Source organism: Pseudomonas sp. 14P5.3.2 (assembly GCF_057799175.1).
The window spans coordinates 1-46,938 of sequence record NZ_JBYOKU010000044.1; the positions used below are offsets into that span (position 1 = coordinate 1).

Here is a 46,938-nt window from a genome sequence, read left to right on the forward strand (position 1 = left end):
CTCCGCTTTCGAGAGCAAGCCCGCTCCCACATGGGGGGACTGTGTGATTTCCAATGCCCACAAAAAAGGCGACCTGTCGAGGTCGCCTTTTTCGTTATCGCTTAAGCCTTACTGGCCGGAATAAATCTGATCAAAGATCCCGCCATCATTGAAGTGGGTCTTTTGCACCGAACGCCAGTCACCGAAGGTTTTCTCCACCGACAGGAAGTCGACTTTCGGGAAACGGTCGGTGTACTTCGCGAGCACTGCCGGGTCCCGTGGACGCAGGTAGTTGGCAGCGGCGATTTCCTGGCCTTCCGGCGACCACAGGTACTTCAGGTATTCATCGGCAGCGGCGCGGGTGCCTTTCTTGTCGACCACTTTGTCGACCACCGACACGGGTGGCTCGGCTTCGGCGGAGACACTTGGGTAAATCACTTCGAACTGGTCGCGGCCAAACTCGCGGGCGATCATCTCGGCTTCGTTCTCGAAGGTCACCAGCACGTCGCCGATCTGGTTGGTCATGAACGTGGTGGTCGCGGCGCGGCCACCGGTGTCCAGCACCGGCGCTTGTTTGAACAGTTTGCCGACGAACTCCTTGGCCTTGTTCTCGTCACCGCCGTTTTTCAGCACATAGCCCCAGGCCGAGAGGTAGGTGTAGCGGCCGTTGCCCGAGGTTTTCGGGTTCGGCACGATCACCTGCACGCCGTCCTTGAGCAGGTCCGGCCAGTCTTTCAGGGCTTTCGGGTTGCCTTTACGGACGATGAACACGGTGGCCGAGGTGAACGGCGCGCTGTTGTTCGGCAGGCGGGTGACCCAGTTCTCCGGCACCAGTTTGCCGTTGTCGGCGAGGGCGTTGATGTCGGTCGCCATGTTCATTGTGATGACGTCAGCCGGCAGGCCATCGATCACCGAACGCGCCTGCTTACTCGAACCGCCGAAGGACATCTGTACGGTGATGTTTTCGTTGTGTTCAGCCTGCCAGTGTTTCTGGAACGCAGTGTTGTAGTCCTTGTAGAAATCGCGCATCACGTCGTAGGAAACGTTCAGCAGAGTCGGAGCCGCCTGAGCGATGTTGCCCAGGGCCAGGCCAGCGGCGAGAAGTGAGGCGCCAAAGAGTTTTTTCACTGCGCATTCCTTGTTGTGTCGGTGATGACGGTAGGGGGTGATACCGTTTTGCCAGCGACTATAGCCGGGGCGGCATAGTCGCTTAAAGATTAAAAAGCTCTGTGCTTATTCCATTTTCTTGAACAGGGCATTGCCACAACGCGAGCAGAACGAAGCTTCTTGTTCATGGCTGCTTTTCGAGCAGACCGGGCAGTCGTGTTGCTGCTGACCCCCGCGCATGGCGGTAGCCAGTTCGGCGGTGAAAATCCCGGTCGGCACGGCGATGATCGAGTAACCGGTGATCATCACCAGCGACGAAATGATCTGGCCCAACACCGTTCTGGGCACGATGTCGCCGTAACCCACGGTGGTCAGCGTCACGATAGCCCAATAAATGCCTTTGGGAATGCTGGTGAAGCCGTGTTCCGGACCTTCGACCACGTACATCAAGGTGCCGAACACCGTGACCAACGTGCAGACGCTGAGCAGGAACACGAGGATTTTCTGCTTGCTGCCGCGCAGGGCGTCGAGCAGGTAGTGGGCCTGTTTCAGGTACGGGCCGAGCTTGAGCACCCGGAAGATCCGCAGCATTCGGATGATCCGGATAATCAGCAGGTACTGCGCGTCGCTGTAATACAGCGCGAGGATTCCGGGCACGATCGCCAGCAAGTCCACCAGCCCGTAAAAACTGAACGCGTAGCGCAGTGGTTTGGGCGAGCAATACAGACGCAGGATGTATTCGCTGAGGAAGATGACGGTGAAGCCCCATTCGATGTACGCCAGCACGTTGGCGTAGTTCTGGTGGACTTCATCGATGCTGTCGAGGATCACCACCACCAAGCTTGCCAGAATGATCAGCAGCAGGGTGCTGTCGAAACGGCGCCCGGCCACGGTGTCGGTCTGGAAAATGATCACGTACAGGCGATTGCGCCACGTGTCGTTGTTGTTCATGCAAGTCGCCCTGGCCATAAAATCAGCGCAGCCTAGGTTGATTCTCCCCATGAGCGCAAGACGGGCTTTCGACAGCGCTGTTGCCGAGCATCTGCGCGCCAGCGCGGATCAGCCAGCAGGCAAGGATAAACGGCGCGGTGAGCGTCGCCAGGCCAATGGCGGCGAACAGCGGGGTGACCAGCAGCGCAACGACAATGCCCAGCAGTGGCAGCCACGGTTGTTGGCGTTGCGCACTGAAGGCGAGGGCGGCGAGTACCGCGTTGTAGCTGCCCAGTCCGAGTAGCGCGGTGCTGCTTTCGTGGTGCAGCAGACTCGACGCCAGGCCGATGGCCGACGCGAACAATGCCCAGCAAAAGGCGCGGCGATCAGCGATCAACAGGCCAATGGCGATCAATGCGCCGGCCAGTGGATGATCAAGGAACATCACCTGACCCAGTCCACGCCACTCAGCGGCGAGCAAATTCAGCGTGTTCATCTCGATGTGCGCTGTCGGCGCGGACGGCTCGGCAAACAGCAACAGGATCCAGCTGATTGCCACGAACGGCGAGGTATAAGCCGGTATCGATCGACTGCGGTACACGTGTTTGAGCCATTGCTGTGTGACCATCGCACTCAGGCCGCCAGCCGCCAGGATCAGCGGCGGTAACATTGGCGACCAAGGGAAATACAGGCTCAGCAACAAGCCGAGCAGCACGCCGTTGTAACTGAACAATCCGGCCTGACGATCAGCCTTGGCATAGTTACGCCGTTGTGCGGTGAGCAATCCAGCGACCGCACCGAGCAGCGCGCCGGCAAACAGCACTGGCGCAGTGAGCAGGATCGCCAGCAGGCACAACAGGCCGCAGAGCGGATGGCGCTGGAGGAATATTTGACTGAAACCGTTGAGCAAAGCCTCGGCCCAGTCGGGGCAGTGGGTGTTGAAATGATTGGCAGGCATGTTGAAAAAATCTGGGCAGTTGGAAAATCAAAAGGTCTTGCCAATAACTGTGGCGAGGGAGCTTGCTCCCGCTGGGTCGCGTAGCGGCCCCAACATGGGTTAATGCGGTTCTTCTGTGAAAACCGTCATGCCCTAAAAGCGACGACTGCTGCGCAGCCGAGCGGGAGCAAGCTCCCTCGCCACAGGTTTTGTGTCGCTAGTCAGATCAATGTTTCGATCCGCAGTGAGTTAGTCGATCCCGGCTGCCCGAACGGCACCCCGGCAGTGATCAGCAACGTATCGCCACGCTCGGCCATTCCTTGCGCCTGAGCGATTTCCAGCGCGGTCGAACACACTTCATCGACCTGACGCAGGCGATCGTTGACCACCGAGTGAATACCCCACGCCACGCTCAAGCGCCGTGCCGTCTGCAGGTTCGGCGTCAGGTTGAGGATCGGCGCTTTTGGCCGCTCCCGCGCCGCCCGCAGGCTTGAGCTGCCCGACTCGCTGTAGTTGACCAGCACCGCCACCGGCAGCACGTTGCTGATGCGGCGGATCGCGCAGCTGATGGCATCGGACACCGTCGCCTCGGCTTTCGGTCGGCTGACGTCGAGTTGAGTCTGATAGTCCGGACCGTTCTCCACCTGACGGATGATTTTGCTCATCATCTGCACCGCTTCCAGCGGGTATTCACCGGACGCGGTTTCGGCCGAGAGCATCACCGCATCCGCGCCTTCAGCCACTGCGTTGGCCACGTCGGTGACTTCAGCGCGGGTCGGTGCCGGAGAGAAGCGCATCGATTCGAGCATCTGCGTCGCCACCACCACCGGTTTGCCGAGTTCACGGCAGGTAGTGATGATGTTTTTCTGGATCTGCGGCACGCTTTCGGCGGGTACTTCGACGCCGAGGTCACCGCGAGCCACCATGATCGCGTCGCTCAGTTCGGCGATTTCACGCAGTTGTTCAACTGCAGACGGCTTCTCGATTTTCGCCATCAGGAACGCCTTGTCGCCGATCAGTTCGCGGGCCTCGAGAATGTCCTGCGGACGTTGCACGAACGATAGCGCCACCCAGTCCACACCCAGCTCCAGACCGAAGCTCAGGTCGCGGCGATCCTTGGCGGTCAGTGGGCTGAGGTCGAGCACCGCTTGCGGTACGTTGACGCCTTTGCGGTCCGACAGCTCGCCGCCATTGAGCACGGTGGTGTCGATCGCGTCGGAGTATTTGGTGACCACGCGCAGGCGCAGTTTGCCGTCATCCAGCAGCAGATCCATGCCCGCTTCCAGCGCGGCAATGATCTCCGGATGCGGCAGGTTCACTCGGCGTTCATCGCCGGGTGTGGCGTCCAGATCGAGGCGAAACGCCTGACCGCGATGCAACTGCACCTTACCGTCGGCGAACTTGCCGACGCGCAGTTTCGGCCCCTGTAAATCCATCAGGATGCCCAGCGGATAGTTGAGCTGGCGCTCGACTTCGCGGATCCACTGATAGCGCTGGGCGTGGTCGGCGTGATCGCCGTGGCTGAAGTTCAGGCGGAAGATGTTGACCCCGGCCTCGACCAACTCACGGATGTCGTCGATGCCGTCGACAGCAGGCCCGAGGGTGGCGAGGATTTTGACCTTTTTATCAGGCGTCATGATTTAGAGTTCTCAAGGATCAGAATGGCGCGGAAGTCGTTGACGTTGGTGCGGGTCGGCTCCGTGACGATCAGCGCATCGAGCGCCTCGAAGTAGCCGTAACCGTTGTTGTTATCCAGCTCGTCACTGGCACTCAAACCGAGGGCGGCGGCGCGGGCGTAGCTGTCCGGGGTCATGATCGCGCCGGCGTTGTCTTCCGAGCCGTCGATGCCGTCGGTGTCACCGGCCAGCGCATAAACGCCTGGCTGGCCCTTGAGGCTATCGGTGAGGCTGAGGAGGAATTCGGCGTTGCGTCCGCCGCGGCCATTGCCGCGCACGGTCACGGTGGTTTCGCCGCCGGAAAGAATCACGCACGGCGCCGCCAGCGGCTGACCATGGTTGATGATCTGCCGAGCGATGCCGGCGTGGACCTTCGCCACTTCACGTGACTCACCTTCCAGGTCGCCAAGGATCAGTGTGCTGAAACCGGCCTGACGACATTTCACCGCCGCGGCATCCAGCGATTGCTGCGGGCGGGCGATCAACTGGAAATGGCTGCGAGCCAGGCTCGGATCACCGGGTTTGACCGTTTCCGATTCCGGGCTTTGCAGCCAGTTGCGCACCGACGCCGGGACTTCAATGTTGTAGCGCTTGAGGATCGCCAGCGCTTCGGCGGAAGTGCTCGGGTCGGCCACGGTCGGGCCGGAGGCGATGACCGTGGCGAGGTCGCCCGGCACATCGGAAATTGCGTAGGTATACACAGTGGCAGGCCAGCAGGCCTTGCCGAGGCGGCCACCCTTGATCGCCGAGAGGTGCTTGCGCACGCAGTTCATCTCGCCGATGGTCGCGCCGGATTTGAGCAGGGCTTTGTTGATCGACTGCTTGTCGGCCAAGGTGATGCCTTCGGCCGGCAGGGCGAGCAGGGCAGAGCCGCCACCGGAGAGCAGGAAGATCACGCGGTCGTCTTCAGTCAGATTGCTGACCAAATCCAGCACGCGCTTGGCCACGGCCAGGCCGGCGGCATCCGGTACCGGATGCGCGGCTTCGACCACTTCGATTTTTTCGCACGGAGCGCCGTGACCGTAACGGGTCACCACCAGACCGGATACTTCACCCTGCCAGCAGCGCTCGACCACCTGCGCCATGGCAGCTGCGGCTTTGCCGGCACCGATGACGATCACCCGACCGCTGCGATCAGCAGGTAGATGGGCTTCGAGGACTTGGTTCGGATGGGCCGCGTCGATGGCTGTGGCAAACAGCTCGCGCAGCAGTTGTTGCGGATCGACCGACATGGCGGGCTCCCGGAATTCTTGTTATTCGAAAGGGCGGTAGAGATCCCTGTGGGAGCGAGCTTGCTCGCGAAAGCGATGGATCAGGCAATATCCATGTCGACTGATACGCCCTCTTCGCGAGCAAGCTCGCTCCCACAGGTTCAAGCGGTGGGGCAGTGGCTTTATTTTTTGTCGCGAATCGAGAAGTTGGCCATGTGTTCCAGACCCTTGATCAGCGCCGAGTGGTCCCAGTTGCTGCCACCGATGGCCGCGCAGGTGCTGAACACTTGCTGGGCGTTGGCGGTGTTCGGCAGGTTGATGTTCAGCTCCTTGGCGCCTTGCAGGGCCAGGTTCAGGTCCTTCTGGTGCAGGCTGATGCGGAAGCCCGGATCGAAGGTGCCCTTGATCATGCGCTCGCCGTGCACTTCGAGGATCTTCGACGAAGCGAAACCGCCCATCAGCGCTTCACGCACCTTGGCCGGATCAGCACCGTTTTTCGAGGCGAACAGCAGGGCTTCAGCCACGGCCTGAATGTTCAGCGCGACGATGATCTGGTTCGCCACTTTGGCGGTCTGACCGTCGCCGTTGCCACCGACCAGAGTGATGTTCTTGCCCATGGCCTGGAACAGCGGCAGTGCGCGTTCGAAGGCATCGGCGTCGCCACCGACCATGATGCTCAGGGTCGCAGCCTTGGCGCCGACTTCACCACCGGATACCGGGGCGTCGAGGTATTGCGCGCCTTTTTCGTTGATCTTCTTGGCGAAAGCCTTGGTGGCGGTCGGCGAAATCGAGCTCATGTCGATCACGACTTTGCCTTTGCCGATGCCGGCAGCAACGCCGTCGGCGCGGAACAGCACGTCGTCGACCTGCGGGGTGTCCGGGACCATGACGATGATGAATTCAGCTTCCTGCGCCACTTCGCGCGGGTTGGCCAGGGCGACGGCGCCAGCGGCGACCAGATCGGCCGGAGCGGCGTCGTGATGCGCCGACAGGAACAGGCTGTGACCGGCTTTCTGCAGGTTCGAAGCCATTGGGTGGCCCATGATGCCGGTGCCGATAAATCCGATTTTAGCCATGAGAAAATCCTCTTGTTTTTGTGTAGCCAAATAATCTGCCGAACACACTTTGTGGCGAGGGAGCTTGCTCCCGCTGGGGGGCGAAGCACCCCCAAAACCAGCCACTGTGGTGTGTCAGACAAAATCGGTTTGCAGGGTTTACGACTGCTGCGCAGCCGAGCGGGAGCAAGCTCCCTCGCCACAGGGGTTTTGCAGTGCTGTCAGATTGCGTTGTGGCTCTTGAGCCAGCCGAGGCCTGCCTCGGTGGTGGTCAGCGGCTTGTATTCACAGCCAACCCAACCCTGATAACCGATGCGATCCAGGTGTTCGAACAGGAAGCGGTAGTTGATTTCACCGGTGCCCGGCTCGTTGCGCCCCGGGTTGTCCGCGAGCTGCACGTGGTTGATCTCGCCCAGGTGCGATTGCAGGGTGCGGGCCAGATCGCCTTCCATGATTTGCATGTGATAGATGTCGTATTGCAGGAACAGATTGGCGCTGCCGACCTGCTCGCGAATCGACAGGGCTTGCGCCGTGTTGTTCAGGTAGAAACCCGGGATGTCGCGGGTGTTGATCGCTTCCATCACCAGTTTGATACCGGCCGCCTGCAGCTTGTCGGCCGCGTACTTGAGGTTGGCGACGAAGGTTTTCTCCACGGTCACATCATCAATGCCTTGCGGACGGATACCGGCCAGGCAGTTGACCTGGGTGTTGCCCAGCACCTGCGCGTAGGCAATCGCCAGATCGACCCCGGCGCGGAATTCTTCGACCCGATCCGGCAGACACGCGATACCGCGCTCGCCCTTGGCCCAGTCACCGGCCGGCAGGTTGAACAGCACTTGGGTCAGACCGTTGGCATCGAGCCTGGCCTTGATTTCGGCAGAGCTGAAGTCGTACGGGAACAGGTATTCCACACCACTGAAACCGGCTTTGGCGGCGGCGTCGAAACGGGCAAGGAAATCCTGTTCGGTGAACAGCATGGACAGGTTGGCTGCGAAACGCGGCATGGTGGTCTCCCGTAAATCTTGTGAGGTTCCCCTTGTAGGAGCGAGCCTGTGTGGCGAGGGAGCTTGCTCCCGCTGGGCTGCATAGCAGACCCAGGATTTTCAGGGCCGCTTCGCGCCCCAGCGGGAGCAAGCTTCCTCGCCACATGGCCCGCTCTCACAGGGAGAGCGGTCAGCAGTTAATCAAGCAACGAAATCGCCGTTGGCGCGTCGTTGCCGACCAGTGCCAGGTCTTCGAATTCGTTGACGGCGTTGATCTCGGTCCCCATGGAGATGTTGGTCACACGCTCCAGGATGATCTCGACAATCACCGGTACCTTGAACTCTTCGATCATCTGTTCGGCCTTGCGCAGGGCAGGGGCGATTTCCGATGGTTCGAACACCCGCAGGGCTTTACAGCCGAGGCCTTCGGCGACTGCGATGTGGTCGACACCGTAACCGTTGAGTTCCGGCGCGTTCAGGTTATCGAAGGACAGCTGCACGCAGTAGTCCATTTCGAACCCGCGCTGGGCCTGACGGATCAGCCCCAGGTACGAGTTGTTCACCACGACGTGGATGTAAGGCAGTTTGAACTGAGCGCCGACCGCCAGCTCCTCGATCATGAACTGGAAGTCATAGTCCCCCGACAGGGCCACGACTTTCCGGCTCGGATCGGCCTTGACCACGCCCAGCGCCGCCGGAATGGTCCAGCCCAACGGGCCGGCCTGACCGCAGTTGATCCAGTGACGCGGCTTGTAGACGTGCAGGAACTGCGCGCCGGCAATCTGCGACAGACCAATGGTGCTGACGTAGCAGGTGTCCTTACCGAACACCTGGTTCATCTCTTCGTAAACGCGCTGCGGCTTGACCGGTACGTTGTCGAAGTGGGTCTTGCGGTGCAGGCTGGCTTTGCGTTGCTGGCAATCCTGCAGCCAGGCACTGCGGTTTTTCAGCTTGCCGGCGGCTTGCCATTCACGGGCGACTTCGATGAAAACGGTCAGCGCGGCAGCGGCGTCGGAGACGATGCCCAGATCCGGAGTGAACACGCGGCCGATCTGCGTGCCTTCGATGTCAACGTGAATGAACTTGCGGCCTTCGGTGTAGACGTCGACCGAACCGGTGTGACGGTTGGCCCAACGGTTACCGATGCCCAGTACCACGTCGGATTTCAGCAGCGTGGCGTTGCCGTAACGGTGCGAGGTCTGCAGACCGACCATGCCGACCATCAACGGGTGATCGTCCGGAATGGTGCCCCAGCCCATCAGGGTCGGGATCACCGGAATACCGGTCAGCTCGGCGAACTCCACCAGCAGATCGCTGGCGTCGGCGTTGATGATGCCGCCGCCGGCCACCAGCAATGGACGCTCGGCCTGATCCAGCAGGGCCAAAGCCTTCTCGACCTGAATCCGGGTCGCGGTTGGCTTGGCCAGCGGCAGCGGCTGGTAGGCGTCGATGTCGAATTCGATTTCAGCCATCTGCACGTCGAACGGCAGGTCGATCAGCACCGGGCCTGGACGGCCGGAGCGCATTTCGTAAAAGGCTTTCTGGAACGCGTAAGGCACCTGGCCCGGCTCCAGAACCGTGGTCGCCCACTTGGTGACGGGCTTGACGATGCTGGTGATGTCGACCGCCTGGAAGTCTTCCTTATGCATACGGGCGCGGGGTGCCTGGCCGGTGATGCAGAGGATAGGGATCGAGTCGGCCGAGGCGCTGTAGAGCCCGGTGACCATGTCGGTACCGGCAGGGCCGGACGTACCGATGCACACGCCGATGTTGCCGGCCTTGGTGCGGGTGTAACCCTCGGCCATGTGTGACGCGCCTTCGACGTGGCGAGCGAGGACGTGATCGATGCCACCGACTTTCTGCAGGGCGGAGTACAGCGGGTTGATCGCAGCACCCGGAATGCCAAAAGCGGTATCAACCCCTTCACGGCGCATCACCAGAACGGCGGCTTCGATTGCTCTCATTTTGCTCATGGTTTTGTGCCTCTTTACGTTTTGTAATTGTATACAAGTGGCTTTGCGCAGAGTGTATTCACGGCGGACGGCGCAGGTCAATCCATTTTCTCAAGCGTCTGTTTCATTCGTCGGAAGCCGGTTTTGCTGTGGCTTTTCGTCGCATGTGGCGCCTTTCGAGAATTATTGTATACAAAAAAATAATTCATTGTGTTCTATTTGTGGCATCGGTCTGCGGCACTTGAGCGCAGCCCCACGACTTTCCCAATAACAAAATGAGGACGGCACCATGAGCGCTTTAACCTTGAAAGTCGCAGTCAACCTGGTCAACCAGGCCATCAGCACCGGACGCGGCATCAACGCCGCGCCGCTGACCATCGCGGTACTCGATACCGGCGGCCACCTGATCACCCTGCAACGCGAAGACGGCGCCAGCCTGCTGCGCCCGAACATCGCCATCGGCAAAGCCTGGGGCGCCATCGCCCTGGGCAAGGGCTCACGCCTGCTGGCGCTGGACGCCCAACAACGCCCGGCGTTCATCGCCGCACTCAACAGCATGGGCCAGGGCAGCGTCGTCCCGGCCCCGGGCGGGGTGTTGATTCGTGATCAGGCAGGCAACGTGCTGGGCGCGATCGGGATCAGCGGCGATCTGTCGGATATTGATGAGCAGGTGGCGATCAAAGCCGTGGAGGCGCTGGATTTGAGGGCGGATGCGGGGGTGGCGGCTTGATTTTTTAGCGTCTGAACTGAAGTCTTCGCGAGCAAGCTCACTCCCACAGCTTTGTGTTCTGACACATGAAGTGTGAACACCTCAAATCCACTGTGGGAGCGAGCTTGCTCGCGAAGGCGATTCAACGGACACATCTGGCTAACAGTCTTGACGCTTCCTCCCCGTGTGCAGATCTAACCTTTCAGGTCATCTCTTGAAAGGTGCAAAGGAATGCCGAAACTGTCCGCTTCACATCGCTTGCGCTTTGGTCGTTACGACGAGCCCAACCGAATTTATCTACTGACTGCCAATACCCTATATCGCGAACCCGTTTTCCGCGATTTTGCGTTGGGCAGGTTGGTCGTTGCCCAATTTCGAAGCGCCCAAGAGCAGGACTTTGCCGACTCTTTGGCGTGGGTAGTTATGCCTGACCACTTTCATTGGTTGATCGATTTGAAGCGAGGTTCCTTAAGTGACCTGATGCAACGGACAAAATCCTTAAGCGCGCGGGCAGTGAATCTGGCTGCGAAAAGAGAAGGCAGTTTATGGCAGCAAGGATTTCACGATAGGGCGCTACGGCGAGAGGAGGATCTGGTGAAAATAGCGCGATATGTCGTGGCCAACCCATTGCGGGCAGGTTTAGTGCAGAAGCTTGGCGACTATCCGCTGTGGGATGCCATTTGGGTCTGACAGTCAAACCTGGTCGCTCCATTCGCGAGCAAGCTCGCTCCCACATTGGATCTGCGGCGTTCACAAATCCCCGTGGGAGCGAGCTTGCTCGCGAAGCGCTCAACGAGGTCTATCAGTCCGGCTCACACCCCTTCAACACCAACCGAATAATCGTCTGCGCCGCCGCCTCGTAATCCGCCTCGTCCAGTTTGTCCTTGCCGGTGACCGCAGAGATCTGCCAGTCGAAGTCGGCGTAGGTCTGGGTCGCGGCCCAGATGCTGAACATCAGGTGGTTGGGGTCGATCGGGGCGATCTGGCCGCGGTCGATCCAGCTCTGGATGCAGTCGATGTTGTGCTTGGCCTGGCTGTTGAGCTGCTCGACCAGGTCGGCGCTGAGGTGCGGGGCGCCGTGCATGATTTCGCTGGCGAACACCTTGGAGGCGAAGGGCAGGTCGCGGGAGATGCGGATCTTCGAGCGGATGTAGCCACTGAGCACTTCGCTCGGCACGCCGTCCGGGTTGAACGGAGTCGAGGCCTGCAGGATCGGCACGATGATGCTTTCCAGGACCTCGCGGTAGAGGTTTTCCTTGGACTTGAAGTAGTAGTAGACGTTGGGCTTGGGCAATCCTGCCTTGGCGGCGATGTCGCTGGTTTTGGTCGCAGCGAAGCCTTTGTCGGCAAATTCCTCACTGGCGGCACGCAGGATCAGTTCTTTGTTGCGCTCGCGGATTGTGCTCATAAACCCGGTGGTTCCTTGCCTGTTCTGGCGGTTGCGCATGGTAGCACCGGCCTCGCGCAGCGCTCAAGAATGCCCCGGCAAGGGGGCGGACGGACTTCGCTGTCTCGGGGCTGAACGAACCTGCAGATCTTTGGGTGAACTCGGGAGGCGCTGCTAGAGTTCAAGGCAGCGATCAAGCCATTGGCCAGGGATTTGCCTTGTATGGCCGGGCTTCACTTTCAATTGCCGTGTGTGATTGTCGGCCTGTTCGAGTGAAATACCGTGGAAAAACGCAGACGCAGCAAAATCGCCTGGGCCATCGTTGTGCTGGGGCTTGTATTGCTGGCAGTGGTGCTGTGGCTGTTCCTCGCGTCGAACCAGCGCAAGCCCAAGCCACCGCCGCCGGCCGAGCCCGTGGCAACGGTCGCAGTCAAGTTGCAGGATGTGCCGGTGTACATCGACGCCCTCGGCACCGTCACCCCGACCCGCAGCGTGACAGTGATCACCCAAGTCGACGGAATTTTAAGCTCGGTCGAATTCCAGGAAGGCCAGCGGGTGCGCAAGGGCCAGGTGATCGCCCGCATCGATGACCGCGCACTCAAGGCGCAATTGGCGGTGGCCAAGGGTACGCTGATGCACGATCAGGCGTTGCTTGCCAACGCCGTGCGCGATCTGGCGCGCTATCGCGAGTTGATCAAGGTCGGTTCCACCACCCAGCAAACCCTCGATACCCAGGCCTCCCTGGTGCAGCAACTGCAAGGTACGGTCGCTTCCGATCAGGGCAGCGTGCAGAACCTCGAAGTGCAATTGAGTTATTGCACCATCACCTCGCCGGTGGATGGCGTGGTCGGCCTGCGCCAGGTCGATCCCGGCAACTACGTGACCACCACCAGCACCACCGGGATTGCGGTCATCACCCAGATGACCCCGGCCACGGTGGTGTTCGCCGTGCCCGAAGATGATCTGGGCGCAATCAATCAGGCCATGGCCAAGGGGCCGGTGACGGTGCTGGCCTACGACCGCAACAAGCACAATCTGCTGGCCACCGGCAGTCTGCTGGCGCTGGACAACCAGGTCGATACCAGCACCGGCACGATCAAGGTCAAGGCGCAGTTTGACGATGCGGGCAAGACGCTGTTTCCCAATCAGTTCGTCAACGCGCGACTCAAGGCCGACACGCTGACCCAGATCAGCGTGGTGCCGACCCGGGCGATCCAGCACGGCAGCAAGGGCGATTTCGTGTTCGTCGTGGTCGATCCGGGCAACAAGGTCAGCCTGCGCAACATCAAGACCGGCCCGGCGACGGGGGACGTCTCGGCAGTGCTCGACAACGGCGTGAAGGCCGGTGAGCAGGTAGTCACCGAGGGCGCCGACAAACTCGACGATGGCTCTGCGGTGAAAGTCGTCGCGCAGTGAGGAGGCGCCCAACATGAACGTCTCGCGCCCCTTCATCGAACGCCCGGTCGCTACTACGCTGTTGATGGTGGCGGTGCTGTTGCTGGGCATGCTCGGTTATCACTTGCTGTCGGTGTCGGCGTTGCCCGAGGTCGATTACCCGACTATCCAGGTCTTCACTCAATACCCCGGCGCGAGTCCCGAGGTGATCAGTTCGTCGATCACCGCGCCGCTGGAGCGTCAGCTCGGCGAGATGCCGGGCCTCAAATCGATGAACTCCACCAGCTCCGACGGCGCCTCGGTGGTGACCCTGCAATTCGATCTATCGTTGTCGCTGGATGTCGCCGAGCAGGAAGTGCAGGCCGCGATCAACGCCGCCGGCACGTTCCTGCCGGCCAACCTGCCGTATCCGCCGGTGTACAGCAAGGTCAATCCGGCCGACGCGCCGGTGCTGACCCTGTCGCTGACCTCCGACGTGCTGCCGCTGACCAAGGTTGAAGACCTTGCCGACACGCGGCTGGCGCAGAAAATTTCGCAGATCACCGGCGTCGGCCTGGTCACCATCAGCGGCGGTCAGCGCCCGGCGGTGCGGGTCGAGGCCAACACCTCGGCGCTGAACAATCTCGGTCTGTCCCTTGATGACCTGCGCACTTCGCTGGGCACGGCCAACGTCAATCAGGCCAAGGGCAATATCGACGGCAAATATCAGGCGTATTCGATCGGCACCAACGACCAGTTGCAGTCGGCCGAGGAGTATCGCGACCTGGTGATCGCCTACAAGAACGGCGCGTCGATCCGTCTGTCGCAGATCGCCAGTTCGACCCAGGGCCCGGAGAATCCACGCCAGGCCGCGTGGACCAATAGCACGCCGTCGATTGTCCTGAATATCCAGCGTCAGCCCGGCGCCAACGTGATCGACGTGGTCGACCGTGTGCAGCAACTGTTGCCCAAATTGCGCGCCAGTCTGCCGGCGACGCTCAAGGTCAACGTGCTCACCGATCGCACGCAAACCATTCGTGCCTCGGTCACCGACGTGCAGTACGAACTGGGCGTGGCGGTGCTGCTGGTGGTGATCGTGATTTTCCTGTTCCTGCGCAATCTCCCGGCGACGATCATTCCGGCGGTAACCGTGCCGCTGACCCTGGTCGGTACGCTTGCAGTGGCCTATGGGCTGGGCTTTTCGCTGAATAACCTGACGCTGATGGCGCTGACCATCGCCATCGGTTTTGTGGTCGATGACGCCATCGTCATGATCGAAAACATCACGCGTTACATCGAGGCCGGCGACTCGCCGATGGAGGCTGCGCTCAAGGGCTCGGAGCAGATCGGCTTCACGATTATTTCGCTGTCGGTGGCGCTGATCGCGGTGATGATACCGCTGCTGTTCATGGGCGATGTGGTCGGGCGATTGTTCCGTGAATTTGCCATGACCGTAGCGGTGACCATCGTCATCTCGGCGCTGATCACCCTGACCCTGACGCCAATGATGTGCTCGCGCATGCTCAAGCACAGGCACGAGGAGCGCCGGGTCGATTTCTTCGACCGGATCAACGGCTATTACGTCAAGGGCCTGGACTGGGTGTTGCTGCACCGCGGGCTGACGCTGATTTCCATTGTGTTCACCGGGGCACTGACCCTGCTGATCATCGTGGTGATGCCCAAGGGCTTTTTCCCCGAGCAGGACACCGGGCTGATCCAGGGTATTTCCCAGGCCTCGCCGACTATTTCCTTCCAGCAGATGCAGATCGAACAGCAACGGCTGGCCGCACGAATTCTGAAGGATCCAGCGGTGGCCAGCCTGTCGTCGTTCGTCGGTATCGACCAGACCAACCCGACGATCAATCAGGGCAACCTGCTGATCAACCTCAAGCCCCACGGCGACCGCGACAGCAGCGCGGCAGTGATTCGCCGGCTCTCGGACGCCAACGCCGACGACGCCGGGATTCGCCTGTACCTGCACAGCGTGCAGGACCTGACGCTGGACGCCACGGTCTCGACCACCAGCTACCGCCTCGGCCTGCAGGCCACCGACCCGGATGAGCTGGAGCAGTGGACCAACACATTGCTGGCGGCGATCAAGCAGGACCCGATGTTCACCGATGTGCAGAGTCAGGCGATGCAGTTCGGCAATCAGATCCAGCTCAACTTCGACCGCGCCACCGCTTCACGTCTGGGGATCACCCCGCAGGCCATCGACGATGTGCTGTACGACGCCTTCGGCCAGCGTCAGGTGTCGACCATCTACACCCAGCTCAACCAGTATCACGTGGTGATTGCCACTGATCATCCGCCGCACAATCTGGCCGATTTGCTGACCGGGCTCTACGTCGATATTCCCGGCGGCGGGGTGGCGCCGCTGTCCAGCATGGCGACCCTGCAGGTGATTCGCGCGCCGGTGACCATCAACCGCCTCGGGCAATTTCCCTATGCCGACGTGTCGTTCAACCTCGCCCCCGGCCAGACCCTTGGTGCTGCGGTGACCCGGCTCAACGAGATCGAAGCCAAGGCCGGCCTGCCGCTGTCGGTGCAGGCCAATCTGGAGGGGGCGGCGGCGACGTTCCAGGCGTCACTGTCGAATCAGGTGTTTCTGGTGCTGGCGGCGATCATCGTCGTGTACCTGATGCTGGGCATTCTCTACGAGAGCTTCGTGCACCCGGTGACGATTCTTTCGACCTTGCTCTCGGCAGCGCTGGGCGCGCTGCTGGCGTTGCTGATCACCGGCACGCAGTTCGACATCATCGGCCTGATCGGCATCGTGCTGTTGATCGGGATCGTGATGAAGAACGGCATCATGATGGTCGACTTCGCGCTGGAGCTTGAGCGCGAGGGCGGGCTCGATGCCGTGGCGGCAATTCGTCAGGCGGCCGAGCTGCGTTTTCGGCCGATCCTGATGACCAGCATGGCCTCGCTGTTTGGCGCGGTACCGCTGGCGCTGGGCACCGGGATCGGTTCGGAACTGCGACATCCGCTGGGCATCGCGATCATCGGCGGGCTGCTGCTCAGTCAGTTGTTGACGCTGTTTTCGACCCCGGTGATTTTCCTCGCCATGCACAGTCTGGAGCAGCGTTTCACTCGGCGCCGGCCAGCGCTGGTCGAGGCCTATCGCGATGAACCTTAGCGCGCCGTTCATCCAGCGCCCGATCGCCACCACGTTGCTGGCGGTGGGGCTGGCGCTGTTCGGCGTGTTGGCGTTCAACCTGCTGCCAGTGGCGCCGCTGCCGGAAGTGGATTTCCCCACCATCAGCGTGCGCGCTTCGTTGCCCGGCGCTGATCCGAGCACTGTCGCATCGTCGGTGGCGACGCCGCTGGAGCGCCAGTTCGGGCAGATCGCCGGGGTCACTGAAATGACCTCGTCGAGTTCGCTGGGGGCGACGCGCATCACCCTGCAGTTCGACCTCAACCGCGACATCGACGGCGCGGCCCGGGACGTGCAGGCGGCGATCAACGCGGCGCGCAGCAATCTGCCGAGCGACCTGTCCGGCAACCCGACCTACCGCAAGGTCAACCCGGCCGACTCGCCGATCCTGATCCTCAGCCTGACCTCCGACACGGCGACACGCGGACAGATGTATGACGTGGCCTCGACCCTGCTTGAGCAACGCCTGTTGCAAACCACCGGGGTCGGCGACGTCACGGTGGGCGGCGCGGCGCTGCCGGCGGTACGCATCGAGCTCAACCCGGATCGGCTCAACCGCTATGGCGTCAGCCTCGAACAGGTGCGCCAGGTGATTCAGGCGTCCAACGTCAATCTGCCCAAGGGCACGGTATCACTCGGCGCTCAATCCTATGGTCTCAAGGCCAACGACATGCTCTATCAGGGCGCCGATTACGGGCCGTTGGTGGTGAAGAAAAACAATGGCGATCTGGTGCGCATTTCCGATCTGGGCGACGTCACCGAAGACGTCGAAGACCTGCGCAACTTCGGCCTGTCCAACGGCAAACCAGCGGTGCTGCTGGTGGTGTTCAAGCAGCCCGGGGCCAACGTCATCGACACCGTGGATGCGGTGAAGGCCGACCTGCCGTTTCTGCAAAGTTCGATCCCTTCGGCGATCAAGATCAACATCCTGATGGATCGCACCACCACCATTCGTGCGTCGTTGCATGACGTGGAAATGACCCTGCTGATTTCCATCGCACTGGTGACGCTGGTGACGTTCGCGTTCTTCCGCGACTGGCGCAGCACGCTGATCCCGGCCATTGTCGTGCCGTTGTCGCTGCTCGGCACGTTTGGTGCGATGTACTTTCTCGGCTATAGCCTGAACAACCTGTCGTTGATGGCGCTGACCATTTCCACCGGGTTTGTGGTGGACGATGCGATCGTGGTGGTCGAGAACATCATGCGCCATCTGGAGAAGGGCGAAAGCCGTGTGCAGGCGGCGCTGGCCGGGGCGCGCGAGGTCGGCTTCACGGTGATGACCATCAGTGTGTCGCTGGTGGCGGTGTTCATTCCGTTGCTGCTGATGGGCGGCATAGTCGGGCGACTGTTTCGCGAGTTTTCGATTTCGCTGTCGGTGGCCATCGTGATTTCGATGCTGGTATCACTGACCGTGACGCCGATGCTCGCCAGCGTGCTGCTGCGTACCAATGAGCAGGCTGGGGACGGCGAAGATCATCCGGATTCGCGCTTTCACCGCTTCTATGACCGCACCCTGGGCTGGGTGGTGGAGCATTCGTTCCTGATGGGGTTGCTGACGTTGCTGGTGATCGTGCTGGCGTGCGTCCTGTACGTGATGGTGCCCAAGGGCTTTTTCCCGCAGGAAGACACCGGGCGCATGTCCGGCAGCATCATCGCGGCGCAGAGCATTTCCTTCGGGGCGATCCAGTCGAACTTCAGCGAGATCAACCAGAAGGTGCTGAGCAATCCGAACGTGGCCACCGTCGGTGGTTTTGTCGGCGGTGGCGGCGGGATCGGCGGCGCGGTGAACAGTGCGCAGTTGTTCATCACCCTCAAATCACTGGCCGATCGCAAGGACAGCGCCGATCAGGTCATCGGGCAGATTCGCCGCACCCTGGGCGACATGCCCGGCACGCGCCTGTACCTGCAATCAGCGCAGGACATCACCGTTGGCGGGCGGCAGAGCGGGGCGCAATATCAGTACACGATGACCGCCGATGACCAGAGCACCCTCGATGAATGGGTGCCCAAAGTCGTGGCGGCGCTGCACACCTTGCCGCAATTGACCGACATCAACACCGATCAGCAGGACAACAGCCTGATGGCCAGCGTCACCGTCAATCGTGATGCGGCGGCGCGACTGGGCGTGAGCATGTCGGCCATCGACCAGACGCTGTACGACGCGTTCGGCCAGCGTCAGGTCTCGACCATCTACCGTTCCGCCAACCAGTACCACGTAGTGATGGAAGTTGCGCCGCCGTACTGGGCTGACCCGGCCACCCTGAAAAATGTCTACGTGCCGGTGGGCACGGCGGCCGTCACCACCAAGGGCGCTGCGGCGGCGCCCAACCTCAGCGCCACCGCCTCGCAACCGTTGGTACCGCTGTCGGCTGTTGCTGATTATTCGGTGGGGCGCACAGCGATTTCGATCAGTCATCAGGGCACCTTTCCAGCGGTGACCGCTTCGTTCAACCTCGCGCCAGGCGTATCCATCGGTCAGGCGACGGCGTTAGTTGAAAACGCCGTGAAGCAATTGCGCATGCCGGCCAGCGTGGTCGGCCAGTTCGCCGGCACCGCGCAGGTGTTCCAGTCTTCGGTGGCCAGTGAACCGTTGCTGATCGTCGCGGCGCTGCTGTCGGTGTATGTCGTGCTGGGGATGCTTTACGAGAGTCTGGTGCATCCGCTGACGATTCTTTCGACCTTGCCCTCGGCCGGGGTCGGTGCCTTGATCGCGTTGCTGCTGACGGGGACTGAACTGTCGATCATCGCGCTGGTGGGGGTGATTCTGTTGATCGGGATCGTGAAGAAGAACGCGATCATGATGATCGACTTCGCCATCACCGAGCGCCGCGAATTCGGCCTGAGCGCGAAAGAAGCGATTCGCCGCGCCTGTCTGATCCGTTTCCGGCCGATCATGATGACCACGCTGGCGGCAATTCTTGGCGCACTGCCGCTGGTGCTCGGCACCGGCTATGGCTCGGAGTTGCGCCGACCGTTGGGGATTTCGATCATTGGCGGCTTGCTGTTCAGCCAGTTGCTGACGCTGTACACCACGCCGGTGATCTACCTTTGGCTGGATCGGGCGTCGCAGCGCCTGAAGCGTAAGGAGCAATAGATGAAACGTCGCAAATCCCCTGTGGGAGCGGGCTTGCTCGCGAAGGCGTCGGGTCAGCCAGCATTGATGGTGAAGGTGAAATCGCTTTCGCGAGCAAGCCCGCTCCCACAGGGGTTAGTGCTGGCATTGATCATGGCGCTGTTGTTGAGTGGCTGCATGGTCGGTCCGGATTATCAGAAACCGGCCATGGAACTGCCGACCTCCTTCAAGGAAGGCACCCAATGGCAGCGCGCCCAGGCCAATCCGCAGGGGGCGCTGAACAGCCAGTGGTGGCGGATTTATCAGGATCCGATACTCAACGATCTGGTCGAGCGCTCGGCCAGGGCCAACCCGTCGATCATTGGCGCCGAAGCGGCGTATCGGCTGGCGCAGGCACAAGTGGCGTCGAGCCGCGCCGGGTTGTGGCCGACGGTGGGCGTGGGCTTGTCCGGCGCGCGCGGGGTCGGTGGCGGGGCCAGCGGCAGCACCACCAGCGGCTTGACCGGCACCAGCAGCAGTGGCGGCACCGTCGAGCAATCCGTCAGCGCGACCTTGAGCGCCAGTTGGGAACCGGATCTGTGGGGCCAGGTGCGGCGCGGCATCGAATCGAGCCAGGCCTCGCTGCAATCGTCCGATGCCTTGCTGGCCGGGGTGCGGCTGTCGATTGGAGCGAGCGTAGCGACCAATTATCTGGGGCTGCGGCAACTGGATATCGACATCGATCTGTTGCAGCAACAGCAGACCATCAACCAGCAACTGCTGACGATGATCCAGGCGCAAACCGTGCAGGGTACGGCGACCAACGATCAATTGCTGGTGGCGCAGGATCAATTGAGCACGGTGATTGCCGCGCTGCAAACCGCGCAGCGTTCACGCGAGCAGGCCGAGCATGCATTGGCGGTGCTGGTGGGCGTGGCGCCGGCGCAGTTCAATCTGTCCAAGGCTGCCGACTATCAGTTCACCACGCCGATGCCGCCGCCGGTGCTGCCGTCGAATCTGCTGCTGCGGCGTCCCGATGTGGTCTCGGCCGAACGCCTGGCAGCAGCGGCCAACGCGCGAATCGGCGTCGCCGAAGCGGCGTTTTTCCCGACCCTGAGCCTGACCGCCGAAGGCGGTTTTCGCGGCACGGCGCTGGGCGGTCTGTTCTCGGTGCCGAACCGCATCTGGACCCTCGGCCCGGCGCTGGCCGAAACGATTTTCGACGGCGGCGCCCGCGCAGCCGCCAAGCAGGAAGCCGAAGCCACCTACGATCAGGACGTGGCGAATTATCGCGGCACGGTGCTCGGTGCGTTGCAGAACGTCGAGGACAACCTGTCGGCGATCAATCACCTGCACACCCAGGCGCAGGCCTACGAGCAGATGTTTCAGCGCAATCAGCAATTGTTCGGCAGCCAGCAGGCGCAGCAGCGCGCGGGCACGGTCAGCCAGCAAGCGGTATTGACTCAGCAATTGGTGCTGTTGCAGGCCGAGCAGAACCTGCGCGACACGCAAGGTTTGCTCAGTCAGGGCAGTGTCGCGCTGTTCCAGAGCCTGGGGGGTGGCTGGCAGGTGCCTTAGCGTCTCGCTCCCGTGAGTGCGGCGCGGTATGCTGCGCGCACTTTTTTCATGTAGGGAAGCCTGACCCATGGCAGGAAGCAGTTTGCTGGTGCTGATCGACGATATTGCCACCGTTCTGGATGATGTGGCGTTGATGAGCAAAATGGCCGCGAAGAAGACCGCCGGGGTGCTCGGTGACGACTTGGCGCTCAATGCCCAGCAAGTCTCCGGCGTGCGCGCCGAGCGGGAAATTCCCGTGGTCTGGGCGGTGGCCAAGGGCTCGTTTCTCAACAAACTGATTCTGGTGCCGTCGGCGTTGGCGATCAGTGCGTTTGTGCCGTGGCTGGTGACGCCGCTGTTAATGGTCGGCGGCGCCTATCTGTGCTTCGAAGGCTTCGAGAAACTCGCGCACAAGTTCCTGCACAGCAAGGCCGAAGATGACGCCGGACATGCGCAATTGACCGAGGCCGTGGCCGAGCCGAGCACCGATCTGGTGGCTTACGAGAAGGACAAGATCAAAGGCGCGATCCGCACCGATTTCATCCTTTCGGCGGAAATCATCGCCATCACGCTCGGCACCGTGGCCGACGCTTCGCTGACCCAGCAAGTGATCGTGATGTCCGGCATCGCCATCGTCATGACTGTCGGTGTCTATGGTCTGGTGGCCGGCATCGTCAAACTCGACGACCTCGGCCTGTGGCTGACGCAGAAACCCGGTGCCGCAGCGAAAAGCATCGGCAACGCGATCCTGCGCGCCGCGCCGTACATGATGAAAGGCCTGTCGGTGATCGGCACGGCGGCGATGTTCCTGGTCGGCGGCGGCATCCTCACCCACGGCATTCCTGCGGTGCATCACTGGATTGAAAGTGTGGGGGCGGCGTCCGGTAGTGTCGGGTTTGCAGTCCCGGTGCTGCTCAATGGCGTGGCCGGGATTATTGCCGGGGGCGTGGTGTTGCTCGCGGTGAGCCTGGTTGGCAAATTGTGGAAGGCTGTGCGGGCGTAAGGACGCCCGCAGGTGTTCATGCCGGGCGATCAGCGCTCTTCAGCAGATGCTTCGACAGGTAGTGCGCGACGGCTTCATCGGTGCATCGGCCGATGATCTCCGCTTCGGGCAGTGCCTGTCTCAACTCGGCATGTGCGTTGCCCATGAGCACGCCTTTGCCGACACCGGCCAACATGTCGGCGTCGTTCATGGCGTCACCAAACGCGATGCAGGCCTGAATGGGCACGTTGAGGAATTCGGCCAGCTGCTTCAGGGCATTGCCCTTGGAGACGTCTCTGGCCATGACCTCCAGGCACCATGGAAACGTGAATACCGTGCCGATCTGATCGCCCAGCCGTTGTTCCAGCCGCGCCTGCAGCCTGAGCAGGGCGTCATGATCCTTGCTGCGTTGAAAGAAAAACACTTTCTGCACAGCCTGCAGCGGCAGATTCTCGGTCGCGCAGAGTGTTGGCTGGAAGTCCGGGTTCTGGCTGAAGTCCTTCAGGTTTTCGTCTTCTCGACTCATCAGCCAGCCGGATCGGCAGTAAAGGTTGATGGTCAGGTCGGTGTCGGCGCGGGTTTCCTCGAGCAATGTCTGAACAACGGCGGTCGATAATTCCGCGCTCAATGAAAGTCCGCCACAGGCGCTGGAAATGCGCGCGCCATTGGCGGTGATCAGGTGAACCGGCGGTGACTGACTGTCGAGCAATGACTCGACGTCCGTCTGATGCCGACCCGTTGCCAGCACGATGTGATGACCTGCGCGGTTCAGGCTGTGAATCACGCTTTTGGTAAAGGCACCGAAAGTATCGCCTGGCAGCAGCAGCGTGCCATCCAGGTCAGAGGCAATAAGCAAGTACATCATGACTCCTCGGAAGGGATCGCCTGCCCACCCAGTTGACCGGGCGTACGCCGCTGTCTGAAAGACGAAAGGGCGGCGTCAGTCTTTACCCGGGCGGGCACAGAAGGGCAGGCATATGAAAAGAATGTCGGGCGTGCAGACGCGCTGACAAGCTCGGCGGGGCCGATGCTTGCCAGCGGTTGGAAGGGTTTACTCGGCAATCTGCAACTTGCGCGACTCGGTGTAGACGTAACGGACTTTCTCGTACTCGAACGGCGAGTTCATCTGGCCGTAGCGGAAGTTGGTCTGGTAGCGCTTGTCGACCGCGCGCAGGGCCCAGATTTCCGGGTGGTTTTCGCTGACTTTCGACACGTTCAGGTAGTTGATCGCCGATTCGGCGGTGTAGTCGACGGCCAGGCCGGCGGTGTCGCGGATGTTCGACGGGCCGAGGATCGGCAACACGAAGTAGGCGCCGCCCGGTACGCCGTAGAAGCCCAGGGTCTGACCGAAGTCTTCGCTCTGGCGCGGCAGGCCCATCGCGGTGGCCGGATCCCACAGACCGGCGACGCCGATGGTGGTGTTGAGCAGCAGCCGCGCCGTGGTTTCCATCGAGCGCTTGCCCTTGAACTGCAGCAGGCTGTTGACCAGGTTCGGCACGTCGCCGAGGTTGTTGAAGAAGTTGCTCACCCCGGTACGCAGGAAGCTTGGCGTCACGTAGCGATAACCGTCGACCACTGGCAGGAACACCCATTGGTCGAAGCGGTAGTTGAAGTGGTAGACGCGGCGGTTCCACGACTCCAGCGGGTCGTAAACGTTGAGCGCGTTAAGCGTCGAGCGTTCGAATTCACGCTGGTCCAGACCCGGGTTGAACTTGAGTTTGGACAGCGGTTCCTTGAAGCCGTCGTTGTCGACCACCACGGGCGCGTTGGCTTTGCTGTTGTCGGCCTGGGCCACGCCTGCACTGAGGAGCGCTGCAATCAGCAGGAGATATTTAGCCACGGAAGAACTCCAGCATGGCGTCGCTGTTGACGCGGTAGTTAAGGTTGCCGCAATGGCCGCCGTAAGGATAAACGGTCAGGCGATCGCCGAAGGTCTTGCGCAGGAAACCGAGGTCGCCGGGGCCGAGGATCACATCGTCGGCGTTATGCATGACGGCGATTTTCGGGCTGTCGTGCAGGTAATCCTTGAGCGCGTACAGGCTGACCTGGTCGATCAGTTGCAACAGACTGCCGCCGTCGGTGCGCGCACGCCACATCGGGATCACCTGTTCGGTCAGGTAGCAGTCGAAGTCGCATTGCAGCGCACGCTTGAGGAATGGCGTGAGGCTGGTGCCTTCGGTGATCGGGAATTTCGGCGGGGTGATCAGGCCGCGACGGTTGATCAGGTCGGAAGTGAAGGCAATGTCGGCCGCCGAGAAACGGAACGAGGTGCCGATCAGCATCGCCATCTGTTCGTTGGTCAGATGCTGTTTCGACTGCTGGAAGTCGTAGAGCAGGGCGTCGTTGAGGTCGATGTAGCCTTTCTGCTGGAAGTAGCGGGTCAGCTTGTTCAGCACCAGTTCATAGAAGGTGGTGCTGTTGTTGATGCCTTTCACCTCGGTCTGCACCAGCTTGTCGAGGTTGGTGATCGAGGTATAGAGGTTGACCGGCGGGTTGAGCAGCAGGACTTTCTTGAAGTTGAAGCTGCGCCGGGTTTCGTCCAGGTGCGCAACGAACGCGGCATCCAGCGCACCGAGGCTGTAGCCGCTGAGGTAGTACTCGGTGACCGGCAATTTGGGATGTTGCGCGCGCACGGCTTGCATCACTCGGTACATGTCTTCGGCGTCTTCCTTGGTGATGCCCGGGGTGGCGAAGCGTGAGGCGGCGCTGATGAAGTCGAAGCTGGTCGGCGACGACAACTGCACGACGTGGTAGCCGGCCTTGTAATAGAGCTTCTTCAGGTATTCATTGATCGCGCTGTCATAGCGCGCGCCGGTGCCGGCGATCAGGAAGATCAGCGGCGCCGGTTTGTCCTGTTCGGCGATGCGGTACGTGAGTTTTTTCACGGCCCAGAAATTGTCCGGGAGAATGAATGCCCGTTCCGGGCGCAGGGTAATGCTGTGGTCGGACTGGTTGATCTCGTCGTCCGACGGCAATTCCGGGCGCAGGTCCGGTGGCGTCGTGGCGATGGTCGCCTCGAACGGGTTGGTCAGGGGATAGCCATAACCGGCGGCATCGATATCCACCGCCAGTGCGGACGCACTCAGAATAAGGCCGCAGAAAAGCGCGGCGAAGCGCAAGGAACGGAGCATGACTGGATCCCTTAAAGGAAGGTGCCGAATGAAGTTCGCAGGCTATGACCACCGGGGTTGCGCCAAAGTGCCATGCCTCGGCACCAAACAGGCAGAATTCGGAGTAATAGTAGCTGGACGATACACTTTGCAAGGCGCGGATGACCAGTTAACAGTTGTTAGTACTTGCCAACGGTACAAGTGCGATTAAGCTGGCCGCCGATTTCGTTGATTGGAGAGATTCATGTCCCGCCGCTTGCCCGTGATCCTGTTGCTCGTTCTGTTGCCGCTGTGGCTGGCCGCCAGTTATGGCGCGCGTTATGGCTTTATGGAGGACGGTCGGTGGGTTGGCATCTGCGTCGATGAAGCGAGCCGTTGGGAATGCTCGGTACGTTCGAACCTGGGGCTGATGATCCACTTCAAGGTACTGGGCTGGACCGCGCTGGGTGCGGCGCTGCTGGGTTTTGTGTTGCCGGGGCGGGCAGGGTGGTGGCTGGCGGTGCTGGCGCTGGTGTTCGGGTTGCCGGCGCTGGCGTTGTACAACACCACGCTGGCGGTATTTGCGGTGGTGATTGCCGGGTTGCGGTTGGTCCGGGAATCCCGTAGCGCCTGATCCTCAGCCTTCGCGAGCAAGCCCGCTCCCACATTTAATCGAGTTCCTTCAGTTGGAATGCAATCAAATGTGGGAGCGGGCTTGCTCGCGAAGGGGCAAGACTGGCCTCTGGAGATCAGCCCTTGCGAACCCGCAGGCAGCGCCAAAGTGCCGCCACCAGCAACCCGCTGACCAACGCCCAGCCCCATGCCTGCTGATTCAACAATCCTTCTTCATACAACTGCGGCGCAATGCCGGCGCCGATGATAAAGGTCAGCAGGGCGATTTCCCGACGCGGCACGCTGACCGGCCGGCACACGTAAACCAGCGCCGGCAAGATGAACGCCATGCTGGCAAAGCTGCGATAACGTGCGTCGAAGACCATCTCCAGCATCATCACCGCCGCCGCGAAACCTGCCAGCGCCACCAGCCAGCCGGCACGGCGCTCGAGCCGATTGAAGGCACGTTCACGCCAACCCTGGCGGGCGCTCAGGCTCAGCGCGGCATGGGCCAGCACCAACAGATTCAAGACCGTCAGCAAACCGACCCACAGCCATTCGCTGGCAAACCGCGTGGTCACTCGCGCCAGATCACCCCAGGCGCCGATCGAGCAGGCGGCCAGCGCACCGAGCAGCGGCAGGATCAACGCCGATCGGGTGGTGCGCACCCGGCCGCCGAGCAGCAGCGTGCCGAGGAAGATCAGCCCGCCAACCCCCAGCCATTCCTTCCAGTACGGCACGTTGGTCACTGGTCCGGCGAGCACGCCCTTGTCCTGGCGATCGGCATCGAACAGGCCCCAATAGCCGCCCACCGCACCTTCGCTGCCACGCTTCCATGGCTGGTCGAACGCCTCGATCAGGTTGTAATGCCAGCCTTCCTTCTCGGCCATCGCGACAAAGCCACGAATGAACTTGGCCTCGTTGACCCGGCTCGGCAGGGCGGTCTCGCGCTGGCGACCTTCGCTGGGCCAGCCGGTCTCGCCGATCATCACGTCCTTGGGCGCGAACTTGTTGCCGAACACCTGACGCACATCCGCCACATGTTGCAGGGCGACGTCGATGTTCGACGGATCATCTTCCCAGTACGGCAGCAAGTGAATGGTCAGGAAGTCCACCGCCGGCGCGACTTCCGGGTGCTTGAGCCAGAACTCCCAGACATCGGCGTAGGTCACCGGTTGCTTGACCTGGCTTTTGACCTTGTTGATCAGTCTGGCCAGTTGCGCGCCGGTGACTTCCTTGCGCAGCAAGGCTTCGTTGCCGACGATCACCGCGCTGACCACATCCGCGTTGGCGTTGGCCGAGGCGATCAACTGGTCGACCTCTTTTTCGGTGTCCACCGGGTTGCTGTTGACCCAGGCGCCGATCATCAGCTTCAAACCGTGTTTGCGCGCCAGATCCGGCAGCGCTTCGAGGCCGGTCATCGAGTAGGTGCGGATGCATTGAAAACGCGTCGCCAACAGGGCGAGGTCAGCGTCCATGCGCTCCGGGCGCAGTTCGAACGGTACGTCGAACGGCGACTGATCCTTGTCGAACGGCGTGTAGGAGGCGCATTGCAACTTGTGCGTCGGGGTCGCGGCGTCCGGCAGGATCACCGGTTTGCCGAGGCCGTACCAGAAGCCACCGAGGGCAAACAGGCCGAGCAGGCAGGCGAAGAGGTAAGGAAGAAAGGGAAAGCGGGAAGTCGCGGACATGGTCAGGCCGAGTGGCTGCAAAGCGACGCATGTTACCTGCATTTTTCAGCGGTTGGTGGCCTGCATGATTTGCCCATGCAAAGTTCGGGCGGATTGTCTGGCGCCATTTATTCGGAGGCGATTAATGGCCTTCTGATGTCGTTTCTCGGTGTATTGAGGTCGCTGACAGAGCAGGTCGCTGCGGGCGTCAGGCCGATGATCGAAAGCGTCAGCACTCCACTGGCGTTCAAGCGAGTTTGCGGTCAGGCGTGATGGGGGCGCTGTGCACCATAACAATACGTTGACGATGCCCGGCATCCGTTGGGCGCAGCATTTCGGGGAAGTAAACGATGAAGATGCGACGACTTTTAGGCGCAGGTGCCGCTCTGGTGCTTGCGATGAGTTCCACATTCGCCAGCGCTGAAAAACAGACCCTGAACATCGGTTACGTTGACGGCTGGTCCGACAGCGTCGCGACCACCCATGTGGCGGCCGAGGTGATCAAGCAGAAACTCGGCTACGACGTGAAGTTGCAAGCCGTCGCCACCGGGATCATGTGGCAGGGCGTGGCCACCGGCAAACTCGATGCGATGCTTTCAGCCTGGCTGCCGGTCACCCACGGCGAATACTGGGCGAAGAACAAGGATCTGGTCGTGGATTACGGCCCGAACTTCAAGGATGCGAAAATCGGCCTGATCGTGCCGGAGTACGTCAAAGCGAAATCGATCGAAGACCTCAAGACCGATGACAGCTTCAAGAACCGCATCGTCGGCATCGACGCCGGTTCAGGCGTAATGCTCAAAACCGATCAGGCGATCAAGGATTACGGCCTGGACAAATATACGCTCAAGGCCAGTTCCGGCGCCGGCATGATTGCCGAGCTGACCCGCGCCGAGAAAAAGAACGAATCGATTGCGGTCACCGGTTGGGTGCCGCACTGGATGTTCGCCAAGTGGAAACTGCGCTTCCTCGACGACCCGAAAGGCGTGTACGGCGCGGCTGAAACCGTGAACAGCATCGGCAGCAAAGAGCTGGATGCCAAAGCGCCTGAAGTCGCCAAGTTCCTGAAAAACTTCCAGTGGGCGTCGAAAGACGAGATCGGCGAAGTCATGCTGGCTATCCAGGACGGCGCCAAGCCAGAAGCGGCGGCCAAGGATTGGGTCGCCAAGCACCCGGATCGCGTGGCTGACTGGACCAAATAAAAGTACCAACAACGCCTGACCCCTGTGGGAGCGAGCTTGCTCGCGAAAGCGGTGTAACAGTTGACAGAAATGTTGGCTGACACGACGCCTTCGCGAGCAAGCTCGCTCCCACATTTGTTTCCAGCGACAAGTCCCGTCTTGCAGGGTTTACGGCTCTCTCAACGCCTCTTTCCAACTCTTTCGGCTAATTACCGTCCGAAAATTGGCGAAAACGTCATGTCGTTCTAATACTAAGGTCGTCTGGAACCCGTTCCGCAGCCGCATACAGTGGATACGTTCCAACAATAATCTGTGCTGCGAGGATAAAAACAATGAACGACAGCATTTACCTCTCGATTCAAAACAGCCCGCGCTTCAAGGAGCTGGTGAGAAAAAGGGAACGATTCGCCTGGATTCTCTCGGCAATCATGCTCGGGCTTTACTCCGCATTCATTCTGCTGATCGCGTACGGGCCGCAAGTGCTCGGGGCGAAACTCAGTCCCGGGTCTTCGATTACCTGGGGTATTCCGATTGGTGTCGGCCTGATTGTCTCGGCCTTCATCCTGACCGCGATCTACGTACGGCGCGCCAACGGCGAGTTTGACGACCTGAACAATGCGATTCTCAAGGAGGCTCAGCAATGATCCGGCGTCTACTGGCTCTTTTGAGCATCGCAGCGTTCGCTCCGGCCGTCTGGGCCGCTGACGCCTTGACCGGCGAAGTCCACAAACAACCGCTCAACGTTTCCGCCATCGCCATGTTCGTGGTGTTCGTCGGTGCGACCCTGTGCATCACCTACTGGGCCTCCAAGCGCAACAAGTCGGCCGCCGACTACTATGCGGCGGGCGGCAAGATCACTGGTTTCCAGAACGGTCTGGCGATTGCCGGTGACTACATGTCGGCGGCGTCCTTCCTGGGGATTTCCGCGCTGGTGTTCACCTCCGGCTACGACGGCCTGATCTACTCGATCGGCTTTCTGGTGGGCTGGCCGATCATTCTGTTCCTGATCGCCGAGCGTCTGCGTAACCTGGGCAAATACACCTTTGCCGACGTGGCGTCCTACCGCCTCGGGCAAACCCAGATCCGTACCCTGTCCGCCTGCGGTTCGCTGGTGGTGGTAGCGTTCTACCTGATCGCGCAAATGGTTGGTGCCGGCAAGCTGATCCAGCTGCTGTTCGGTCTCGACTACTACGTCGCGGTGATTCTGGTCGGTATCCTGATGTGCATGTACGTGCTGTTCGGCGGCATGCTGGCGACCACCTGGGTGCAGATCATCAAGGCTGTGCTGTTGCTGTCCGGTGCCTCGTTCATGGCGCTGATGGTGATGAAACACGTCAACTTCGACTTCAACACACTGTTCTCCGAGGCAATCAAGGTTCACCCGAAAGGTGAAGCGATCATGAGCCCGGGCGGTCTGGTGAAAGATCCGATTTCGGCGTTCTCCCTGGGCCTGGCCCTGATGTTCGGTACCGCTGGTCTGCCGCACATCCTGATGCGCTTCTTCACCGTGAGTGACGCCAAAGAAGCCCGCAAGAGCGTGCTGTACGCCACCGGTTTCATTGGTTACTTCTACATCCTGACCTTCATCATCGGCTTCGGTGCGATTCTGCTGGTCAGCACCAATCCTGACTTCAAGGATGCGGCGGGCGCTCTGCTCGGCGGCAACAACATGGCGGCGGTGCACCTGGCTGACGCAGTGGGTGGCAGCATCTTCCTCGGCTTTATCTCGGCGGTGGCGTTCGCGACTATTCTGGCGGTGGTGGCGGGTCTGACCCTGGCCGGTGCTTCGGCGGTGTCGCACGACCTGTATGCCAGTGTGATCAAGAAGGGCAAGGCCAACGATAAGGATGAGATTCGCGTGTCGAAGATCACCACCATCGCATTGGGTGTGCTGGCGATTGGTCTGGGCATCCTGTTCGAAAGCCAGAACATTGCGTTCATGGTTGGCCTGGCGTTCTCCATCGCGGCGAGCTGCAACTTCCCGGTGCTGTTGCTTTCGATGTACTGGAAGAAGCTGACCACCCGCGGCGCGATGATCGGCGGCTGGTTGGGGCTGGTGAGTGCGGTGGGGCTGATGATCCTTGGCCCGACCATCTGGGTGCAGATTCTGCATCACGAGAAGGCGATCTTCCCGTACGAGTATCCGGCGCTGTTCTCGATGGTGATCGCGTTCATCGGGATCTGGTTCTTCTCGATCACCGACAAGTCGGCTGCGGCCGAGAACGAGCGGGCGCTGTTCTTCCCGCAGTTTGTGCGTTCGCAGACGGGGTTGGGGGCGAGTGGGGCGGTTTCGCACTAAGCGCTGATTAGATGTTTTGAGTGAAATGCCCTGGTTGAGAGATCGGGGCATTTTTTTGTGGGCGGTTATCGGGCTGGAATTGGGTGCATATCCATTGCTGCGGTCAAGGCTGCTTAGGGTTCCGCCCTTACGGCGGGTCACTTTTGGCAAACGCCCCAAAAGTAACCAAAAGGTCTGTGCCCTGACGTTCGGCCCTCGCCTGGGCTCGGGTTCCTTCGCTGCGGGATTCATCCGGGGGGGGCAGCGCCTACGGTTTGCTTCGCTGCACCTCCTCTCGCTGTGTTTGGCTGCGCCAAACGGTCGCTGCGCTCCCACCCCCAGATAAATCCCTCCACTCAGCCTGCCGACGGGCCCTCAGATCAAAATCAAAAGCGGTACTCGAGCTAACGCTCATTGTGTTGAGTGGGGCGGCTGCGCCGCAGGGGCAGCATGCAATCTGAACTGTACCTGCTGGCGATGGCGGCCTACGAGCCGACCGATCTCTAACTGAATGCACTCAATCAAAATGTGGGAGCGGGCTTGCTCGCGAAAGCGGCCCGCCAGTCGCCCAATTTCTTAATGAGTGTACCTAGTCCCATGTAGGAACTGCCGAAGGCTGTGATCTTTTGATCTGCTTTGGCTTTGGCTTTGGTTTTTGATCTTCAGGCCCATCGGCAGGCCGAGCGTAGGTGTCCATCAGGGGGTTAGGCGCGCAGCGCCATGCGGCGAAGCCGCATACATCGAGAGGAGGTGCAGCGAAGCAAACCGTAGGCGATGCCCCCTGATGGACACCGTAGCGAGGGAACACTGAGCCTAAGCGAAGTGCCGTACGCCGGGGCAAAGCCTTTTGGGTTACCTTTTCGGCGTCTGGAAAAGGTGACTCGCTGTAAGAGCGAAACCATAGGAGGCCGTTACCGCAGCAACGGATATACACCCCAAACCCCAAACCCCAAACCCCAGTCGGCCCCCAGGCCGCTGCGACCAAACAAACAAAAACGGCCTCTATATAAGAGGCCGTTCCCGATCCAACTTCAAGACGTTATCGCAAGACAGGTCTTATTTGCGGTCTTCCAGCTTGGTGATATCACGCGACTCGTAGCCAGTATACAACTGGCGCGGACGGCCAATCTTGTACGGGCTGGAGAGCATTTCTTTCCAGTGCGAGATCCAGCCGACGGTACGGGCCAGAGCGAAGATCACGGTGAACATGCTGGTTGGAATGCCGATCGCCTTGAGGATGATCCCCGAGTAGAAGTCGACGTTCGGGTACAGCGAGCGCTCAATGAAGTACGGGTCGGTCAGCGCGATCTCTTCCAGGCGCATGGCCAGTTCGAGTTGCGGATCGTTGTTGATGCCCAGTTCTTTCAGCACTTCGTCGCAGGTCTGCTTCATCACAGTCGCGCGAGGGTCGCGGTTCTTGTAAACGCGGTGACCGAAGCCCATCAGCTTGAACGGATCGTTCTTGTCCTTGGCCTTGGCGATGAACTTGTCGATGTTGGACACATCGCCAATCTCGTCAAGCATGGTCAATACGGCTTCGTTCGCACCGCCGTGGGCAGGGCCCCACAGTGCGGCGATACCGGCGGCGATACAGGCGAACGGGTTGGCACCCGAGGAGCCTGCCAGACGCACGGTGGAGGTCGATGCGTTCTGCTCGTGGTCGGCATGGAGGATGAAGATCCGGTCCATGGCCTTGGCGAGTACCGGGCTGATCGGTTTGATCTCGCACGGGGTGTTGAACATCATGTGCAGGAAGTTTTCCGCGTACGTCAGGTCGTTGCGCGGGTACATCATGGGTTGGCCCATGGAGTACTTGTAAACCATCGCTGCCAGGGTCGGCATCTTGGCAACCAGACGGATCGCGGAGATTTCGCGATGCTGCGGGTTATTGATGTCCAGGGAGTCGTGGTAGAAGGCCGAGAGGGCGCCGACTACGCCGCACATGACGGCCATCGGGTGGGCGTCGCGACGGAAGCCGTTGAAGAAGGTTTTCAGCTGCTCGTGAACCATGGTGTGGTTTTTCACGGTGCTGACGAACTGGGCCTTCTGTTCTGCGGTCGGCAGTTCGCCGTTAAGCAGCAGGTAGCAGGTTTCCAGGTAGTCCGACTTTTCAGCCAGCTGTTCGATCGGGTAGCCGCGGTGCAACAGAATGCCGTTGTCGCCGTCGATATAGGTGATCTTCGATTCGCACGAAGCGGTCGACATGAAACCCGGGTCGAAAGTGAAGCGGCCCGTGGCCGTCAGGCCCCGAACATCGATTACATCGGGACCAACGGTGCCGGTTAAAATGGGCAGCTCGACGGGGGCTGCGCCCTCGATGATCAACTGCGCTTTTTTGTCAGCCATGTGGCCTCCTATTTATGCTTGAACCATCAGACAGACCCCCCACGCAGGGCCCGCACCACTATAGTGAGATAAATTCGAATGTCAATTTGCCTAAAGTCTTGCTCCAGAAGGCTTTAAGCGCACTTTTTCCTCGAAATTGACTGCCATTTACGCCTTTTATGCGACTTGTGCAATCAGCTATTGGGGGTAGGTGATTGCGTTGTCATTAGTAGCCTAACTGTCTATACTCGGCCACCGACCGCCAAGGGCTTTTGGGCTTGCTTTCATTGGGGGTCGCATCCCTGGGTGGTGGTTACCTGACCAGTGCACTCCCCAACAACTTTGCCCTGATTGTTAGGGGCTCTTCAGTGTGAAAAAAAAGCCGTGAAAAGCCAACGACCTGTAAACCTAGACCTAAGGACCATCAAACTCCCAGTCACTGCTTACACGTCCATTCTTCACCGTATCTCCGGTGTCATCCTCTTTGTGTGCCTTGCCATCATGCTTTACGCATTGGACAAGTCGCTGAGCTCCGAGGAAGGCTTCGGTCAGGTGAAAGCGTGTCTGACCAGTCCGCTAGCCAAGCTAGTGATTTGGGGCATCCTGTCCGCTCTGCTGTATCACCTGGTTGCCGGTGTGCGCCATTTGATCATGGACATGGGCATCGGTGAGACGCTGGAAGGCGGCAAGCTGGGCTCGAAAATCGTTATCGCCGTTTCCGTGGTGGTAATCGTTCTGGCAGGAGTCTGGATATGGTAACTAACGTCACGAACCTCTCGCGTTCGGGCCTCTATGACTGGATGGCGCAACGTGTGTCGGCGGTCGTTCTCGCGGCTTACTTCATCTTTCTGATCGGATACGTCGTGGCCCACCCAGGCCTCGAGTACGCCCAGTGGCATGAACTGTTCGCTCACAACGGGATGCGTATTTTCAGCCTCCTGGCCCTTGTTGCTCTCGGCGCTCACGCCTGGGTCGGCATGTGGACCATCGCGACTGACTACCTGACGCCAATGGCGTTCGGCAAGTCCGCGACGGCTATACGTTTCCTTTTCCAGGCAGTATGCGGCGTTGCGATGTTCGCTTACTTCGTCTGGGGTGTGCAGATTCTCTGGGGTATCTGAGTCATGGCTAACATTCCAACGATTTCTTTCGACGCCATCATTATTGGTGGTGGCGGTGCCGGCATGCGCGCTGCGCTGCAGCTGGCGCAGGGCGGTCACAAGACTGCGGTGATCACCAAGGTTTTCCCGACCCGTTCGCACACTGTATCCGCCCAGGGCGGCATCACCTGCGCGATCGCGTCCGCTGACCCGAACGATGACTGGCGCTGGCACATGTACGATACCGTCAAGGGTTCCGACTACATCGGTGACCAGGACGCTATCGAGTACATGTGTCAGGAAGGCCCGGCTGCCGTTTTCGAGCTGGACCACATGGGTCTGCCGTTCTCGCGTACCGAACAAGGCCGTATCTACCAGCGTCCGTTCGGTGGTCAGTCCAAGGACTACGGTAAGGGCGGCCAGGCTGCCCGTACCTGCGCAGCGTCCGACCGTACCGGTCACGCGCTGCTGCACACCCTTTATCAGGGCAATCTGAAAGCCGGTACCACGTTCCTGAACGAGTACTACGCGGTCGACCTGGTGAAAAACCAGGAAGGCGAGTTTGTCGGTGTGATCGCGATCTGCATCGAAACCGGCGAAACTTCGTACATCCGCGCCAAGGCCACCGTACTGGCAACTGGCGGTGCTGGCCGTATCTACGCCTCCACCACCAACGCCCTGATCAACACCGGTGACGGCGTTGGCATGGCGCTGCGTGCTGGCGTGCCGGTACAAGACATCGAAATGTGGCAGTTCCACCCGACCGGCATCGCCGGCGCCGGTGTACTGGTGACCGAAGGTTGCCGTGGTGAAGGTGGTTACTTGATCAACAAGCACGGCGAGCGTTTCATGGAGCGTTATGCTCCGAACGCGAAAGACCTGGCTGGTCGTGACGTGGTTGCCCGCTCGATGGTTAAAGAAATCATCGCCGGCAACGGTTGCGGTCCGAATGGCGACCACGTAATGCTCAAACTCGACCACCTGGGCGAGGAAGTGCTGCACAGCCGTCTGCCAGGCATCTGCGAACTGTCGAAGACTTTCGCACACGTTGACCCGGTGGTTGCTCCGGTTCCGGTTGTTCCGACCTGCCACTACATGATGGGCGGCGTTGCCACCAACATTCATGGTCAGGCGATCACCCAGAACGCCGAAGGCGTGGATCAGATCATTCCTGGTCTGTTCGCGGTAGGTGAAGTGGCTTGCGTATCGGTGCACGGTGCCAACCGTCTGGGTGGCAACTCGCTGCTCGACCTGGTGGTATTCGGCCGCGCTGCCGGCCTGCACCTGGAGAAGGCGCTGACCGACGGCATCGAATACGACGACGCTACCGAGTCCGACATCGAAGCAGCCCTGTCGCGTCTGAACGCGCTGAACGGCCGTACCGATGGCGAAGACGTGGCCACCCTGCGTCGCGAGCTGCAAAGCTGCATGCAGAACTACTTCGGTGTGTTCCGTACCGGCGAATACATGCAGAAGGGTATCGCTCAACTGGCTGATCTGCGCAAGCGTATCGCCAACGTGAAGATCAACGATAAGTCGCAGGCGTTCAACACTGCACGTATCGAAGCGCTCGAGCTGCAAAACCTGCTGGAAGTGGCTGAAGCTACCGCCATCGCGGCCGAAGTTCGTAAAGAGTCCCGCGGCGCTCACGCCCGTGAAGACTTCGAAGACCGTGACGACGAAAACTGGCTGTGCCACACCCTGTACTTCCCGGGTGAGAAACGCGTTGCCAAGCGTGCCGTTAACTTCTCGCCGAAGACTGTTCCGACTTTCGAACCTAAAGTCCGGACTTATTAAGGGTGATCGCCATGTTGCAAGTCAGTGTTTATCGCTACAACCCTGATCAGGACGCTGCGCCGTTCATGCAGGAATTCCAGGTCGATACCGGTGGTAAAGACCTGATGGTGCTGGACGTGCTGGCCCTGATCAAAGAGCAGGACGAGGGTTTCTCCTATCGTCGCTCTTGCCGTGAAGGCGTCTGCGGCTCCGACGGCATGAACATCAACGGCAAGAACGGTCTGGCGTGCATCACGCCGCTGTCCGCTGTCGTAAAAGGCAACAAGTTGATCGTTCGTCCGCTGCCAGGTTTGCCGGTTATCCGTGACCTGGTTGTCGATATGAGCATCTTCTACAAGCAATACGAGAAGGTTAAGCCTTACCTGCAGAACGACACGCCGGCTCCGGCCATCGAGCGTCTGCAGTCCCCTGAAGAGCGTGAAAAGCTCGACGGTCTGTACGAGTGCATCCTGTGCGCCTGCTGCTCGACCTCGTGCCCGTCCTTCTGGTGGAACCCGGACAAGTTCCTGGGTCCAGCTGCCCTGCTGCAAGCGTACCGCTTCCTGGCAGACAGCCGTGACACCAAGACATCCGAGCGTCTGGCTTCGCTTGATGACCCGTTCAGCGTTTTCCGCTGCCGGGGCATCATGAACTGCGTCAACGTATGTCCGAAAGGCCTGAACCCGACTAAGGCCATCGGTCACATCCGTAACATGCTGCTTTCGAGCGGCGTGTGATTCAGCTGCTGTAACCGTAGAACCGCTGTAACGAAGAGGCTGTGGCGCGGGCTTCAACCCGCGTCATGGCTATAACCAGAGCAGTAGCCACAAACTGCAGCTCTTATTTTGAAGAAATGAGACAAGCAGGGGCATCCGGGCTGGTACCCGGACTATCAGCGTGATCCTAAGTGGCTTGTTTTGGTCGCTGCATTCGGACTTCTGCAAGTTTGCTCGGTATTGACGCCGATGGTGTTCCCCTAACCGAGGGTGACCAAGCATGCAAGAAAGCGTGATGCAGCGCATGTGGAACAGCGCCTACCTTTCAGGTGGAAACGCTGCCTATGTGGAAGAGCTTTATGAGCTCTACCTGCACGACCCTAACGCTGTGCCAGAAGAGTGGCGCACCTACTTTCAGAAGCTGCCTGCCGACGGCAGCTCTGCCACTGATGTTTCGCACTCCACAATTCGCGATCATTTCGTGCTGCTGGCAAAGAACCAGCGCCGCGCCCAACCGGTTTCCGCCGGTAGCGTGAGCAGTGAGCACGAGAAGAAGCAAGTTGAAGTGCTGCGATTGATCCAGGCCTACCGTATGCGTGGCCACCAGGCAGCCCAGCTGGACCCGCTGGGGCTGTGGCAGCGTCCTGCACCTGCAGACCTGTCGATCAATCATTACGGCTTGACCAATGCCGATCTTGATACGACCTTCCGTGCCGGCGACCTGTTCATCGGCAAAGAGGAAGCGAGCCTACGCGAAATTCACGAAGCGTTGCAGCAGACATATTGCCGCACCATCGGCGCTGAATTTACGCACATCACCGATTCCGAGCAGCGCCACTGGTTCCAGCAGCGTCTGGAAAGCGTGCGTGGTCGTCCGACGTACTCCGCCGACATCAAGAGCCATCTGCTCGAGCGCGTCACTGCCGGTGAAGGCCTGGAAAAATACCTGGGCACCAAATACCCGGGCACCAAGCGTTTCGGTCTGGAAGGCGGCGAAAGCCTGATTCCGATGCTCGACGAACTGATCCAGCGTTCCGGTTCCTACGGCACCAAGGAAGTCGTCATCGGCATGGCCCACCGTGGCCGTCTGAACGTGCTGGTCAACACCTTCGGCAAGAACCCGCGCGAGCTGTTCGACGAGTTCGAAGGCAAGAAGAAGGTCGAGCTGGGTTCCGGTGACGTTAAATACCACCAGGGCTTCTCGTCCAACGTGATGACCGCCGGCGGTGAAGTTCACCTGGCCATGGCGTTCAACCCGTCTCACCTGGAAATCGTTTCCCCGGTGGTAGAAGGTTCGGTTCGCGCCCGTCAGGATCGTCGTAACGACCCGACCGGTGAGAAGGTTCTGCCGATCTCCATCCACGGTGACGCTGCATTCGCAGGTCAGGGCGTGGTCATGGAAACCTTCCAGATGTCGCAGACCCGCGGTTTCAAGACCGGCGGTACCGTGCACATCGTGATCAACAACCAGGTCGGTTTCACCATCAGCAACCCGCTGGACTCGCGTTCCACCGAGTACGCCACCGACGTTGCGAAGATGATCCAGGCGCCGATCCTCCATGTGAATGGCGATGATCCGGAAGCCGTGCTGTTCGTGACCCAGTTGGCCATCGACTACCGCATGCAGTTCAAGCGTGACGTGGTGATCGACCTGGTCTGCTACCGTCGTCGCGGCCACAACGAGGCCGACGAGCCAAGCGGTACCCAGCCGCTGATGTACCAGCAGATCACCAAGCAGCGCACCACCCGTGAGCTGTACGCTGATCGTCTGACCCAGGCCGGCGTACTCGACGCAGAGCGTGTTCAGGCGAAAGTCGACGAATACCGCAACGCGCTGGACAACGGTCTGCACGTCGTGAAATCGCTGGTCAAAGAGCCGAACAAAGAGCTGTTCGTGGACTGGCGTCCGTATCTGGGCCACGCCTGGACTGCGCGTCACGACACGCGTTTCGATCTGAAGACCCTGCAGGAACTGTCCGCCAAGCTGCTGGAAATTCCGGAAGGCTTCGTGGTTCAGCGTCAGGTTGCGAAGATCTACGAAGACCGTCAGAAGATGCAAGCCGGCGGCCTGCCGATCAACTGGGGTTACGCCGAAACCATGGCGTACGCGACCCTGGCGTTCGAAGGTCACCCGATCCGCATGACCGGTCAGGACATCGGCCGCGGTACGTTCTCGCACCGTCACGCTGTGCTGCACAACCAGAAAGATGCTGGCACCTACATTCCGCTGAAACACCTGTACGAAGGTCAGCCACGCTTTGACCTGTACGACTCGTTCCTGTCGGAAGAAGCGGTACTGGCCTTCGAATACGGCTACTCGACCACCACGCCAAACGCGCTGGTGATCTGGGAAGCCCAGTTCGGCGACTTCGCCAACGGTGCACAGGTTGTTATCGACCAGTTCATCACCAGCGGCGAACACAAGTGGGGCCGTCTCTGCGGTCTGACCATGCTGTTGCCGCACGGCTACGAAGGTCAGGGTCCTGAGCACAGCTCGGCTCGTCTTGAGCGTTACCTGCAGTTGTGCGCCGAGCACAACATTCAGGTGTGCATGCCGACCACTCCGGCCCAGATCTACCACTTGCTGCGTCGTCAGGTGATTCGCCCACTGCGCAAACCTCTGGTAGTGCTGACGCCGAAGTCGCTGCTGCGCCACAAACTGGCCGTCTCGACCCTGGAAGATCTGGCCGAAGGTTCGTTCCAGACCGTGATCCCGGAAATCGATGCCCTGGACCCGAAAAAGGTCGAGCGCGTTGTTCTGTGTAGCGGCAAGGTCTACTACGACCTGCTGGAAAAACGCCGTGCCGAAGGCCGTGACGATATCGCCATCGTGCGTATCGAGCAGCTGTATCCATTCCCTGAGGACGACTTGAAAGAAGTCCTGGCGCCTTATACCAACGTCAAGCATGCCGTTTGGTGTCAGGAAGAGCCGATGAACCAGGGTGCCTGGTACTGCAGCCAGCATCACCTGCGTCGCAGCATCGGTAACCTCAACAAGTCTCTCGTACTCGAGTACGCGGGCCGTGAGGCTTCTGCTGCCCCAGCATGTGGTTACGCATCGATGCACGCCGAGCAGCAGGAAAAACTGCTGCAAGACGCGTTTACCGTTTAACGCCTTCGCGCACCTGAAACCGAATTTAAGGAACCACAGATAATGGCTATCGAGATCAAAGCCCCCACTTTCCCGGAATCGGTTGCCGATGGCACCGTTGCCACCTGGCACAAAAAACCGGGCGACGCCGTCAAGCGTGACGACCTGATCGTCGACATCGAAACCGACAAAGTCGTACTGGAAGTGCTGGCTACCGCCGACGGCGTGCTGGGCGCAATCGTCAAGAACGAAGGCGACACCGTTCTGTCCGACGAAGTCCTGGGCTCCATCGAAGCGGGCGGCGCTGCTGCCGCTGCCCCAGCCGCCGCTGCTGCTCCGGCCGCTGCTGCCGCCGCACCGGCTGCTGCCGAAGGCGAAGACGATCCTGTTGCTGCTCCTGCTGCGCGCAAGCTGGCTGAAGAGAATGGCATCAACATCGCTTCCGTTGCCGGCACCGGCAAGGGTGGTCGTGTGACCAAGGAAGACGTGGTCGCTGCTGTTGCCGCGAAGAAAGCCGCTCCGGCTGCCGCACCTGCCAAGGCTGCTGCTCCGGCTGCCGCTGCTCCGGTATTCGCTGCCGGTGATCGCGTTGAAAAACGTGTGCCGATGACCCGTCTGCGTGCCAAGGTTGCCGAGCGTCTGGTTGAAGCCCAGTCGAACATGGCGATGCTGACCACGTTCAACGAAGTCGACATGACCGAAGTCATGGCCCTGCGTTCGAAGTACAAGGACCTGTTCGAGAAGTCCCACAACGGCGTACGCCTGGGCTTCATGTCGTTCTTCGTCAAGGCTGCCACCGAAGCGCTGAAACGCTTCCCGGCGGTCAACGCTTCGATCGACGGCGCGGACATCGTTTACCACGGCTACGCCGACATCGGTGTTGCCGTTTCCAGCGACCGTGGTCTGGTCGTACCGGTTCTGCGTAACGCCGAGCTGATGAGCCTGGCTGAAATCGAAGGCGGCATCGCCACTTTCGGCAAGAAAGCCCGTGACGGCAAATTGTCGATGGAAGAGATGACTGGCGGTACCTTCACCATCACCAACGGTGGTACCTTCGGTTCGATGATGTCGACTCCGATCGTCAACCCGCCGCAGGCAGCGATTCTGGGCATGCACAACATCATCCAGCGTCCTATGGCCATCAACGGTCAGGTCGTGATCCGTCCGATGATGTACCTGGCACTGTCCTACGATCACCGTCTGATCGATGGCAAAGAAGCTGTAACCTTCCTGGTGACCATCAAGAACCTGCTGGAAGACCCGGCTCGTCTGTTGCTGGATATCTGATAGAAGCAGCCATGCGCTGCGGGTAGCGTACCGTCGGAAACGGCGGTGCGGCCCGCAGCGCGCGGCTTGAAGCTTTTCGCTCAAGAGGATTTTTTGAATGTCGCAGAAATTTGACGTAGTAGTGATCGGTGCCGGCCCTGGCGGCTATGTTGCTGCCATCAAGGCCGCGCAGCTGGGTCTCACCACTGCCTGCATCGAGAAGTACACCGACGCTGAAGGCAAGCAGGCCCTCGGCGGTACTTGCCTGAACGTCGGCTGCATTCCGTCCAAGGCGCTGCTGGACAGCTCCTGGAAGTACAAGGAAGCCAAAGAGAGCTTCAACGTTCACGGTATCTCGACCGGCGAAGTCAAAATGGACGTCGCTGCGATGGTTGGCCGCAAGGCTGGCATCGTCAAGAACCTGACCGGCGGCGTTGCCACCCTGTTCAAGGCCAACGGCGTTACTTCGATTCAGGGCCACGGCAAGCTGCTGGCTGGCAAGAAAGTCGAAGTCACCAAGCCGGACGGCTCGGTTGAAGTCATCGAAGCCGAAAACGTCATCCTGGCGCCAGGTTCGCGTCCGATCGACATTCCACCGGCTCCGGTCGATCAGAAAGTCATCGTCGATTCGACTGGTGCACTGGAATTCCAATCCGTACCTAAACGTCTGGGCGTGATCGGCGCTGGCGTGATCGGTCTGGAGCTGGGCTCGGTCTGGTCGCGTCTGGGTGCAGAAGTAACTGTCCTGGAAGCTCTGGACACGTTCCTGATGGCAGCGGACACCGCCGTTTCCAAGGAAGCGCTGAAAACCCTGACCAAGCAGGGTCTGGACATCAAGCTGGGCGCTCGCGTCACCGGTTCCAAAGTCAACGGCGACGAAGTCGTTGTTAACTACACCGATGCCAACGGCGAACAGACCATCACTTTCGACAAGCTGATCGTAGCCGTTGGTCGCCGTCCGGTGACCACTGATCTGCTGGCTGCCGACAGCGGCGTGACCCTGGACGAGCGCGGTTTCGTGCACGTTGACGATCACTGCGCCACCACCGTACCGGGCGTTTACGCCATCGGTGACGTGGTTCGCGGCATGATGCTGGCGCACAAGGCCTCGGAAGAGGGCATCATGGTTGTCGAGCGCATCAAGGGCCACAAAGCCCAGATGAACTATGACCTGATCCCTTCGGTTATTTATACTCACCCGGAAATCGCGTGGGTTGGCAAAACCGAGCAGGCCTTGAAAGCCGAAGGCGTTGAAGTTAACGTCGGCACCTTCCCGTTCGCCGCTTCCGGCCGTGCCATGGCCGCCAACGATACCGGTGGTTTCGTCAAGGTCATCGCTGATGCCAAGACTGACCGCGTATTGGGCGTGCACGTGATTGGCCCAAGCGCTGCAGAACTGGTTCAGCAGGGCGCGATCGGTATGGAATTCGGCACCAGCGCTGAAGACCTGGGCATGATGGTTTTCTCCCATCCGACCCTGTCTGAAGCCTTGCACGAAGCTGCTCTGGCTGTGAATGGCGGCGCCATCCACATCGCCAACCGCAAGAAGCGTTAAGACAATAAGAAACCACGGCGGTAACGGCCCGTCGTGAGCCTTGCGAGCAAGTCTCACCGCGGAATGTCCGCTGGACGCAGTCTTGCGTAGCTGCACCGGGTATCCGGAAAGGCTACGCAAGCAGCAGTCACAGGTGGCGCGGCACTCATCAAGAGCGCAGCGCCGAATGCGCAGTACCTAACGAAGACGGTAAAAAGCATGAATCTTCACGAGTATCAGGGTAAGCAGCTGTTCGCTGAATACGGCCTGCCAGTTTCCACTGGTTACGCAGTAGACACCCCGGAAGCAGCAGCAGAAGCTTGCGACAAAATCGGCGGCAGCGAGTGGGTTGTCAAAGCCCAGGTCCACGCCGGTGGTCGCGGTAAAGCGGGCGGCGTCAAGCTGGTTCGCAACAAAGAAGACGCCAAGGCCTTCGCACAGCAGTGGCTGGGCAAGCGTCTGGTGACTTACCAGACTGACGCCAATGGTCAGCCAGTCACCAAGATCCTGGTTGAATCGTGCACTGATATCGCTAAAGAGCTGTACCTGGGCGCTGTCGTTGACCGTTCGAGCCGTCGCATCGTGTTCATGGCTTCCACCGAAGGTGGCGTGGACATCGAGAAAATCGCTCACGACACTCCAGAAAAAATTCTGAAAGCCACTATCGATCCACTGGTTGGCGCTCAGCCGTTCCAGGGTCGCGAGCTGGCGTTCCAACTGGGTCTGGAAGGCAAGCAAGTTGCCCAGTTCGCCAAGATCTTCGTCGGTCTGGCCAAACTGTTCCAGGATCACGATCTGGCCCTGCTGGAAGTGAACCCGCTGGTGATCAAGGCTGACGGCGATCTGCACTGCCTGGACGCCAAGATCAACATCGACGCCAACGCCATGTACCGTCAGCCTAAGCTGAAGACTTTCCACGATCCGTCGCAAGACGATCCGCGCGAAGCGCACGCTGCCAAGTTCGAACTGAACTACGTAGCACTGGAAGGCAACATCGGCTGTATGGTCAACGGTGCCGGCCTGGCCATGGGTACCATGGACATCGTCAACCTGCACGGCGGCAAGCCAGCCAACTTCCTCGACGTAGGTGGTGGTGCTACCAAAGAGCGCGTGACCGAAGCCTTCAAGATCATCCTGTCCGACACCAACGTCGCGGCAGTACTGGTCAACATCTTCGGCGGCATCGTTCGCTGCGACATGATTGCCGAAGGCATCATCGGCGCTGTGAAAGAAGTCGGCGTGAAAATCCCGGTTGTTGTTCGCCTTGAAGGCAACAACGCTGAGCTGGGCGCTAAAGTACTGGCAGAAAGCGGTTTGAACATCATCGCTGCTACCAGCCTGACCGACGCTGCTCAACAAGTTGTCAAAGCTGCGGAGGGCAAATAATGAGCGTCCTGATCAATAAAGACACCAAAGTTATCTGCCAGGGTATTACCGGTTCGCAAGGTAGTTTCCACACCCAGCAAGCCATCGAATACGGCACCAAGATGGTTGGCGGCGTAACTCCGGGCAAAGGCGGCACCGAGCACCTGGGTCTGCCAGTGTTCAACACCGTTAAAGACGCAGTTGCTGCCACTGGCGCTACCGCCAGCGTGATCTACGTTCCGGCTCCTTTCTGCAAGGACTCGATCCTGGAAGCAGCGTTCGGCGGCATCAAGCTGATCGTCTGCATCACCGAAGGCATTCCTACCCTGGACATGCTGGACGCTAAAGTTAAGTGCGACGAGCTGGGTGTTACCCTGATCGGCCCTAACTGCCCAGGCGTGATCACCCCAGGCGAATGCAAGATCGGCATCATGCCAGGTCACATTCACTTGCCAGGCAAGGTCGGTATCGTTTCGCGTTCCGGCACCCTGACCTACGAAGCTGTGAAGCAGACCACTGACGCCGGTTTCGGTCAGTCGACTTGCGTCGGCATCGGTGGTGACCCGATCCCGGGTTCGAACTTCATCGACATCCTGAAGCTGTTCCAGGAAGACCCGAAGACCGAAGCGATCGTGATGATCGGCGAGATCGGCGGTTCGGCTGAAGAAGAAGCGGCTGCCTACATCAAGGCACACGTGACCAAGCCGGTTGTTTCCTACATCGCTGGTGTGACTGCTCCTCCGGGCAAGCGCATGGGCCATGCTGGCGCAATCATCTCTGGCGGCAAAGGCACTGCAGACGAGAAATTCGCTGCGCTGCAAGACGCAGGCGTAAAAACCGTGCGTTCGCTGGCAGACATCGGCAAGGCCCTGGCCGAGCTGACCGGTTGGGCTGTCAAGTAAGCCTCGTGCTTGACTGACGCTTCACCAGACAAAGGCCACCTTCGGGTGGCCTTTGTTGTTTCTGGCATCTGGGTTTTGAGTGGATTCTTGTGGCGAGGGAGCTTTCTCCCGCTGGGCTGCGAAGCGGCCCTAATGCAATCTTCGGATTCATGAGTGTTTTCGGGATATGCGCCTGCTGCGCAGTCGAGCGGGAGTAAGCTCCCTCGCCACGGAGTGCTCCGCAGGAAAAATAAATGCGTAAACGCGACACAGACACGTCGTGTATCGGATAGTTCGCCCTCAAACAGTGCGTTTGTCAGACAAATTCGTTAGGCTAGCAGCCATTTTTGCGTCTGCCGCCCACAAGGCATGCAACGCGCTAAACGGGTCAGTCTTATACGGACTGACAGCATTTCCCTAACCCCACAGGGAAATCCCCCTCTAAATTCCGATTCAGTAGTGTGGTATTTCCTTAATGAAAGTTTTGAAAGGTCAGGACATCCTGGCACTGGGCTTTATGACATTTGCCCTGTTCGTCGGGGCCGGCAACATCATTTTCCCGCCTATCGTCGGCCTGCAGTCCGGACCTGACGTCTGGATGGCGGCGCTGGGCTTTCTGATCACGGCAGTCGGTCTGCCGGTGGTCACCGTCGTCGCTCTGGCCAAGGTCGGTGGTGCGATGGATGCGCTGAGCAGCCCGATCGGCAAGATCGCCGGCGGTGTGCTCGCCGCGGCGTGCTACCTGGCCGTCGGCCCGCTGTTCGCCACCCCGCGGACCGCGACCGTGTCGTTCGAAGTGGGTCTGGCGCCACTGACCGGCGAAAGCCCGCTGGCGCTGTTCCTCTACAGCTCGGTGTACTTCCTGCTGGTGTTCTTCATCTCGCTGTATCCGGGGCGTCTGCTCGATACCGTTGGACGCTTCCTCGCGCCGCTGAAAATCATCGCCCTGGCGGTACTCGGCATTGCCGCGTTCGCCTTGCCGGCCGGTGATATCGGTCAGGCCACGCCTGAATACGTCGCGGCACCGTTCTCCCAGGGCTTCATCAATGGTTACCTGACCATGGATACCCTCGGCGCGCTGGTGTTCGGTATCGTCATCGTCAACGCGATCCGCTCCCGTGGCGTCGAGTCGCCTGCGCTGATCACCCGTTACGCGATCATTGCCGGCCTCATCGCCGGTGTCGGTCTGGCACTGGTGTACATCAGCCTGTTCCGCCTCGGTTCCGGCAGCCATGAAGTCGCGGCGGGTGCCACCAACGGCGCGGCGGTATTGCACGCTTACGTGCAGCACACCTTCGGTTCGCTGGGCAGCGGTTTCCTCGCGGTGCTGATCTCGCTGGCGTGCCTGGTGACGGCGGTCGGTCTGACTTGTGCCTGCGCTGAATACTTCAGCCGCGTGCTGCCACTGTCCTACAAGACCCTGGTGATCATTCTCGCTGCGTTCTCGCTGCTGGTGTCGAACCTCGGCCTGACCAAGCTGATCGCGTTCTCGATCCCGGTGCTGACCGCGATCTACCCGCCGTGCATCGTTCTGGTGGCCCTGAGCTTCTGCAAGGACTTCTGGCATGAACACGGTCGGATCCTCGGCCCGGTGATGCTGGTGTCGTTCCTGTTCGGCACCATCGACGCCCTCAAGGGCGCCGGTCTGGCTGACTGGATGCCGTCGCAGCTGTCGCACCTGCCGCTGAGCGAGCAGGGCCTGGCGTGGCTGGTGCCATGCGTGATGACCCTGGTGGTCGCCGTGGTTTGCGATCGCCTGCTGGGCAAGCGCAGCGAAGCCGTTGCCTGACCCGCCACAAGCGGGTCTTCAGCGCTTAAACAGAAATGCCCCGTATCAATCGATACGGGGCATTTTTTATGGGTGTCTGGCAGTGTCTTTTTTCGCGAGCTAGCGTCGAAGCACTGCCGAACTCCTAATGTGGGAGCGGGGGGGGGTGGGGGGGGGGGGGGGGGGGAGGAGGGGAGGGGGGGGGGGGGGGAGGGAGAGGGGGGGGGGGGGGGGGGGG

The 46,938-nt window shown here is 60.3% G+C and carries 35 protein-coding genes; 21 read left to right on the forward strand and 14 right to left on the reverse strand.

The annotated features are described in order from the left end of the window. Positions 1-108: 108 nt before the first annotated feature. The 8 genes from AC27VU_RS25540 to gcl form a co-directional block, all read right to left on the reverse strand. A complete protein-coding gene (locus AC27VU_RS25540) occupies positions 109-1,107 on the reverse strand; it encodes a sulfate ABC transporter substrate-binding protein (protein WP_003222955.1) in 999 nt (332 codons plus the stop codon). A gap of 105 nt (positions 1,108-1,212) precedes the next feature. Beyond that, positions 1,213-2,037 (reverse strand): ion transporter, encoded by an 825-nt coding sequence (locus tag AC27VU_RS25545; protein WP_488725185.1) that lies wholly within the window; start codon positions 2,035-2,037, stop codon positions 1,213-1,215. Positions 2,038-2,059: 22 nt separating this feature from the next. After that, positions 2,060-2,974 (reverse strand): urea transporter, encoded by a 915-nt coding sequence (locus AC27VU_RS25550; protein WP_488725186.1) that lies wholly within the window; start codon positions 2,972-2,974, stop codon positions 2,060-2,062. A gap of 200 nt (positions 2,975-3,174) precedes the next feature. Next, complete coding sequence (pyk, locus tag AC27VU_RS25555; RefSeq protein WP_103520005.1) at positions 3,175-4,590, reverse strand: pyruvate kinase; 1,416 nt, start codon at positions 4,588-4,590, stop codon at positions 3,175-3,177. Further along, on the reverse strand, positions 4,587-5,861 hold the full coding sequence (locus AC27VU_RS25560) for a glycerate kinase type-2 family protein (RefSeq protein WP_488725187.1): 1,275 nt from the start codon (positions 5,859-5,861) through the stop codon (positions 4,587-4,589). The genes pyk and AC27VU_RS25560 overlap by 4 nt, the downstream gene beginning before the upstream one ends. A gap of 161 nt (positions 5,862-6,022) precedes the next feature. Further along, complete coding sequence (locus tag AC27VU_RS25565) at positions 6,023-6,916, reverse strand: 2-hydroxy-3-oxopropionate reductase (protein ID WP_003222962.1); 894 nt, start codon at positions 6,914-6,916, stop codon at positions 6,023-6,025. 200 nt (positions 6,917-7,116) lie between these two features. Next, on the reverse strand, positions 7,117-7,899 hold the full coding sequence (gene hyi / locus AC27VU_RS25570) for a hydroxypyruvate isomerase (RefSeq protein WP_003222964.1): 783 nt from the start codon (positions 7,897-7,899) through the stop codon (positions 7,117-7,119). A gap of 176 nt (positions 7,900-8,075) precedes the next feature. Continuing rightward, positions 8,076-9,851: a glyoxylate carboligase gene (gene gcl, locus AC27VU_RS25575; RefSeq protein ID WP_003222966.1), complete on the reverse strand. Its 1,776-nt coding sequence runs from the start codon at positions 9,849-9,851 to the stop codon at positions 8,076-8,078. A gap of 268 nt (positions 9,852-10,119) precedes the next feature. On the opposite strand from gcl, the gene AC27VU_RS25580 reads away from it, so the two are divergent. Beyond that, positions 10,120-10,560 carry a GlcG/HbpS family heme-binding protein gene (locus tag AC27VU_RS25580; RefSeq protein ID WP_003222968.1) on the forward strand — a complete coding sequence of 147 codons (441 nt, stop codon included), beginning with the start codon at positions 10,120-10,122 and terminating at the stop codon, positions 10,558-10,560. 210 nt (positions 10,561-10,770) lie between these two features. Beyond that, on the forward strand, positions 10,771-11,229 hold the full coding sequence (locus AC27VU_RS25585) for an REP-associated tyrosine transposase (protein ID WP_262142020.1): 459 nt from the start codon (positions 10,771-10,773) through the stop codon (positions 11,227-11,229). Between the two features lie 112 nt (positions 11,230-11,341). On the opposite strand, the gene AC27VU_RS25590 is transcribed toward AC27VU_RS25585, so the two are convergent. Next, positions 11,342-11,947, reverse strand: a complete 606-nt coding sequence (locus tag AC27VU_RS25590; RefSeq protein WP_007969638.1) for a TetR/AcrR family transcriptional regulator — start codon at positions 11,945-11,947, stop codon at positions 11,342-11,344. A gap of 261 nt (positions 11,948-12,208) precedes the next feature. On the opposite strand from AC27VU_RS25590, the gene AC27VU_RS25595 reads away from it, so the two are divergent. The 5 genes from AC27VU_RS25595 to AC27VU_RS25615 all read left to right on the forward strand — a co-directional run bounded on the left by AC27VU_RS25595 (position 12,209) and on the right by AC27VU_RS25615 (position 22,069). Beyond that, a complete protein-coding gene (locus AC27VU_RS25595; RefSeq protein WP_488725188.1) occupies positions 12,209-13,342 on the forward strand; it encodes an efflux RND transporter periplasmic adaptor subunit in 1,134 nt (377 codons plus the stop codon). A 13-nt stretch (positions 13,343-13,355) separates the two neighbouring features. Further along, on the forward strand, positions 13,356-16,439 hold the full coding sequence (locus AC27VU_RS25600) for an efflux RND transporter permease subunit (protein ID WP_488725189.1): 3,084 nt from the start codon (positions 13,356-13,358) through the stop codon (positions 16,437-16,439). After that, positions 16,429-19,551 (forward strand): efflux RND transporter permease subunit, encoded by a 3,123-nt coding sequence (locus tag AC27VU_RS25605; RefSeq protein WP_488725190.1) that lies wholly within the window; start codon positions 16,429-16,431, stop codon positions 19,549-19,551. Before AC27VU_RS25600 ends, AC27VU_RS25605 begins: the two co-directional genes overlap by 11 nt. A 132-nt stretch (positions 19,552-19,683) precedes the next feature. Further along, positions 19,684-21,087 carry an efflux transporter outer membrane subunit gene (locus tag AC27VU_RS25610; protein ID WP_488725191.1) on the forward strand — a complete coding sequence of 468 codons (1,404 nt, stop codon included), beginning with the start codon at positions 19,684-19,686 and terminating at the stop codon, positions 21,085-21,087. A 67-nt stretch (positions 21,088-21,154) separates the two neighbouring features. Next, a complete protein-coding gene (locus AC27VU_RS25615) occupies positions 21,155-22,069 on the forward strand; it encodes a DUF808 domain-containing protein (protein ID WP_400509631.1) in 915 nt (304 codons plus the stop codon). Positions 22,070-22,085: 16 nt separating this feature from the next. Here AC27VU_RS25615 and AC27VU_RS25620 read toward each other — a convergent pair whose 3' ends face one another. From AC27VU_RS25620 to AC27VU_RS25630, 3 genes are all read right to left on the reverse strand, one after another. Then, on the reverse strand, positions 22,086-22,910 hold the full coding sequence (locus tag AC27VU_RS25620; RefSeq protein WP_473019117.1) for a Cof-type HAD-IIB family hydrolase: 825 nt from the start codon (positions 22,908-22,910) through the stop codon (positions 22,086-22,088). A 189-nt stretch (positions 22,911-23,099) separates the two neighbouring features. Then, entirely contained in the window at positions 23,100-23,888 is a 789-nt protein-coding gene (locus tag AC27VU_RS25625; RefSeq protein WP_003222981.1) for an MlaA family lipoprotein, read from the reverse strand. After that, positions 23,881-25,179, reverse strand: a complete 1,299-nt coding sequence (locus tag AC27VU_RS25630; protein ID WP_003222983.1) for a hypothetical protein — start codon at positions 25,177-25,179, stop codon at positions 23,881-23,883. The genes AC27VU_RS25625 and AC27VU_RS25630 overlap by 8 nt, the downstream gene beginning before the upstream one ends. A 223-nt stretch (positions 25,180-25,402) precedes the next feature. On the opposite strand from AC27VU_RS25630, the gene AC27VU_RS25635 reads away from it, so the two are divergent. Continuing rightward, a complete protein-coding gene (locus AC27VU_RS25635) occupies positions 25,403-25,771 on the forward strand; it encodes a hypothetical protein (RefSeq protein ID WP_003222985.1) in 369 nt (122 codons plus the stop codon). A 115-nt stretch (positions 25,772-25,886) separates the two neighbouring features. On the opposite strand, the gene AC27VU_RS25640 is transcribed toward AC27VU_RS25635, so the two are convergent. After that, entirely contained in the window at positions 25,887-27,482 is a 1,596-nt protein-coding gene (locus tag AC27VU_RS25640; RefSeq protein WP_488725192.1) for a glycoside hydrolase family 17 protein, read from the reverse strand. Between the two features lie 287 nt (positions 27,483-27,769). On the opposite strand from AC27VU_RS25640, the gene AC27VU_RS25645 reads away from it, so the two are divergent. The 3 genes from AC27VU_RS25645 (at position 27,770) to AC27VU_RS25655 (ending at position 30,899) form a co-directional block, all read left to right on the forward strand. Further along, positions 27,770-28,621 carry a glycine betaine ABC transporter substrate-binding protein gene (locus AC27VU_RS25645; RefSeq protein WP_003222989.1) on the forward strand — a complete coding sequence of 284 codons (852 nt, stop codon included), beginning with the start codon at positions 27,770-27,772 and terminating at the stop codon, positions 28,619-28,621. Positions 28,622-28,932: 311 nt separating this feature from the next. Beyond that, on the forward strand, positions 28,933-29,244 hold the full coding sequence (locus AC27VU_RS25650) for a DUF485 domain-containing protein (protein ID WP_003222991.1): 312 nt from the start codon (positions 28,933-28,935) through the stop codon (positions 29,242-29,244). Then, on the forward strand, positions 29,241-30,899 hold the full coding sequence (locus tag AC27VU_RS25655; RefSeq protein WP_103486067.1) for a cation acetate symporter: 1,659 nt from the start codon (positions 29,241-29,243) through the stop codon (positions 30,897-30,899). Before AC27VU_RS25650 ends, AC27VU_RS25655 begins: the two co-directional genes overlap by 4 nt. A 1,035-nt stretch (positions 30,900-31,934) precedes the next feature. Here AC27VU_RS25655 and gltA read toward each other — a convergent pair. Then, entirely contained in the window at positions 31,935-33,224 is a 1,290-nt protein-coding gene (gene gltA, locus AC27VU_RS25660) for a citrate synthase (RefSeq protein ID WP_003222994.1), read from the reverse strand. A 363-nt stretch (positions 33,225-33,587) separates the two neighbouring features. Here gltA and sdhC point away from each other — a divergent pair, with 363 nt between their 5' ends. The 10 genes from sdhC (at position 33,588) to brnQ (ending at position 46,721) form a co-directional block, all read left to right on the forward strand. After that, positions 33,588-33,962, forward strand: a complete 375-nt coding sequence (gene sdhC / locus AC27VU_RS25665; RefSeq protein ID WP_016773673.1) for a succinate dehydrogenase, cytochrome b556 subunit — start codon at positions 33,588-33,590, stop codon at positions 33,960-33,962. Then, complete coding sequence (sdhD, locus tag AC27VU_RS25670; RefSeq protein ID WP_003222999.1) at positions 33,956-34,324, forward strand: succinate dehydrogenase, hydrophobic membrane anchor protein; 369 nt, start codon at positions 33,956-33,958, stop codon at positions 34,322-34,324. The genes sdhC and sdhD overlap by 7 nt, the downstream gene beginning before the upstream one ends. A 3-nt stretch (positions 34,325-34,327) precedes the next feature. Continuing rightward, a complete protein-coding gene (sdhA, locus tag AC27VU_RS25675; RefSeq protein ID WP_003223001.1) occupies positions 34,328-36,100 on the forward strand; it encodes a succinate dehydrogenase flavoprotein subunit in 1,773 nt (590 codons plus the stop codon). 11 nt (positions 36,101-36,111) lie between these two features. Continuing rightward, positions 36,112-36,816, forward strand: a complete 705-nt coding sequence (locus AC27VU_RS25680; RefSeq protein WP_003223007.1) for a succinate dehydrogenase iron-sulfur subunit — start codon at positions 36,112-36,114, stop codon at positions 36,814-36,816. Between the two features lie 259 nt (positions 36,817-37,075). Beyond that, positions 37,076-39,907, forward strand: a complete 2,832-nt coding sequence (locus AC27VU_RS25685; protein ID WP_003223009.1) for a 2-oxoglutarate dehydrogenase E1 component — start codon at positions 37,076-37,078, stop codon at positions 39,905-39,907. Between the two features lie 42 nt (positions 39,908-39,949). Continuing rightward, positions 39,950-41,173 carry a 2-oxoglutarate dehydrogenase complex dihydrolipoyllysine-residue succinyltransferase gene (odhB, locus tag AC27VU_RS25690; protein WP_003223011.1) on the forward strand — a complete coding sequence of 408 codons (1,224 nt, stop codon included), beginning with the start codon at positions 39,950-39,952 and terminating at the stop codon, positions 41,171-41,173. 97 nt (positions 41,174-41,270) lie between these two features. After that, entirely contained in the window at positions 41,271-42,707 is a 1,437-nt protein-coding gene (gene lpdA, locus AC27VU_RS25695) for a dihydrolipoyl dehydrogenase (RefSeq protein ID WP_003223013.1), read from the forward strand. Between the two features lie 198 nt (positions 42,708-42,905). Further along, positions 42,906-44,072 carry an ADP-forming succinate--CoA ligase subunit beta gene (gene sucC / locus AC27VU_RS25700; protein WP_003223015.1) on the forward strand — a complete coding sequence of 389 codons (1,167 nt, stop codon included), beginning with the start codon at positions 42,906-42,908 and terminating at the stop codon, positions 44,070-44,072. After that, positions 44,072-44,953, forward strand: coding sequence for a succinate--CoA ligase subunit alpha (gene sucD / locus AC27VU_RS25705; RefSeq protein WP_003223019.1), 882 nt, complete (start codon positions 44,072-44,074; stop codon positions 44,951-44,953). The genes sucC and sucD overlap by 1 nt, the downstream gene beginning before the upstream one ends. 454 nt (positions 44,954-45,407) lie before the next feature. Next, positions 45,408-46,721 carry a branched-chain amino acid transport system II carrier protein gene (brnQ, locus tag AC27VU_RS25710; RefSeq protein WP_003223020.1) on the forward strand — a complete coding sequence of 438 codons (1,314 nt, stop codon included), beginning with the start codon at positions 45,408-45,410 and terminating at the stop codon, positions 46,719-46,721. Positions 46,722-46,938 lie beyond the last annotated feature (217 nt).

What these genes read in the sequence shown, in the direction of transcription:
- AC27VU_RS25545 (WP_488725185.1), bottom strand. Translation starts at nt 2,037, where the DNA reads ATGAACAACAACGACACGTGGCGCAATCGCCTGTACGTGATCATTTTC.
- AC27VU_RS25550 (WP_488725186.1), bottom strand. Translation starts at nt 2,974, where the DNA reads ATGCCTGCCAATCATTTCAACACCCACTGCCCCGACTGGGCCGAGGCT.
- pyk (WP_103520005.1), bottom strand. Translation starts at nt 4,590, where the DNA reads ATGACGCCTGATAAAAAGGTCAAAATCCTCGCCACCCTCGGGCCTGCT.
- AC27VU_RS25560 (WP_488725187.1), bottom strand. Translation starts at nt 5,861, where the DNA reads ATGTCGGTCGATCCGCAACAACTGCTGCGCGAGCTGTTTGCCACAGCC.
- AC27VU_RS25565 (WP_003222962.1), bottom strand. Translation starts at nt 6,916, where the DNA reads ATGGCTAAAATCGGATTTATCGGCACCGGCATCATGGGCCACCCAATG.
- hyi (WP_003222964.1), bottom strand. Translation starts at nt 7,899, where the DNA reads ATGCCGCGTTTCGCAGCCAACCTGTCCATGCTGTTCACCGAACAGGAT.
- gcl (WP_003222966.1), bottom strand. Translation starts at nt 9,851, where the DNA reads ATGAGCAAAATGAGAGCAATCGAAGCCGCCGTTCTGGTGATGCGCCGT.
- AC27VU_RS25580 (WP_003222968.1), top strand. Translation starts at nt 10,120, where the DNA reads ATGAGCGCTTTAACCTTGAAAGTCGCAGTCAACCTGGTCAACCAGGCC.
- AC27VU_RS25585 (WP_262142020.1), top strand. Translation starts at nt 10,771, where the DNA reads ATGCCGAAACTGTCCGCTTCACATCGCTTGCGCTTTGGTCGTTACGAC.
- AC27VU_RS25590 (WP_007969638.1), bottom strand. Translation starts at nt 11,947, where the DNA reads ATGAGCACAATCCGCGAGCGCAACAAAGAACTGATCCTGCGTGCCGCC.
- AC27VU_RS25600 (WP_488725189.1), top strand. Translation starts at nt 13,356, where the DNA reads ATGAACGTCTCGCGCCCCTTCATCGAACGCCCGGTCGCTACTACGCTG.
- AC27VU_RS25605 (WP_488725190.1), top strand. Translation starts at nt 16,429, where the DNA reads ATGAACCTTAGCGCGCCGTTCATCCAGCGCCCGATCGCCACCACGTTG.
- AC27VU_RS25610 (WP_488725191.1), top strand. Translation starts at nt 19,684, where the DNA reads ATGGCGCTGTTGTTGAGTGGCTGCATGGTCGGTCCGGATTATCAGAAA.
- AC27VU_RS25615 (WP_400509631.1), top strand. Translation starts at nt 21,155, where the DNA reads ATGGCAGGAAGCAGTTTGCTGGTGCTGATCGACGATATTGCCACCGTT.
- AC27VU_RS25620 (WP_473019117.1), bottom strand. Translation starts at nt 22,910, where the DNA reads ATGTACTTGCTTATTGCCTCTGACCTGGATGGCACGCTGCTGCTGCCA.
- AC27VU_RS25630 (WP_003222983.1), bottom strand. Translation starts at nt 25,179, where the DNA reads ATGCTCCGTTCCTTGCGCTTCGCCGCGCTTTTCTGCGGCCTTATTCTG.
- AC27VU_RS25635 (WP_003222985.1), top strand. Translation starts at nt 25,403, where the DNA reads ATGTCCCGCCGCTTGCCCGTGATCCTGTTGCTCGTTCTGTTGCCGCTG.
- AC27VU_RS25640 (WP_488725192.1), bottom strand. Translation starts at nt 27,482, where the DNA reads ATGCAGGTAACATGCGTCGCTTTGCAGCCACTCGGCCTGACCATGTCC.
- AC27VU_RS25645 (WP_003222989.1), top strand. Translation starts at nt 27,770, where the DNA reads ATGAAGATGCGACGACTTTTAGGCGCAGGTGCCGCTCTGGTGCTTGCG.
- AC27VU_RS25650 (WP_003222991.1), top strand. Translation starts at nt 28,933, where the DNA reads ATGAACGACAGCATTTACCTCTCGATTCAAAACAGCCCGCGCTTCAAG.
- AC27VU_RS25655 (WP_103486067.1), top strand. Translation starts at nt 29,241, where the DNA reads ATGATCCGGCGTCTACTGGCTCTTTTGAGCATCGCAGCGTTCGCTCCG.
- gltA (WP_003222994.1), bottom strand. Translation starts at nt 33,224, where the DNA reads ATGGCTGACAAAAAAGCGCAGTTGATCATCGAGGGCGCAGCCCCCGTC.
- sdhD (WP_003222999.1), top strand. Translation starts at nt 33,956, where the DNA reads ATGGTAACTAACGTCACGAACCTCTCGCGTTCGGGCCTCTATGACTGG.
- sdhA (WP_003223001.1), top strand. Translation starts at nt 34,328, where the DNA reads ATGGCTAACATTCCAACGATTTCTTTCGACGCCATCATTATTGGTGGT.
- AC27VU_RS25680 (WP_003223007.1), top strand. Translation starts at nt 36,112, where the DNA reads ATGTTGCAAGTCAGTGTTTATCGCTACAACCCTGATCAGGACGCTGCG.
- AC27VU_RS25685 (WP_003223009.1), top strand. Translation starts at nt 37,076, where the DNA reads ATGCAAGAAAGCGTGATGCAGCGCATGTGGAACAGCGCCTACCTTTCA.
- odhB (WP_003223011.1), top strand. Translation starts at nt 39,950, where the DNA reads ATGGCTATCGAGATCAAAGCCCCCACTTTCCCGGAATCGGTTGCCGAT.
- lpdA (WP_003223013.1), top strand. Translation starts at nt 41,271, where the DNA reads ATGTCGCAGAAATTTGACGTAGTAGTGATCGGTGCCGGCCCTGGCGGC.
- sucC (WP_003223015.1), top strand. Translation starts at nt 42,906, where the DNA reads ATGAATCTTCACGAGTATCAGGGTAAGCAGCTGTTCGCTGAATACGGC.
- sucD (WP_003223019.1), top strand. Translation starts at nt 44,072, where the DNA reads ATGAGCGTCCTGATCAATAAAGACACCAAAGTTATCTGCCAGGGTATT.
- brnQ (WP_003223020.1), top strand. Translation starts at nt 45,408, where the DNA reads ATGAAAGTTTTGAAAGGTCAGGACATCCTGGCACTGGGCTTTATGACA.